The sequence below is a fragment of the Arthrobacter sp. UYEF3 genome (genome assembly GCF_040546245.1).
Lineage (GTDB): Bacteria > Actinomycetota > Actinomycetes > Actinomycetales > Micrococcaceae > Arthrobacter.
The window spans coordinates 1-57,671 of record NZ_JBEPNK010000007.1 but is presented as its reverse complement, the minus strand read 5'-3'; the positions used below and the strand labels follow the sequence as shown (position 1 = coordinate 57,671).

The window sequence follows — 57,671 nt, the reverse complement described above, 5'->3', positions numbered from 1 at the left end:
CCGCGGCGAAAAGCCCACCATCGCGGGCGCTGACACAACCGTCGGGTCCGGGCACGACCCTTCCCCGGCACCTGCAGCCGGCGGGCCGGCGGCAGGCCAGGCCACGCCGTGACCGTCCGGATCGGCACCCGGGCCAGCAAACTTGCCCTCACGCAGACCCAGCAGACCGCGGACCAGCTGGCCGCCGTCGGCGGGTTCCCGGTGGAACTGGTGCACATCCGCACCGACGGCGATGTGCTCACCGGATCGCTCTCCCAAATGGGCGGCACCGGTGTCTTCGTCGCGGCGCTGCGCGACGCGCTGCTCGTGGACGCCTGCGACGTTGCTGTCCACTCACTTAAGGACCTGCCCACCGGGGCCGCCCTCGGCCTGACGTTGGCGGCGACGCCGAAACGCGCGGACGTCCGGGACGTGCTTTGCGCCCGGGACGGGCTCAAGCTCACCGACTTGCCTGCCGGCGCCACAGTCGGCACGGGCTCGCCGCGACGCGCCGCCCAGCTGCGCGCGGCGCGGCCGGACCTGGACATCCGCGATATCCGCGGCAACGTGGACACCCGCCTGGGCCGGGTGCGGGGCCTGCCGGGCAACAGCACCGACGCCGTCGTCGAGGGAAAGTCCTGCGACCTCGACGCCGTCGTGCTTGCCGCCGCCGGGCTGCACCGGATCGGCCGGCTCGACGCCGTCAGCGAGTACCTCGAGACCGATGTGATGCTCCCGGCAGCAGGGCAGGGTTCCCTCGCGATCGAATGCCGCTCCGCCGACGGTCCGCGCAAGTCGGGGTCCACCGAAGGTTCCCAGGGCGTCCTCGCCCAGGCCCTCGCAGCCCTGGACGATCCGGACACCCGGCTGGCCGTCACGGCCGAGCGGGCGCTCCTGGCCCGGCTGGAGGCTGGCTGCGCTGCCCCGGTCGGGGCGTACGCCTTCCGCAAGGGCAGCATGCTCCATCTCGAAGCCGTGGTCTGCGCCGTGGACGGCACCGCGACCGTCCGCGATAAGAAGGCCACCGATGGGCTGACCGAAGTTGGTGCCACGTTGCTGGGAATCGAGCTGGCCGAAGCACTGCTGGCAGCCGGCGCGGCCGACATCGCCGACCTGGCCGCCTCCTGAGCCGGACGGATCCTCACCTGATGGGACGCCGCAGCGAGACTCCCAGGCCGGACGGGACCGCCGGGCCGAGGATGCTGGAAGGCGCCCGGGTCCTGGTCACCCGCAGCCCGGATCGGGCCGGCGCGCTGGTGTCCGCACTGTGCGCGGCCGGTGCCGAGCCGTTGCTGCTCCCGCTGATCGACTTCGAGCGCGCCCCTGACCAGCACTCGCTCGACGTGGCCTTCGACGCGCTCGGGGCCGGTGGATACTCCTGGCTCGTGGTCAGCAGCGTCACCACGGTCCGGGTCCTCGAGGAGAAGGCGGCCGAGCGGGGGGCGGAGCTCAGCGCCTGGCTGCCGGGCAGCCTGCAGGTGGCCGCCATCGGCCCGGCCACCCGCAGCATACTCAAGGCCCTGGACATTCCCGTCGACCTCGCCCCCGCCGGTCAGCAGTCCGGCGCCGGACTGCTCGACATCTGGCCCCCCGGCCGGTGCAGCGTCCTGCTGCCGCAGGCCGACATTGCCGACCCGGGGCTCCGCCGGGGACTTGAATCCCGCGGCGCCCGGGTCCAGGCCGTCACCGCATACCGGACCGTCGACTACCCGGCCGACCCGGGTCGCAGCCTGGCCGGCGCCCCCGCCCCGCAACAACCCGCCGCCGTCCTCACCCCGGCGGCCGCGAAAGCCGCCGTCGATGCAGGCACGGTGCACGCCGTCGTCGCCGCGTCCCCCAGTGCCGCGCGCCGCGTCCACGCGGGACTGTCGCCGCTGGGCGACTGCCGCTTCGTGGCCATCGGACGGTCGACGGCGGCCCAGGCGCTGGCCCTCGGCCTGCCGGTCGCCGCCATCGCCGAGGAACCCACCGCCTCCGGACTCGTCGCCGCAGTGATCGAGGCCCTGGACCCAGGGCACCCCCATTCCACCCCGACCACCAGCGAACTGTGAAGGACCAGACATGAGTTTCCCGACCCACCGCCCCCGCAGGCTCCGCACCACCCCCGCGATGCGCCGGCTCACGGCCGAACACCGGCTCTCCGCGGCCGACCTCATCCTGCCAGCCTTCATCCGCGAGGGCCTGTCCGAGCCGAACCCGATCACCTCGATGCCCGGCGTCCAGCAGCACACCACCGAGACGCTCAAGCGTGCCGCCGCCGAGGCCGTGCAACTGGGCGTCGGCGGCATCATGCTCTTCGGCGTTCCAGCCGAACGGGACGCGCGCGGCACCGCCTCGCTGGACCCCGAGGGCGTGCTGAACCGGGCGATCCGTGACGTGAAGGCCGAGGTCGGCGACGAGCTAGTCATCATGAGCGACGTCTGTTTGGATGAATTCACCGACCACGGCCACTGCGGCGTGCTGGACGCGCACGGCTACGTAGACAACGACGCGACCCTGGAGATTTACGGGCAGATGGCCGTGGCCCAGGCCGAGGCCGGCGCACATGTGCTGGGCCCCTCCGGCATGATGGACGGCCAGGTCGCCGTGATCCGCCAAGCCCTGGAGGACGCCGGGCACGCCAACACCGCCGTCGTGGCCTACGCGGCCAAATACGCCTCCGCCTTCTACGGCCCGTTCCGCGAAGCAGTCGACTCGCAGCTCACCGGGGACCGGCGCACCTACCAGATGGACGCCGCCAACCGGCGCGAAGCGATCCTCGAGGTGGAACTGGACCTCGAGGAAGGCGCCGACATGGTGATGGTGAAACCCGCCATGAGCTACCTCGACATCCTGGCCGACGTCGCGGCGATGAGCCCGGTCCCGGTGGCCGCCTACCAGATCTCCGGCGAGTACTCGATGATCGAGGCTGCCGCCGCGAACGGCTGGATCGACCGCCGGGCCGCCATCACCGAATCCGTGCTGGGCATCAAACGCGCCGGCGCCAACCTGGTCCTGACCTACTGGGCGAGCGAACTCGCCGGCTGGCTGAAGGAGTCGTGACGAAGACCTCGACACTGCCGGACCCCGCCTCCGCGGCCAACCCCACCGCCCCGGTGGGCCGGGAAACCGTTCTGCTCGGCCTGAACACCTTCGGTGACGTCGGCGTGTTCCCGGACGGGCAGCCGGTCCCGCCCGCCCAGGTGCTGCGGCAGCTGCTGGAACAAGCCGAGCTCGCCGACCAGGTGGGGCTGCACGCGTTCGGCGTGGGGGAGCACCACCGCCGCGACTTCGCCGTGTCCGCCCCGGAGGTCTTCCTCGCCGCCGCTGCTGCCCGGACCCGGAACATCCGGCTCGGGTCCGCCGTGACGGTCCTCAGCTCCGATGACCCGATCCGGGTCTTCCAGCGTTTCGCGACCGTTGACGCGATCTCCAACGGCCGGGCCGAGGTCATGCTGGGCCGAGGCTCCTTCGTGGAGTCCTTCCCGCTGTTCGGCCTGGACCTGGCCGACTACGAGGTCCTGTTCGAGGAAAAGCTTGAGCTTTTCGACAAGGTCCGTGCACAGAAGCCGATCAAATGGGAAGGCCGGACGCGCCCTGCCATCAACGGGCTCAGCGTCTACCCGCCGCTGGAGCACCACCTGCTGCCGGCCTGGATCGGCGTCGGCGGGACGCCCGAGTCCGTGCTGCGCTGCGCCGAATACGGCTACCCGGTCATTTTCGCCATCATCGGCGGCGAGCCCCGGTCCTTCGCGCCGCTGGCCGGGCTCTACCGCGAGGCGATGACCAAATACGGGCACCCGATGCAGCAGGTCGCCACGCATTCGCCCGGCCACGTTGCCGCCACCGACGAGGAAGCGCGGGAGGAGTTCTTCCCGCACTGGATCGCCATGCGCAACCGGCTGGGCGCGGAACGCGGCTGGGGCCCGGGCAGCCGGGGCGAGTTTGACGCCATGTGCACCGCCGAGGGTGCCCTCTACGTCGGCTCACCCGAAACCGTCGCGGCGAAGATCGCCCTGTTGAAGAAGAACCTGGGCGTCGACCGCTTCGACCTCAAATACAGCAACGGCACACTCCCGCACGCCGCCATGATGCGCTCCATCGAGCTGTTCGGCACCGAAGTGGCGCCGCGGGTGGCCGCACTGCTGGCCGGGTCTTCCCCGGCGAACTGAACTGAAAGAATAGAAACCATGACTTCCAGCCATCCTCATAGCGAGGAACTCTTCGACCGCGCCCGCCAGTTGATGCCCGGCGGCGTCAACTCGCCCGTCCGCGCCTTCGGTTCCGTCGGCGGGACACCGCGCTTTATGGTCTCCGCCAAGGGACCCTACCTCACGGACGCCGACGGCGCCGAGTACGTTGACCTGGTCTGCTCGTGGGGCCCGGCGCTGCTGGGGCACGCCCACCCGGCGGTCCTCGCGGCGGTGCACGCCGCCGTCGACCGCGGACTCTCCTTCGGCGCCTCCACGCCGGATGAGGCCAACCTCGCCGCGATCGTCAAGGAGCGCGTGCCGGCCGCCGAACGGGTCCGGATGGTGTCCACCGGCACCGAAGCGACCATGACCGCCGTCCGGCTGGCCCGCGGCTTTACCGGACGCAACCTCGTGATCAAGTTCGCCGGCTGCTACCACGGCCACCTCGACGGTCTGCTCGCCGCCGCAGGCTCGGGCCTCGCGACGCTCGCGCTGCCCGGGTCGGCCGGCGTCACTGCCGCCACGGCCGCCGAGACCCTGGTGCTGCCCTACAACGACCTTGCCGCCGTCGAAGCCGCCTTCGCCGCGCACGGACCCGACATTGCCGCCGTCATCACCGAGGCCGCGCCGGCCAACATGGGCGTGGTCACCCCGGGCGAGGGCTTCAACGCCGGCCTGGCCCGGATTACCCGGGAGCACGGCACCCTGCTGATCCTCGACGAGGTCCTCACCGGCTTCCGCACCGGCTACGCGGGCTACTGGGGCCTGACCGGCGGCGCGGCGGACGCGGCCGAGCCGTGGGCCCCGGACCTGCTGACGTTTGGAAAGGTGATCGGCGGGGGCATGCCGACGGCGGCCCTCGGCGGCCGCGCCGACGTGATGGACCACCTTGCCCCGGTGGGACCGGTTTACCAGGCCGGCACCCTCTCCGGGAACCCGGTGGCGATGGCCGCCGGCGTCGCCACCCTGACCCACGCCACCCCGGAGGTCTATTCGTTCGTGGACGCCCGCTCGCTGGAACTTTCCGGTGCCCTGTCCTCGGCGCTGGACGCGGCCGGTGTGGACCACTCGATCCAGCGAGCCGGGAACTTGTTCTCGGTGGCCTTCGGCACCTCGGCCGGGGGCGTCCACAACTACGACGACGCGCAAGGCCAGGAGGTCTTCCGCTACGCACCGTTCTTCCACTCGATGCTGGACTCCGGCGTCTACCTGCCGCCGTCGGTGTTTGAGGCCTGGTTCCTGTCCGCCGCGCACGACGACGCCGCGATGAACCGGATCTTCGATGCCCTGCCGGCGGCGGCCAAGGCCGCCGGCGGCGCACAGCCTTAAGTCACGCCGCCGGCGGGCGCGGCCTTCGCCGCCGTCGCCCTTAAACAGTTTCGGCACCCGCCGTGGCGGGTGCCGAAACTATTTAACCTGCTGCCTACAGCACGTCCGAAAGGAAGCCTTTCAGCCGTTCGGTCCGCGGCTCGGTGAAGAGTTGTTCCGGCGCTCCGGTCTCCACGACGACGCCGGCATCCATGAAGGTCACGGTGTCCGACACGTTCCTGGAGAATCCCATTTCGTGGGTCACCACCACCATGGTCATCCCGCCCTTGGCCAGGTCAGCCATCAGCGCCAGGACCCCCTTGACCAGCTCAGGATCCAGAGCGGACGTCGCCTCGTCGAAGAACATGACCTCCGGCTTCATGGCCAGCGCGCGGGCAATCGCCACCCGCTGCTGCTGGCCCCCGGAGAGGTTGGCGGGCCGGGAGTCGGCCTTGTGCTTGAGGCCCACGAGCTCCAGCTGCGCCAGGGCCTCGTCCCGGGCCTGCTCCTTGGACATCCCGCGAAGCTTCTGCAGCGCCAAGGACACGTTTTCCGCGACCGTCTTGTGCGGGAACAAGTTGAACTGCTGGAAGACCATGCCGATCCTCCGGCGGAGTTCATCCGGGTTGTCCTTGAGCACCGAGCGGCCGTCCAGCAGAATGTCACCCTGCTCCGGTTCGATCAGCCGGTTCATCACCCGCAGGAGCGTGGACTTGCCGGAGCCGGACGGGCCGATCACGGAAGCCGTGCTGCCCTTCTCGACGTGCAGGTCGATGCCGCGCAGCACACGGTTCGAGCCAAAGGACAGGTGGATGTTCCGTGCCGTCAGCGATCCTGAAACGAACTCACTCATGCCTGGGCTCCTTTTCCGACGACGGCGGCTGCCTCGTCCGGTTCTTTCTTTTCCGGCCGGCCGGAGCGCAGCCGGCGGTCGATCCAGTTCACGAAGTGCGTCAACGGGACGGTGAGAGCCAGATAGAAGACGGCAGCTGCCACGTACGGGGAAAGGTTTCCGCTGGTGGAGGCCGCGTCCTTACCAATCTGGAAGATTTCGCGTTCCGTCGCCAGGAGGCCGAGCATGAAGACCAGGGAAGATTCCTTGATCAGGGCAATGAACTGGTTGACCAGCGCCGGCAGGACCCGCCGGACACCCTGGGGCACGACGACCAGGCGCATGGCCGGGCCATAGCCGAACCCGAGGGCGCGCGTGGCCTCCAGCTGTCCCTTGTCAACGCTCTGGATACCGGAGCGGAAGATCTCCCCGATGTAAGCGGCCGACATCAGCGACAGCGCGGCGATGGCCATGGGGTAGGGGCTGGTGGATCCGGTGAGTTGACGGACAACCGGCCCGAAGCCCAATCCGATCACGAGAATGGTGAGGATAGGCGGGAGCCCGCGGAGAACATCGGTGTAGATGCGGGCAATCCAGCGGGCAGCGGCGTTCCGGGAGATCCCCATCAGGGCAAGTACCATGCCCAGTACCGTTCCGATGATGCCCGACGTGACGGCCAAAACGAGCGTGTTCGGCAGGCCGACGGCGAACATCTTGGGAAGGACTTCGCCTATCGCCTTCCAGTCCAGGAAGGTTTCAGAGAGCAGTGTGAGGAAATCCACGGAACGCGCCGGCTTACTTTGCGGTAACCTGGACGGCTTTGCTGCCCGGCTTCCAGCCCTGCGGGGTCTGCTCTGCAGCGGTAGGGCGGTCCGTGTACCACTGGGACGTGAGCTTGGTCCACGTTCCGTCAGCGATTACAGCGTCCAAGCCGGCATTGAGGGCATCAACCAGTGGCTGGTTGTCCTTGTTGACCGCATACGCGGTGAAGTTCTGGGTGTTGACGACCTTTTCGGCGATCTTGGTGTTGTCGCCTTCCTTGACCTGTCCGCTGGCCTGCTGCGACGGTGCAACCCAGGCGTCCACCTGACCGCTCTTCACGTTGGCATAGACCGTGTTGTAGTCCGGGAAACGGACCGGCTCCAGCTTGAGCGTGTTCGTCACGTAATCGTCCTGGACGGTGCCCTGGACCACGCCGATGCGGACGCCCGACTTGAGGTCGGCGAAGCCCTTCACCTTCGCATCGTTCTTGGTCACGACTGCCATGTAGCCGAAGTCGTAGCCGTTGGTGAAGCCAACGGTCTCGCGGCGCTTGTCCGTGGTGGAGATCGAGGAGGATCCGACGTCGAACTGCTTGTTCTTGATCTGGGAGAGCAGCGCAGAGAAGTCCGTCGACGCGAACTCGACCTTGAGGCCCAGCTTGTCGCCGATGGCACGCAGGAGCTCGTTGTCGTAGCCGGTGAACTTGCCTGACGGGTCAATGAAGATGTTCGGCGGAGCGTCGGACAGCGTGCCGACCCGCAGGGTCCCGTCCGTGATCAGGCCCAGCTTGGACTTGTCGATCTTGGCCAGCGGGGTAACAGTGGCGGTGGTGTATTTGTCCAGCGTCTGCTGGTCGCTGCCGGCGAGGGCGTCGGTGGGCGAGCCGCTGGGCTGCGCGGATCCCGAGCCGCAGGCTGCGAGGGAAACGGCCAGGGCTACAGCCACGGGAGCCGTGGTCAGCCACTTCAAGGCTTTGCTTTTCATCACGCATTCACTTTCGTCTGAAATTCAGTGGGTCGCGGGGAGACTCATCGGCCCCGGCTGCTGGTTGAGGCGCCGGCTGGACAGCGCAAGCCGCGAAAGATAATTGTGTCACCCGCGGGAAACGGACCCTCAATCCGAATTATCCAGCGTCGAAAACGTAGACGGTCGAAGTATCCCCACGATCAGGGGAGATCGCCTGCCAGCCGAACGGTGTTGAGAGTGCTCGGCGGAATCATGGGAGTAGCTTGGCCCGGCGGCGGGAGGCGGGCGGGGATGTGATTTATCTCGCTTTTACTGGATTGGAACGCTTAAGAGGGGCTAGAAGTCGCCCCGGCCGGCATCTTCGGGCGGCAGCACCGGCCAGTCGCCCTCAATCACGGCAGCCGGCTTAGTCTTGCGCAGGTAGCTTTGGAAATCCGTAGCCTGGGAAGATGCCCATTCGACTTGAAGCTGGTGAAGGTGGCTGGCCGGCATGCGCAGCTTGGGGAACTTCCCGGCCATCGCGTCGAGCATCCGCAGCGTGGCCAGGGCGTCCGCCGCGGAGGTGTGGGCGTCGTCCAGGGTCACCCCGTACTCCTCGCACAGCGCGGTAAGGGTGCGCTTGCCCTTCCGGTACCGGTCCACCTGCTTGTTCATGATGTACGGGTCCAGGACGGGGAAGCGGCTCAGCTGGGGAACGCCGTAGCGGGCCGACTCTGCGGCGAGCACGGTGAAGTCGTAACTGGCGTTGAAGGCAATCACCGGCACGCCGGTGTCGAACAGCTCCTGCAGGGCTGCCGCCAGTTCCCGGGTCACGTCGGCGGCCGGCCGGCCGTCTCGGCGCGCCTGTTCGGTGGTGACGCCGTGGATGTCGCTGGCCTCGGTGGGGATTTCCACGCCGGGATCGGCAAGCCATTCGTGTTCCTTGATGACCGAGCCGTCGGCGTCCACCACGGTCACGGAGGCCGTCACGATCCTTGCGGCGCGGGAGTTCCGGCCGGTGGTTTCGAGGTCGAAGGCTGCGCGGGGAAGGGTATGCCAGGTGCTCATGCTTCAACGCTACCTGCTGCCGCCGACAGTTTCGTGCCGCCCCGCTGTGCCCGGCGGCAGCCGCCAAAACGGTACCCTTGGTCCATGCGGACGGAGTATGTGGAGGCGGTGTTGGAGCTTGCGGCGATGGTGCCGTCGGGTTCCGCCGTCGCCTACGGCGACGTCGCCGAACTCCTCGGCGCGGGTGGCCCCCGCCAGGTCGGATCGGTGATGAGCCACCACGGCAGCGCCGTACCCTGGTGGCGGATCCTCAAGGCCAACGGGGACGCTCCGCCAGGCCACGAACCTGAGGCCCTGGCGTTGTACCTGGCCGAAGGTACCCCCCTGCTGGGCAGCTACGCCGACTATCAGCGCACCGGGGAGGGGCGTTGGCGGGTGGACCTCATGGCGGCGCGGTGGGTCCCCTCCGAACAGGATTTTGGGCTGATCGATGCCGTCGCCGAAAGGCTCGAGCGGGAGCTGCACAAACTGTCGGTCCCCGATGCTGAAATGTCCGTGTGAGTAGCCCCAGCCAAGACGCAGCGAAGCAGCCACCCGCGCACCGGCCACCCGCGCACCGGTCACGCGCCGACCGGGCCGGCGCCGACCGGTCACACGAGAACCAGCCAGGCCTTCGCCTGCTGCCGCCCCGGACCCAGCACAGTACCGTCCCGGTGTTGTCACCGGACCAGCGGGACGCCGTCGACGTCGCGCACGGCTCGGGACCGGTTCTGGTCCCCGGCGCGCCGGGGACCGGCAAGTCCACGGTCCTGGTCGAGGCCGCCGTCCGCCGGGCGCAACGGGACGGCCTGGATCCCGAGCGGATGTTGATCCTGGCGCCCGGGCGGCTCGCCGCCGATGCTCTGCGCGACCGCTTCACCGCACGCTTGGATCGCAGCCTGAGCACGACGCCGGCCCGCACCTGGGCGTCGTATGCCTTCGATCTGATCCGGCGGGCCAAAGCGGAAGGCATCCTGCCGCTGCCGCGGGCGCCCAAACTCCTGTCCGGTCCCGAACAGGACCTCATCATCAAGGAACTCCTCGAAGGCCACGCCCAGCCGGGCCTGGAACTTCCCTGGCCTGGGGACCTGGACGCCGCCCTGCAGACCCGGGGTTTCCGGCAGGAGGTACGCCAGCTCTTTGACCGGATCATCGAATCCGGGCGCACCGCCGGGGACCTGGCGGACCTCGCGCAGCGCTGCCGTCGGCCGGACTGGACGGCCGCGGCGGCACTGTATGCCGAGTACCGCGACGTCCTTGACCTGCGCATGCCCGAATCCTTCGACCCGGCCGGCATCATCACGGCGGCCCGGCAGATCTTCCAGGACTGCCCGGAGTTCCTGGCCGTGGAGCGGGACCGGCTCCAGCTGATCCTCGTTGACGATGTCCAGGAGGCGAACCCGGCCGTGTTCGAACTGCTCGCGGACATCGCCGCGGGCAAGGACGCCCTCGTCACCGCCTCCCCGGACACCGTGGTGCAGGGGTTCCGCGGTGCCCGGCCGGACCTGGTGGCCGAACTGCCACGGCTGCTCGCCGCGGCCGGCGGCACCGTCCTTGAACGGCCGCTGTGGACCGCCCACCGCCACACACCGACCGTCGCGCAGGCCTGGCAGGCGGTGGCGGAGCGCATCTCGCTGCGTTCCGGCGGAACGTCGGCGCGCAAGCTCGTCCAGCCGGCTCAGCCGGCTCAGCCGGCTCAGCAGGCCGCCGGCGAGGGCGCAGTGGAGGCGCACCTGCTGCCATCCCCGGTCCACGAACTGCGCTATGTGGCGCAGCGCATCCTCGAAGCCCAGCTGAACGACGGCAGGGATCTGGGCGACATTGCAGTGATCGTCCGCAACGGCGGGCAGCTCGCCCAGTTGCAGCGCCACCTCGCCGGCCAGGGCATCCCGGTCCGGATCCCGGTGGCCGAATCCGCGGTCCGGGACGAGGTCGCCGTGCGGCCGCTGCTGGACGCCTACGTGGTGGCGCTGGATCCTGCCGAGCTCACCCCGGAGTCCGCCGTCTCGCTGCTCACCTCGCGGATCGGCGGCGCCACGTCGATCGAACTGCGCCGGCTCCGCCAGTCCCTGCGGCGGGAGGAGCTCCTCGGCGGCGGCGGGCGCACCAGTGACGCGCTGCTCGTGGAGGCCCTGCTGGAGCCGGCCGCGCTGGGGACGCTCGGCATCGAGGGGCACTCCGCACGCCGTGTGGCCCGGATGATCCGGGCCGGCCGGGAAGCCGCCGCGGCGCCCGGCGGCAACGCCGAAACCGTGTTGTGGGCGCTGTGGCACTCCACCGGGCTCGCCGCCCGCTGGACCGAGGCCGCCCTGGCCGGCGGCGCGGCGGGCGCCCGGGCGGACCGGGACTTGGATGCCATGATGGCGTTGTTCCATACGGCCGAGCGGTACGTGGACCAGCTCCCAGGTTCCGGTCCGGAACAATTCCTTGAGTACCTGTTGAGCCAGGAGCTTCCGATGGACACGCTCGCAGCCCGGGCGCAGCTGGAGGACGCGGTGGAACTCATGACGCCGGCCAGCGCCGCCGGGCGCGAGTGGCCGGTCGTGATTGTGCCGGGGCTTCAGGAAGGCGTCTGGCCCAACACCCGGCTCCGCGGCGAACTGCTCGGCAGCACGCTCTTCGCCGACGCCGTCGAACACGGCGTCGAGTACGCCCTGCAGCTGGATCCGCTGAGCAGGCTGCGGGAGATCCGCTATGACGAGCTGCGCAGCTTCTCCACCGCGGTCTCGCGCGCCCGGGAGGTGCTGATCTGCACCGCAGTCTCGTCCGAGGATGAACAACCCTCGTCCTTCCTGGATTACGTCTCGCCGCTGCACCCGGACCGGGACCGGCGCGGCTTCACCGCGGTGGAGCGTCCGCTGACGCTGCGCGCGCTCGTCGCGGAACTGCGCCAGTACGCCCAGCTCGACGGCGGCCCCGCCGAAGCGGCCGAGGCCACCGCCGTGCTCGGAGCCCTCGCTGCCGCCGTGCCTGCTGTGCCCGGCGCCCACCCCGACAGCTGGTGGGGTCTCGTCCCGCTGTCATCGACCGACCCGGTGGTGCCGCCCGGCAGCACCGTCTTCGTCTCGCCCTCCAAGGTAGAGACCGTGCAGAAATCGCCGCTCGACTGGTTTGTCCAGGCCGCCGGCGGCGAGGCCGCCACGGACTTCGCCCGGAGCCTCGGCACCCTGGTCCACGCCATCGCCCAGGACCTCCCGAACGCCTCCGGCGGGGAATACGTGGCCGAACTGGTCAAGCGCTGGCCGTCGCTGGGGATGAAGGACAACTGGGAGGGCAAACTGGATTACCAGCGGGCCGAAACCATGGTCCGCAAACTTGCCCAGTACGTGCTGGTGATGCGGAGCGAGGGGCGGGCGCTGATCGGAGTCGAACAGGACTTCGAGGTGAAGCTGCCCGACGTGGTCCCGCCGGCCGCCCCGGGCGCCGAGGAGAGCTGGCCCGCCCGGGCCGCCGTGCTCCGCGGCCAGGTGGACCGGCTGGAAATCGACGCCGAGGGCCGCCTGGTCGTCGTGGACCTCAAGACCGGCAAGCGCCAGCCCGGCAAAGCCGAGCTCGAACGGCATCCCCAGCTGGGCGCCTACCAGGCCGCGGTCCTGGCCGGCGGATTTGCCGGCCCGGATGACGGGCCGCCCCCGCGGCCCGGCGGTGCCGTGCTGGCCCAGCTGGGCACCAGCACCAAAAGCCCGGGCGTGCAGGGCCAGCTGGCGCTCGATCCGGACGCCAACTGGGCGCTGGAGATGGTCGGTGAGGCTGCCCGGGTCATGTCCGGCAGCACCTTCGAAGCCCGCCACGACCCCGCCAAGGGCGGGCACGGCGGCCACGGCTGCAGGCTTCCGGAAGTCTGCCCGCTGTGCGCACGTGGAAAGCAGGTCACCGAATGAGCAACGTGGCAACGCCGGACGCGACAGGCTGCCCGGAGGCACTTCCGGAGCCCCGGTTCAGCCCGGAGGAGCTGTCGGTGCTGCTGGGGGAGAAGAACAGCCCCACGGCCGAACAATCCCTGATAATCTCCTCGCCGCTGACCCCCCGGCTTGTCATTGCCGGGGCCGGCTCCGGCAAGACCGCTACCATGGCGGACCGGGTGGTGTGGCTCGTCGCGAACGGCTGGGTCCGGCCGGAGGAGGTCCTCGGCGTGACCTTCACCCGCAAGGCCGCCGGCGAACTCGCCACCCGGATCCGGGCCAAGCTCGCGGCCCTGGCACGGATCGCCGCCGCCGACCCGGACCACAAGGTGTTCCCGGCCGGGCTGCTGAGCACCGACGCGCTGGAGCCCAAGGTCTCCACCTACCACTCCTACGCGAGCGGCATCGTCTCGGACTACGGCCTGCGGCTCGGCGTCGAACGGGACGTCGTCCTGCTCGGCGGCGCGCAGTCCTTCCAGCTTGCCAGCGAGGTGGTGGAGGCCTTCGACGGCGACTACCAGCATTTCCGCTCCGCCAAGTCCACCCTCGTCAAGGCCGTCATCCAGCTCGCGGGGGAATGTGCTGAGCACCTGCAGGACCCTGCGCAGGTCCGCGGCTGGCTGCTGGACCGGGTGGCCGAGTTTGAGTCGCTCCCGTACCTCGCCACAGCCAAAAAGAACCCCGCCCAGGCCGCGGGGGACCTCAGCGCTCTGCTGCGCACCCGCGCCAGCGTCGCGGACATGGTGGGCCGCTACGCTCAGGCGAAACGGGCCCGGGGCGCTCTGGACTTCGGCGACCTCGTGGCGCTCGCAGCTCGGGTTGCCAACGAGATCCCGGTGTCGGCGCAAACCGAACGCCAACGCTACAAGGTGGTGCTGCTGGATGAATTCCAGGACACCTCGCACGCACAGCTGGTCCTGTTCTCCCGGCTCTTCGGTGACGGCCACGCCGTCACCGCGGTGGGGGACCCGAACCAGTCCATCTACGGCTTCCGCGGCGCGTCCGCAGGTCAGCTCTTCCACTTTGTCCGCGAATTCCCGGTCCGTATTGACGCCAACGCCGACGCCAACGCCGACGCCGACGCCGGAGGCAGCAACAGCGCCGGCCGTCCGGGTAGGTTCGCCGTCGCACCGACGTCGTACCTGACCACCGCCTGGCGTAACGGCCGGAACATTCTCGAGGCCGCCAACGTCATTTCCGCCCCGCTCAGCAAGGCGGCCGCCCAGGCCGGGGCCGCCGGTGCCCGGGACACCGCCGGCACCGTGGAGGTCCCGCCGCTCCAGCCCAGCCCGGCCGCGGTCCAGGGCCGCGTGCTGATGGGCCGCTTCGGCACGGACGAGGACGAGGCGGCGGCCATCGCCGCGGACGTGCTGAAATTCCGGCGGACCGACTTCGACGCCGGCAAGGCGGAGGAACCCGGGGCGCCCGCCATGGCCGTGCTGTGTCGGCGACGGGCCCAGATGGAGTGTATCCGCCGCGAATTCGAGCTGCGTGGCATCCCCTACGAGATCGTGGGCCTGGGCGGGCTGCTGGACACACCCGAGATCGTCGACCTGGTGGCCACGCTCCGGGTGCTGGCCGATCCGGGCCGATCGGACTCACTGATGCGGCTGCTGGCCGGCGCCCGTTGGCGGATCGGCCCGGCGGACCTGATGGCGTTCCGTGACTGGTCAAGCTTCCTTGCGCGGCGCCGCGGACGCCCCGGCGGTGAGACCGACAGCGACGACGCCGCCGAGGCGGTCATCGAAGGCGACCTCACCGACGCAGCGAGCCTCGTGGAAGCCCTGGACTGGCTGCCTCGCCCGGACTGGACGTCCGCGCACGGCCGGCAGCTGAGCCCGGCAGCGCGGGAACGACTGCAGAAGCTTTCCGTGGAACTCCGGCAACTGCGCAGCTTCATGGGCGATGATCTCAGCACGCTCCTCGGCGAAGTCGAACGCGCCATGCTCCTGGACATCGAAGTCGCGGCCCGGCCGGGCATCAGCATCCACCAGGCACGTCGCAACCTGGATGCCTTCCAGGACGCCGCTGCCGGGTTCTTGCACACGTCGCAGCGGGTCGACGTGCTCGCCTTCCTGGCGTGGCTCGAAGCGGCTGCGGCCGAGGAAAACGGCCTTGATGCCGCCGCACCGGAAGTCAACCACGAGGCCGTGCAACTGCTGACCGTGCACGCCTCGAAGGGGCTGGAATGGGACGTGGTGTTTGTCCCGGGCCTCAACGCCGGGGCCTTCCCCAGCAGCCGGGATTCACGCTGGAGCAGCGGGGCGGCCGCGCTGCCGTGGCCGCTCCGCGGTGACCGCGCCGACCTCCCGCAGTGGGACCTGGACCAGCCGGACCAGAAAGGCTGGCTCGACGCGGAGAAGGACTTCAAGGCCGCCGTCTCGGTCCACGGGGAAGCCGAGGAACGGCGCCTGGCCTACGTAGCCTACACCCGCGCCAAGCACGTACTCTGGGTGTCCAGCGCAGCCTGGGTGGGTTCCCGGGCGGGCCAGGCCGGGATGTCGCCGTTCCTGGCCGAGCTCGAAGCCCTGAGCGCGACCGGAGCGGCCGAGATCCATCCGCTGTCCGTCGCCGAGGAATCGCTGCCGGCGGAAAGCCCGCTCACCTCCGAACTCGAACTCGCACTGTGGCCGTACGATCCGTTGGAAGGACCCGTCCACCCGCGCACCGGGGCCCGGCTTCGACTCGTACCGGGCCGCCGGGCCGCCATGGCAGCCGCCGCAGCCCGTGTCCTGCAGGATCTGGAACTTCCCGGCGCCGGCTCGCTGCCGGCTCCGGCACCTGCGGGTTCGGCCCGCTCCAGGCCGGATTCGGCGGGTTCGGTGCCCGGGGCGCGGCGACTGCGCGGCCCCGCCGCAGGCTGGGCGCAGGAAGCGGCCACCCTGCTGGACCGGCGCTCCCGCCGGGCCACCGGCCAGGACGTGCACCTGCCGGGGCACATCTCCGCCTCCACCCTGGTAGACCTGGACGACGACGCGGCCTCCGTCGTGGCCCGGCTGCGACGCCCCGTTCCGCGGGAGCCCGGCATGTCCGCGCGCAAGGGAACGGCTTTCCACGCGTGGGTCGAAGAGTATTTCGGCACCTCCGGGATGCTGGACCTGGGCGAAGCTGCCGGCTCGGACGACCACATCGACGAGGCGTACGGCCTGAACGACATGGTGGAGACCTTCCGCCAGTCCGAATGGGCCCACCGGGCGCCCGCGTATGTGGAGGTGCCGGTGGAGACGCGGATCGGCGACGTGGTGGTCCGCGGCCGGATTGACGCCGTCTTCCGGGACGCCGACGGCGGTTGGGACCTCGTGGACTGGAAGACCGGACGCCGGCCGCCGGCCGGCCAGCTCAAGACCAAAGCCGTACAACTCGCCGTCTACCGGCTGGCGTGGTCCCGGCTCAAGGGGATCCCGCTCGAGGATGTCCGCGCGGCGTTCTATTATGTGGCCGACGACGCGGTGGTGCGCCCGCACGACCTGGGCTCAGCGGAACGGCTGGAGGACATTGTGGCTGCCGCCCTTGGGAGGAGCGCAGCCTGCTAGCGGCTGCGCTAGGAGCGCGTATCCGGAACCACCGTCAGCGCCGTCGTGGAGGTGTCATCAGTCGCGGACGGACCAGTGAGGGAAGTATCCGCGTCCTCTTCGGCGCCGTTCTCTGTGGTGTCGACGGCGGCTGCGGCATCATCGGCCCGGCCGCCGTCCGATCCGTTGGCGTCGGCCCTGCCGCCGGCGGCCCGGTCAGCTTCCGTGACGGGGCCGCCCCCGTCGCCGCGCACGGCAGTGGCCGAGTCGTCGCGGGGGATCGGCGTGACCTGGACGGCGGGCACCGCACCGCCGGCGGCCCGGTCGGTTCCGGGCTCGGGCGCCGTACCAGGAGCATCCGGCCCAATCGGCTGCACGGTCACAGCAGGCTGCACGGTGACGGCGGGCTGCACGGTGACGGCGGGCTGGGGCAGCGGTTCGACGCTGATCGGCTGGCCGCCGTGCTCCGCGACGTCGTCGGCCAGCACCGCTAGCATGGACTCTGCCTCGTCGATCATGGACTGGTCTCCTGCCGCGAGCCCCTTCACCAGGTATTGCGCCAAGGCGAACTCCGCCGACAACGCGGCGCGTCGGAGCAGGTGGGGGTCGGGCGCGTCCCGGCGGTTCGAGGTGTATTGCGCTAATACCGTGTCGACAAAATTCTGGTCGTTGGAGGCAACCAGCCAGGCCATGTCGTCGGCCGGATCCCCGATGCGGAGGTCCGTCCAGCCGGTCACGGCAGTGACCTTGTCACCGTCCACCAGCAGGTTGTCCTCATGCAGGTCGCCGTGCACCACACTGGGGTTGAAGCGCCACAGCGACACGTCCTCCAGTGCGTGCTCCCAGCGGCGCAGCAGCAGCGGCGGAATCTTGCCCGTGGTCGCGGCCTGGTCCAGCTCGTTGAGCCGGCGCTGGCGGAACTCGTTCGGCGTATAGCTCGGGAGGTCGGCATTGCTGACCAGGGAATGCGGGAGGTCATGGATCGCGGCCAGGGCAGCGCCCAGCTCGCGGGCCAGCCCGGCTGAACCGGCGCTGAGCTCTTCCACAGAGCGGGTGGCGCCGGACAGGTGGGAGTACACGAAGGTGCTGAGCGTGCCCTGCCGGACGCTGCCGGCCACGGTGGGCATCAGGAACGGGAGTTCGGCGCGGATGCCGGGAGTGAACGCGCGCAGCACCAGGAACTCGGTTTCCAGCCGTGCGCTGGCCTCGGCATGCCGCGGTGAGCGCACCCGCCAGTGTTTTCCTTCGGTATCCAGGAGAAGGGCCGAATCGAAGTCTGCCGGGTCGTCGGGCGCGGAGCTCACGGCGGTCGGGGTCAGGCCGGGGACTGCCGCCGTTGCGACGGCTGCAAGTTCGATTGGTTTTCTTCTCACTCTTCCACGGTAGAGCGAGCCGCGCCGATGACGGCGATGCAGGGCGGCGAGTCTGAAAGATCGACGCGAAATACGGCCGCACGGCTGCCGGGTCCGCCACCGTTCCGGGACTGGCGCCCGCGGCCGGACCCGCCGGGGGAAATGTCAATTGTCAGCGGGGGTCGGTACGGTGGGTACATGAGTCTTGCTGAGTCACCGGAGTCCGGAACCGGGCAAACTACTGGACCGAACAATCCTGAATCGGCGCACCCGGACCCGGCCGGGTCCGGGGCGGTTCCCGCGTCGACGGCGCCCGGGATCAGCCCGCCGGCAAACCGGCTGCAGGACACCGTCCTTCCCGTACGCCCGGCGCCGATTGACCGCGGTACCGCGGCCCGGATGAAACCCGGAATGCTGGCGGAGATGCTGCGTTCCGGCGGGGTACAGGCGATGTTGCTGTCGCGGCGCCAGGCCCTGGTCAGCGGCGATGGCCTCGTCTTCGTGGACGCTGCCGGCCTCGCCGCCCGGCTCGGGGGGACCGCCTACGCCCCCGAGCAAGTGATCTATCTTGGCGCGGCACTGCCCGCCGCGGGCGCGCCGGAGGGCACCCAGTACGTCCTGTTCATCCTTCCGGAACAATTCGAGGTCCACGCCGAGCCCTTCGAACAGCACGTCGAGGGCATCCCGGCGGGTGCCCAGTGGGCGGGCTTCCGCGAGGTGGCCGCCCAGCTGGACCCCATCGACACGGCCCTGTTCATCGAGGCCAGCGCCGTCGCCAACTGGCACGCCACCCACACGCACTGCCCGCGTTGCGGCGCCACGACAGTCCCCGAGGCCGGCGGCTGGGTCCGGCGCTGTACGGCGGATAATTCGGAGCATTACCCGCGCACGGACCCGGCCATCATCGTCACAGTGGTCGGAGCGGACGGCAGGCTGCTCCTCGGCGGCGGCGGCCCGCTGGACTCCCGGAACTATTCGACGCTGGCTGGCTTCGTCGAGCCCGGCGAATCCCTCGAACAGGCCGTTATCCGTGAAATTGGCGAAGAGGTAGGCGTCAGGGTCACCGCCTCGCAGTACCTCGGATCCCAGTCCTGGCCGTTCCCGGCGTCGCTCATGCTCGGCTTCACCGCGACGACGTCGGACACGGAGGCAAGGCCTGACGGCGTCGAGGTCACCCGGGCGCGCTGGTTCAGCCGCGCCGAGCTGCAAGAAGCGGTGCTGAGCGGAGAAATCGTCATCTCCAGCAGACTCTCGATCGCACGAGCCCTGATCGAACACTGGTACGGGGGCGTCATCCAAGACCGCCCGGACGCCGCATGAGATCACCGTAACAGCACGCCGTAGCGCCCCCGCGCCGCGCGTCCCAGACTGCGGGGCATCCACCGCAGAACCTCCAACGACTGAGCAGCAGAAGTGAACACAGATATTTTCCAGCCCAGCGACTTCCCGGCCGGACAGTCCGGCCCCGGGGGGACGCCCACCGAGCTCCCGGCCCCGGATAACCGTTCCCTCGAGGAGCGAATCCTGGGCGGCCTCGACGCCGAACAGCGCGAGGTGGCCGGCACCCTGAACGGGGCCATGTGCGTCCTGGCGGGCGCCGGCACCGGCAAGACCCGCGCCATCACGCACCGGATCGCCTACGGCGTGCACTCCGGCGTGTACAACCCGCAACGGCTCCTGGCCGTCACCTTCACCGCCCGCGCCGCGGCGGAAATGCGCAGCCGGCTCCGGGATCTGGGCGTCGGCAGTGTGCAGGCGCGCACCTTTCACGCCGCCGCGCTGCGCCAACTCCAGTACTTCTGGCCTCAGGCCGTCGGCGGCACGTTGCCGAACCTGCTGGACCACAAGGCGCAGATGATCGCCGAGGCCGCCCGTCGGCTGCGGCTCAGCACCGATCGGGCCTCCATCCGGGACCTCGCCTCCGAAATTGAGTGGGCTAAGGTGTCCATGCTCACCCCGGCCAACTACCTGGAAAAAGCCCAGGGCCGCGGTACGCCCGGCGGCTTCGACCTGACCGCCGTAGCCCGGGTCTTCCAGTCGTACGAGGACGTCAAGACGGACCGGAACGTGATCGACTTCGAGGACGTGCTGCTGATCACCGTGGGGATCCTGCAGGAGGATCCCAAGGTGGCCGCGACCGTCCGGGAACAGTACCGGCACTTCGTGGTGGACGAATACCAGGACGTTTCGCCACTGCAGCAGCGGCTCCTCGAACTCTGGCTGGGCGGCCGGGACGATCTCTGCGTCGTCGGCGACGCCAGCCAGACCATCTATTCCTTCACCGGCGCCTCGCCTCAGCACCTGCTCGGTTTCAAGGGGCTGTACCCGGACGCCACAGTGGTCAAACTGGTCCGTGATTACCGGTCCACCCCGCAGGTGGTGAAACTGGCCAACGAGCTGCTGGCCGGCCGGCGCAGCGGCGGTCCGGTGGCGGACGCCGCCTGGGCCGCGCCGCTGCAGCTCGTAGCCCAACGGCCCGCCGGCCCGGTGCCGCAGTTCACCGAATGTTCCGACGACGAGGCCGAGGCCGCCACCGTCGCGCTGAACATCCGGAAGCTGCTGGAAGCGGGGACGCCGGCGAGCCAAATGGCCGTGTTGTTCCGCACCAACGGCCAGTCGGAGGCCTACGAACGGGCCCTCGCCTCGGCCGGTATCGGCTACCAGCTCCGCGGCGGCGAACGGTTTTTCGCCCGCAAGGAAGTCCGGGACGCCATCCTGCAGCTGCGGGCCGCCACCCGCGCGGTCAGTGAAACCGCGACGCCGGAGCCCCTGGGCCAGCTGGTCCGCGACATCGTGTCCTCCCTGGGTTACACGGACGCGGCCCCGCACAGCGGCGGCGCCGTCCGTGAACGCTGGGAATCGCTGGCCGCCCTCGTCGCCCTCGCCGACGACCTCGTGGTCAGCAGGGGAGCCCAGTTCAGCCTGGCGGACTTCGTGAACGAACTGCAGGAACGCTCGCTGGCCCAGCATGCGCCAACCGTCCAAGGTGTGACCCTGGCTTCACTGCACGCGGCCAAGGGCCTGGAATGGGACGCTGTGTTCCTGGTCGGCCTGAGCGAAGGCCTGGTGCCCATCTCCTTCGCTGACACCCCCGAGGCCGTGGACGAGGAACGCCGTCTGCTCTACGTCGGCATCACCCGCGCCAAGGAGCACCTGTACCTGTCCTGGTCCACCGCCAGAACCCCGGGCGGCCGAGCCAACCGGAAGCCCTCGCGTTTCCTCGACGGGTTGCGGCCTGATTCGGTGGCCAGTTCGTCCGTCCGCGGCAAGGGCGCCGCTGCACGCCGGAAGGCGGCCGTGCCGGCGTCGTGCCGGGTCTGCGGCAGCATGCTTTCCAGCGGTGCCGAACGCAAGGTCAGCCGGTGCAGCCAGTGCCCGCCGAGCTACGAGGAACAGACCTTCGAGGCGCTGCGGCACTGGCGGAAGGAAGTTGCGTTGGCGGGTGATGTCCCCGCCTTCGTGGTTTTTACCGACGCGACCCTTACCGCGATCGCCGAGGCGCGGCCTGAGTCCCTGGAACAGCTCGCTACGCTGCCCGGCGTGGGCGCGTCGAAGCTGGAGAAATACGGTGAGGCCGTGCTCGCGGTCCTGGTCGAAAGCTCCACGCCCTGATGGCCGGCGCCGGGAACAGCGGCAGCACCACGGTGACCACCGCGGACGGCTCGCCGGTTGAGGTGCGCCGCTCGGCACGCCGACGCCGGACGGTGGCCGCGTTCTGGGAAAACGGCACCGCCGTGGTTGCCATTCCCGCACACTTCAGCAGCGCCCAGGAACGCGAATGGGTCCACCGGATGCTGGAGAAGCTCCGCCTGCAGGGCGCCCGCGGCTCCAAGGCCGCCGGCAAACGCCGCGGCGGCAGCGACGCCGAGCTGTCCGCCCGCGCGGCGGCACTCTCCGCTGAGTATCTAAGCGGCCGGGCCGTCCCGACGTCGGTCCGCTGGGTGACCAACCAGAATTCACGCTGGGGTTCGGCGACGCCGTCGGAGGGAACCATCCGGCTCTCCCACAAGCTCCGGCCGATGCCGCAGTGGGTCATCGACTACGTGCTGCTGCACGAATTGGCGCACCTCCTGGTGGCCGCCCACAACGCCGCCTTCTGGCGGCTGCTGTCCGCCTATCCGGAAACGGAGCGCGCCAGAGCGTTCCTGGAAGGCGTGTCCTTCGCGACCGCCCGCGGGCTTCCGGCCGGGCAGGACGGCCCCGACGAGACCGACGACCTGACGGCCGACGACGTCGAGGCCGCCGCCCGCTGATCCTGCCCGCCGGTACCGGCCGGTGTCACCGCCCGTCAGGACTTGGGGCTGCCGCCGTCATCCGGAGCACCGGGCTCATCGCCGAAATCCGCCGCGGCCGGGCCGGTGTCATCCCCGGCCTGCTCGAGATCCGGTCCGGCCGTGTCGAACCCGCCGCTCAGCAGCTTCTGTAGCGCGTCGTCAACCTCGGTGCCGCTGGCCTCGGCCAGCTTGCGGCGTTCACTGAAGCCCTTCGGGTCGTCCAGATCCTCAGCCGTGGGAAGCAGATCGGGGTGCTGCCAGATGGCGTCCCGGCCGGCCGGGCCGCGCTCGACCGTAAGCTGTGCCCACAGCGCTGCGGCCTCACGCAGCCGGCGGGGCCGCAACTCAAGGCCCACGAGGGAGGCAAACGCGTGCTCTGCCGGCCCGCCGGTGGCGCGCCGGCGCCGGACGGTCTCACGCAGCGCCGCCGACGAGGGCAGCAGCTTCTCCGTGGCGGCTGCCGTGAGCTCGTCGACCCACCCCTCCACCAGGGCCAACGCGGTTTCCAGCATCTCGAGGGCCCGGTCCTGCGCGGGGGTGCGCTGGGGCATGAAGACGCCCTGCGACAGGGCCTCCTGGATGCCCTCAGGATTGCTGGGATCCAGCCCGCGGGCAAGCTCCTCGATCTTGGAGGTGTCGATGTGGATGCCGCGGGCGTAGGCCTCGATCGCGCCGAGCAGGTGCCCGCGCAGCCACGGCACCTGGACGAAAAGCCGGGCATGCGCGGCTTCCCGGACCGCAAGGAAAAGGCGGATGTCGTTCTCCGGCAGGCCGAGGCCCTCGCCGAACTTCGCCACGTTGGCCGGCAGCAGCGCCATTTCCAGATCGGCCAGGGGAACGCCAATGTCGGTGGAGCTCACCACCTCGCCGGAGAGGGCGCCGATTGCCTGTCCCAGTTGCATGCCGAAGATAGCCCCTCCCATGTTCTGCAGCATCGACGAGGCGCCGCCCATCATGGACTTCATCTCTTCGGGCATCTGTTCGGTCATGGCGGATGACAGCGCATTGGCGATGCTGTTGGCGACGGGTTCGGTCAGCCGCTTCCAGGTGCCGAGGGTTTCCTCAACCCATTCGGCGCGGGACCAGGCCCGGCCGATCAGGCCGGTGGCCGGCAAATCAGTGACCTGGTCCAGCCAGAGTTCGGCGAGCCGGAGGGCCTCGTCCACCTCGCGGGACTGGGCGGCGCTGACGGACGGGTCGGAGCCGCTGGCCGCCACCCGGCGGGCGTTTTCGTGTGCCAGCTGCCAGTTCACCGGCCCGTCCGAAGAGGCGCTCATCATGGCCTGGACCTGGGAAAACATCTGCGCCAGCAGGTTCGGATCGTCCGGCAACCCGGCGGCCTTGGCGAGCTCGGCCGGATCGATATCCCCCATACCCTTGCCGCCCATCAGGTTCTGCAGCATTTCTGCCAGCGGATCCTTGGGTTCGTCGTCCCCGTTGGACGGATTGAGTGGGTTAGAGGTCATGATCCCGCCGATCGTCGGTGTGACTGGTGCTCAACTTCACGCTACCCCTCCGTGTCAGCGGCTGTCGCCCGAAACCGGGCCACGTTCGCTGTCGGCAAAGAGCCCCGTCGGCGCGCGAGCGCGTAGTGTTGGGAGCTGGAATATTTGCAGGCTGCCAGGCCGGTTTCGGCCGCAGCCGCTACGCCCTGGTCCCGGCCTCGAAAGTGGCCCCAGGCGCCGGCACGGAGAGGTCCTTCATTGACGTTTACCCAGGGCGGACAGCCCCCCGGCGAATCCGCGCCCCATGACAGCGGCAACGGCGGCAACCACAGTGCCGGGGGCGCCGACAACAGCACCCCCGGCGACGGCGCCGACAACCGCAGCCGCTGGCCCCGTTTCGCGACCGGCCGCCGCACGAAGGGCGGGGAAAGGGACAACCGCTCCTCCGCGATGCTCGTTTCCGGCCTCCTGGCGCTGGGACTCGGCGTCGCCGCGATGAGCCTGCCGGTTCCCTATGTGATTGAATCTCCCGGCCCCACGTTCAATACGCTCGGCACGGATAACGGCAAGCCGGTCATCACGGTGTCCGGACACGAGGCCTTTCCGGCCAAGGGCGAATTGGACCTCACCACCGTCTACGTCGACGGCGGCCCCAACGGGCCGGTCACCGTGTTCGAAGCCCTTAGTTCCTGGCTGAACCCCTCCAAGGCCGTGTACCCGCAGGAGCTGCTCTTCCCCAGCGGCGTTACGAAGGAACAGTCGCAGCAGGAAAGCGCTGTCGCGATGACAACGTCGCAGGAGAACGCCGTGGCCTCGGCGCTCAAAGAGCTGGCTATCCCGTTTGAACAAAAATTGCAGGTCGCCGGGGTTCCGGACGGCTCGGCCTCGAAGGGCAAAATCCAGGAAGGCGATGTGCTGGTCTCCATTGGCGGCAATCCGGTCACCGCCCTCAGCGTCGTGCAGGGCGAGCTGGCGGCCGGAAACGGCAAGCCCGTCACGGTCGTCGTCGACCGGAACGGCAGCCAGCTGCCCTTGACGGTCACGCCTAGCAAGTCCCCGAACGGGCGCTACTTGCTCGGCGTCGTGCTGCAGTACAAATTCAAGTTTCCCTTCGACGTCAAAATTTCCCTGGACAAGGTCGGGGGCCCGAGTGCGGGCATGATGTTCGCCCTTGGCATCGTGGACACGGTGACGCCCGGCGACCTGACCGGCGGCAAGCACATCGCCGGCACCGGCACCATCACGCCCGACGGCGTCGTGGGTGCCATCGGCGGCATCGGCCAGAAGATGGTCGGAGCGAGGTCCGGCGGCGCCACCATGTTCCTCGCCCCGGCGGCCAACTGTGACGACGTCGTCGGCCATATTCCCGCCGGCCTCCAGGTTGTCAAGGTGGAGAGCCTCGCCGAGGCCCGGCACGCCGTCGAACTCGCCGCCACGGGCGGCGACACATCGGGACTTCCGGCCTGCTCCAACAACTAGACTGACCCCGGAACTAAGCCCTGGTGCCACTCGTGGCACTAATGACAGCCGTTGCCGCCTCTGCCGGGGCGGTGCCGGCTGTAGCTAGACTGCAGCAATGCAGCAGACTTGCGTCCAAACAACTGAAGACTTAGACAACTAAACCAGCACTGACGACCAGCTATGAGGTATCGAGTTTGTCCCGACCCAGCCCCGTCCCACCCGGAAGACCACAGCAGCGCAGAGGTGCACTGACGCCTACCTTAATTGTTGTGGCCGTAATCGTGGTCGGCTTCATCTTCTTCGCCAATGTCTGGACGGACGTCCTCTGGTACCAGCAGCTGGGCTACTTCCAGGTCTTCCTGACGGAGAACCTGGCGCGGATCATCATCTTCCTCATCGGCTTCGTCGTCATGTTCGCCGCCGTGTTTTTCGCGATCCGTAGCGCTTACCGCGCGCGCCCTGTCTACGCGCCGGACTCGGAAGTCCGGGACAACCTTAACCGCTACCAGGCGCAGCTGGAGCCGATCCGCCGCGTGGTCATGATCGGCCTGCCGGTATTGTTCGGCCTCTTCGCGGGCAGTGCGGCCGCCAGCCAGTGGCAGAAGGTGCTGCTGTTCCTGCATCAGCAGCCCTTCGGCCAGAACGATCCGCAATTCAACCTGGACATCAGCTTCTACCTCATGGCCCTGCCGTTCCTGGGCTTCGTCACCGGCTTCCTGATCAGTGTCGTCGTCGTGGCCGGTATTGCCGGCATCCTCACGCACTACCTGTACGGCAGCATCCGGCTGATGGAGCGCGGCGTGTTCACCAGCCGCGCCGCCCAGATCCACCTGGCGGTCACGGGCGCGGCGTTCCTGCTGCTGCTCGGCGCCAACTTCTGGCTGGACCGGTACTCGACGGTGCAAAACAACGGAGGCCGTTGGGCCGGGGCGCTCTACACCGACGTGAACGCGGTCATCCCCACCAAGTCCATCCTCGCCGTCGCCGCGGTCCTCGTGGCTGTGCTCTTCATTGTCGCCGCCGTGGTCGGCAAATGGCGGCTGCCGGTGATCGGCACCGCCATGCTCGTCATCACCTCGATCCTGGCCGGCGGCGTCTACCCCTGGGTGATCCAGCAGTTCCAGGTCCGCCCCTCGGAGCAGACCTTGGAGAATCAGTACATCAAGCGGAACATCGACATGACCCGCGCCGCCTACGGCCTGGATAAGGTCCAGGAGAAGCGCTATGAGGCCACCACCAACGCCACCACCGGCGCGCTGGCCCCGGACGCTCAGACGACGGCCAACATCCGCCTGCTGGACCCGAACCTGATCTCGGACGCGTTTTCGCAGCTGGAGCAGTACCGGCCCTATTATCAGTTCCCGAGCACCCTGAACGTGGACCGCTACGAGGTCAACGGTAAGATCCAGGACACTGTCATCGCCGTCCGTGAGCTGAACCCGGGCGGACTCGCCACCAACCAGCAGTCCTGGCTGAACCGGCACGTGGTCTACACCCACGGGTACGGTGTGGTCGCGGCCAAGGGCAACAAGTTCACCGCGGACGGCAAGCCCGATTTCCTGCAGTCCGGCATCCCGTCCACAGGCGTTCTGGGGACGGATTCCACTTATCAGCCGCGGATCTACTTCGGCGAGAATTCACCGGACTACTCGGTCGTGGGCGCGCCCGACGGCGCTCCGCACCGAGAGCAGGACCGCCCGGCGGCCAAGGAGGGCGACGCGGAAACGCAATACACCTTCACCGGCAACGGCGGCCCGAACGTGGGGAACTTCTTGAACAAGATCCTCTACGCGATCAAGTTCCAGTCCTCGGACCTGCTGCTGTCCGACGGCGTCAATGCCGAGTCGCAGATTCTCTACGACCGGAACCCGAAGGACCGCGTCGAGAAGGTGGCGCCGTACCTGACCGTCGACGGAAACGCCTACCCCGCCGTCGTCGACGGCCGGGTGAAGTGGATCGTGGACGGGTATACAACCAGCCCGTACTTCCCTTACTCGCAGCAGGAGCAACTCTCGGACGCCACCCGGGATTCGCAGACCTCGGCGGGCCGCACCGCCGCACTGCCCACCAGCTCCGTCAACTACATCCGGAACTCGGTCAAGGCCACCGTGGACGCGTATGACGGCTCCGTCACGCTGTACGCCTGGGATGACCAGGACCCGGTCCTGAAGGCCTGGCAGAACATCTTCCCCTCCTCGCTGAAGCCGTTCTCGGAGATGCCCGGCGCCCTGATGAGCCACGTCCGCTACCCGGAGGACCTGTTCAAGGTCCAGCGCGAACTCCTCGGCCGCTATCACGTGACGAACCCGAACAACTTCTTCACCAACAACGATGCCTGGTCCGTGCCGAACGATCCGACGGTCAAGGACCAGGTCAAGCAACCGCCGTACTACATGTCGCTGCAAATGCCTGACCAAGCGAAACCAGCCTTTCAGCTGACCTCCTCGTTCATCCCGCAAGTGGTCAACGGCAACGCCCGCAACGTGCTCTACGGCTTCCTGGCCGCGGACTCGGATGCCGGCAACCAGAAGGGCGTGAAGGCGGAGAGCTACGGCCAGCTCAGGCTGCTGCAGATTCCGCCGGAAGCCAACGTCCCCGGACCCGGCCAGGCGCAGAACAAGTTTAACTCCGATCCCGCCGTGTCGCAGGCCCTGAACCTGCTGCGCCAGGGCGCCTCTGCGGTGCTCAACGGCAACCTGCTGACACTGCCGGTGGGCGGCGGTCTGCTCTACGTCCAGCCGGTCTACCTGAAGTCCACCGGTGAGACGTCCTATCCGACGCTGCAGCGCGTCCTGGTCGCATTCGGCGACAAGATCGGCTTCGCGCCGACCTTGGATGAGGCCTTGAACCAACTGTTCGGTGGTAGCTCCGGCGCCACCGCCGGCGACGCCGCCAACAACGGCCAGACGCCCGCCACCCCGGCTCCGGGGGCCACGCCGCCGGCCACGGGAGGCGCGGACGCCAAAGCGGCGCTGAAGGCGGCCCTGGACGACGCCAACGGAGCCATCAAAGCCGGCCAGGAGGCCTTGGCCAAGGGCGACTTTGCGGCTTACGGCGATCAGCAGAAGAAGCTCGCCGCAGCCCTGCAACGGGCCATCGACGCGGAGGCCAGGGTCGGCACGACGACGCCGGCGCCCAGCGGCAGCGCTTCGCCGTCGGCAACGCCGTCGCCCAGCAAGTAGGCCTGCGCAAGTAGGCCCTGGTTACCGGGCGACGGGCAAGTAGGTGCCGGATTGCTGACGGCCTAAGGCCGGATTCCCAGTTCAGTTGAAGTAGGGAATCCGGCCTTACGTCCCTCGTAACGCAAGCCCGGATGGCCTCCGGGCGTGCTCCGGCAGCTCGTGGGACGCACATCACGCCGCTCCGATTTGGCCTCCCGTTCACCGGCAGGTAAAGTTGTTCTTGCGACGCGGGGTGGAGCAGTTCGGTAGCTCGCTGGGCTCATAACCCAGAGGTCACAGGTTCAAATCCTGTCCCCGCAACCGAGAAGAAGTCCGGGACACTGGAAAGTGTTCCGGACTTCTTGCTTTAACGCCCTCGGGCTGCTGGCGCCGGGCGGTGGTCGGGCCGGCGGCCAAAGTAAGGTAGAGTTGATCATGCAGCGCGGGGTGGAGCAGTTCGGTAGCTCGCTGGGCTCATAACCCAGAGGTCACAGGTTCAAATCCTGTCCCCGCAACCAATGGCACCAAGGCAAGGCCCGGATCAACAGATCCGGGCCTTTGCTGTTTGCTACCCGTCCTTGAGCCGCTGATAAGTCTCCAGTGCCCTCGCCCGGGACTCGGGGAGCCCCACGATCGGCGCCGGGTAGTCCGGTGCGCCGCCGTCGGCCTTCCACGGCTCGTGCAGTGCCCTGTCGTCCAGGCCGGCGAGTTCCGGGACAAACTCGCGCAGGTAGCGGCCGGCGGCGTCAAACTTTTTGCTCTGCGTGACCGGGTTGAAGATTCGGAAGTACGGGGAGGCGTCCGCTCCGGAACCGGCCACCCATTGCCAGTTGGCCGGGTTGCTCGCGGCATCCGCGTCCACCAGGGTGTCCCAGAACCAGGCCTCACCGAGCCGCCAGTCCGCCAGCAGGTTCTTCACCAGGAATGACGCCGCCGCCATCCGGACCCGGTTGTGCATCCAGCCGGTCTGCCATAGCTGGCGCATGCCGGCGTCCACCAGCGGGTAGCCGGTACGGCCCTGCTGCCACGCCTGCAGCTCGGCGTCCGACGGCGTCTGCCAGGCAAAGCGGTCGAATTCGGGGCGGTAGTTGCGGCTGGCGAGCTGTGGATTCTCATATAGAAGCTGCCAGCAGAATTCCCGCCAGCCGAGTTCGGAACGAAAGATCCCGACGTCGGCCGGTGCGCCGTGCGGGAAGCGTTCCCGGAGCGCATGCCAGACCCTGAAGGGGCTGATCTCGCCGAAGCGCAGGTGCGGGGAGAGCCGGCTGGTGCCCTCGACACCGGGGACATCCCGGCCGGTGCCGTACTCGACTGCCGGGCCGTCCAGGAAGTCGTCTAGCCGGCGGTGCGCGCCAGCCTCTCCCGGGGTCCAGTCCGCGGCGAGCCCTGCACTCCAGTCCGGGCGGCGGGGGAGCAGCCCCCAGTCCTCCAGCGCCTCGCTGCCGGGCAGCTCGCCCGCAGCGTTCCGCGCCGGCCCGGGCAGCCGATCCGGTGCCTCCAGCGGCAGCCGTGGCTCGGGCGCGTCGAGGCAGGCCTTCCAGAACGGGGTGAAGACCTTGTACGGGCCCCCGGAGCCGGTCCGCACCGTCCACGGCTCGAACATGAGACTGGCCTGGAAGCTTGCGGCGGTGATCGCCTGCCGCGACGCCCATTCCTTGAGGCCCGCGTCCACGGCGCGTTCCGGGCCGCCGTAGCGCCGATTCCAGAGCACCCGCGCGGCGCCGGTTTCTTCGGCCACCTGTTGGATGACCCGCTCCGCCGGGCCGCTCCGGAGCAGCAGGCGGGACCCAACGGCTTCAAGGTCCGCGGCGAGTGAGGCGAGCGAGTGGTGCAGCCACCACTTCGCTGCTCCGCCGAGGGCCCGCACCCCGGGTGAGACCTCGTCCAGCACGTAGACCACCGTCAGCGGGCGGCCCAGTGCCTCCGCCTCAGCGAGAGCGGGGTTGTCATCGAGGCGGAGGTCATCGCGGAGCCAGACGAGGGTTGCAGACATGGCTCCACGCTACTGGATCACAGCAGAGGGCGGGCCCCGTGGGGCCCGGCCTCTGACTCAACTGACGGCAGTCGCCCGCCGACGTAGCCCGCTGGCGTGCATGCGGACTACAGCTTGTCGAAGTCGGCCTCGTCCACCGTAGCGCCCGCGCCCGCGGTCGAGCCGTTGCCGGCTCCCAGGGCCGGGGCGCTGCCGCCGGACTTCAGCGACGCCAGGCGCGCCTCGATTTCGGTCTGCTCGCCGAGGTCCTCGAGGGAATTGAACTGGGCGTCCAGGCTGGAGGCCGCGAGTTCCTGCTGGCCGCGGACCTTGGCCTCTTCGCGGCGGATCTTCTCCTCGAAGCGGCCCACCTCGGAGGTCGGATCCATGATGTCGATGCTCTTCAGGGCGTCGTGCACCTGGGTCTGCGCGGCGGCCGTCTTGGAGCGGGCCACGAGTTCGTTGCGTTTGCTGGTGAGCTCGTTGAGCTTGACCTTCATCTGGTTCAGGCCCTGCTTGAGCTTGTCCACCACATCGCTCTGCGAAGCAATGTTGGGCTCGGCCGACTTCGCCTCATTTTCCGACGAAATCTGTCGTTGCAGGGCCACCTTGGCGAGGTTGTCGAACTTCTCGGCATCCACGGCGTCGCCCTTGGCGCGGTACTCGTCGGCCTTACGCGAGGCGGCCAGGGCCTTGTTGCCCCAGTCCTGGGCATTCTTGATGTCTTCGTTGTAGTCGTCTTGGAGCATGCGCAGGTTGCCAATGGTCTGGGCGACCGCCGATTCCGCCTCGGCGATGTTGTTCGTGTAGTCACGGACCATCTGGTCCAGCATCTTCTGCGGATCCTCTGCCTGGTCCAGCAAGGAATTGATGTTCGCCTTCGCCAGCTGAGCCATGCGGCCGAAGATGGACTGCTTAACCATGGTGTTGCCTTTCGTCCTATCCAGTGGTGGCCACTGAATTCGGTGAACAGTGAATGTACCGCTTCTATCCGCCGGCCGGAACGAATCCGCCGGCGCCTAGTCTGTAACCGGCCGTTAGAAACTCCCGGAGTCCCCGCCGCCGAAATCGCCGCCGCCGCCCCCGCCGCCGAAATCGCCGCCGCCGCCCCAGCCACCGCCCCCTGAATCGCCGCCGCCCCAGCCGCCACCGCCCCAGCCGCCCCCGCCGCCGTGCAGGATGGAGTTAATCAGGATGCCGCCGAGGATCGCACCGCCGAGCCCGCCTCCACCGCCGCCGCCGAACATTCCGCCGCGGCCGTAGCCTTGGTTGGCGTAGCCGCCGAAATGGTCCACATCGGCCTGGGCCTGCTGCGCCGCCTGGGCCGCGAGGGAGTGCGCCTGCTGGGCGTACTGCAGAGCGGTGACCGGGTCGGTGCGGGAGATGGACAAGGCGTAGTCGAGGTTGCGCTGCGCCTCGGCCAGACGCGTCCGGGCCTCGGTGCCCACGCCGCCGCGGCGCGCCGTGATGTAGTCCGAGGTGGCGCTGATCTGGGCCTGGGCGGACATGATGCTCTGCTGCATCGACGCCTGCGCCCGTCGGGCCTGTTCCTGCTGATCGCGGATGCCGGTGAGGGCAGCGTCCAGGGACTGGTGGGCGTTCTCCACGCGGGCCAGGGTGGCAATGGGGTCGATCTTGCCGCCCTGGATCTCGGCCTTGACCTGGGCCAGCGCAGCTTCCACTCCGGCTACCGGTCCGGCCAGTTCCGGATGGCCCCCCGCCTGGATCATGGCCCGTGCCTGGGCGAGGTCCTGGGAGGTGTCGACGACGGCGGACTCCAGTCCGCTGCGGGCCGCGTCGAGGCTGCCCGCGACTTTGGTAATGGCGCCGAGCAGCACGTTGGTCTGGTGCAGGCTCTCCTCGGCGGCCCGCACGGCGACAGCCGCGAGGCTGCCCTCGCCCGCGCCGAGCTTGTCCCGGGCCGTCGCGGAGGCGTTCTGCACGAATGCCAGCCGCTCCTTGGCCTGGTTGATGTTGTCCGCGACATGGGTCAGCGCGCTGTCCGCGTACTTTGCCCGGAGTCCGGTCAGGGATTGCTCGGCCGCGGCGATCTTCTCCTGGGCTTCCTTGGCGCCGGTGCCGACGGCCGCAAGCGCCTCGGGGGCGTTCTTCTCCAGCTCCCGCAGCGAATCGAAGTCCGCTTTCTGCTCCTGAAGGGAGGACAGTGCCGCCTCGGAACGGCGGATGATTTCCCCAAGCCAGGTCCGCTGCTGCTCCTCCGTGTCGGGGATGTGGTCGTCGAGCTGCTGCTGCAGTTTGAACGACTCGGACATGTGGGCTTTGGCGTCCTGTAGCGCTTTTGTGAAGTTTCCGACTGCGGCGTCGCCGTACTGTGCCTGGGCGAAGCCGAGTTCCTGCTCGCTGGACTTGATGGCGTCGTCCGCTTCGATCAGCAGCGAACCGCTCTTGCGACGCAGGTCCTCCACGCTGAGTCCGGCCAGCGGGTCCAGTTCGGCCCCTTCCGTGCCGTAGCCCGTGGTGTTGGCCGCCGCAGTCTTCTTCCGCCGATTGCGGAGGTAGAGGTACGTTCCGGCGCCGCCGACGGCTACCACGCCGACGCCGACGAGGACGCCGCTCCCGGATCCGGACGGGACCGCGCCGCTGCCGCCGCCGGCGGCGTCGCCGACCGCCGCGGCGGTGTCGATCGCGGCCTGGGCAAAGTCACGCTTTCCGCCTGCCAGATTAGCCACTATGGCGTTCTGGCTGATGGTGCTGGTCTTGGAATAAATGGCGCTGGCGGAGTTGGGCGAAAAGTAGTACTTGCCGTCGTCGGACATGGCGAGGATGAGATCCGCCCTGCCCATGCCTTTCTTGGTGGCTACGGCCTGGGACCATGATTTGGGATCGGCCGGATTCTCGAAAGCCTTCACAGTCACGACGTAGAGATTGTACTTGTGGTCCTTCAGGAGCCGCTGGACGGCGTCCTGGACTTCGGCCTTACGGCCGCCGAGCACATTGGCACCGTCCACGATATTTTGTCCGGAGGGGATGGTCACCGGATCTTCGGCGAGCGCGGGAGCGGCGGGAAGGGCCAGCAGTCCGGCGACGCCGAGAACGGCGAGGAATCGTTTCATCATTGACCGCATGCTCAACCCTTCAGCACTTCTGTGACCGGATCGGGCCGATCCGGTCCACTCAGAACGCAGCAGCGCCCCCGCGCAGGTACAGAACCGCAGGTGGCTGTGGCAATTCCATTTGATTCTATGGTGCGCCCCGGAGACCGTCCACCGCCGGGGAATATGCCACCAGCGAAACGCGCTGAAGCCCGCGGAACGGCCGTACGCGGGCCAGCATGGAGCCCACCTGCGTTCAGGAACCTCCCAGCAAATGTCCGCTCTTGTACCAGCCTGGGCGACCATAGTTAACTGCAGACGAGGATGAAAGGAAGTCCCATGACTGAGAACCCAACGCAGGGCGCATCACCGGATCCATCACCGAGCAACCGGGACCCGCTGGAACCGGGCCACGGCGCTGGCGCGGCTCCGCAGGCCGAGGCGGGGGAGGACTCAGCCGGGGAGAACCCCACCATGCGGCTGGACCGGCCGGCCTACGATGCCCCGCGGCCGGTATATCCGCAGAGCCAGCCGGCTTATGGCCAGCACGCGGCCCCCGCTACCCAGCAGTTCGATGCACCGTCCGCCCAGTCCCACGGTCAGCCGGTCCAGAACCACGCTGCTGCACCCAACACCGGACAGTATGCGCAGAGCCACGGCCCCTACGCCGGGTACGGCAGCCAGCCGCCGGCGCCGCAAAACAACGGGGGCTACAACCAGCCGGGCAACGCGCCGAAGCGCAGGGCGGCCTTCGGCGTCCCCACGCTCGTGGCCAGCATCCTGGCCGCCGGCCTCGTGGGCGGGGGCGTGGTGGCCGGCGGCAACGCCCTGATCGGCAACCGGCCGCTCACTTCCACCAGCAGCACCGGCCATGCTGACACTGTGATCGTGAACAACCAGGACTCCGTCAACGCCATCACGGCCGCCGCAGTGAAGGCCTCGCCCAGCGTCGTGACCATCAAGGCCACGAGCGGCAGCGACGGCGGGACCGGGTCCGGCATCATTCTCGATGGCGACGGACACGTCCTCACCAATACCCACGTCGTCACCCTGGACGGCAAGACATCCAAGGCCGCGTTGGAAGTCCGCACGAGCGACGGCAGGGTCTTTAGTGCGACCGTCGTCGGCACGGACCCGGTCTCCGACCTGGCAGTTATCAAGATTAATAATCCCGCCGGACTGATCGCAGCCACCCTGGGCGACTCGGACAAGCTCAACGTCGGAGATACCGCCATCGCGATCGGCTCCCCGCTGGGCCTGACCGGGACGGTCACGGACGGCATCGTCTCCACGCTCAACCGCACCATCAGCGTGGCATCCTCGGCAGCCCCCAAGGACGGTTCCGACAACTCCCAGGGCGGCGGCCAGGGGTTCCAGTTCGCGCCTCCCGGCGGCGGACAGGCGCCGAGCACCGCCAATCAGGGCAGCATCTCGATCAACGTGATCCAGACGGACGCGGCCATCAACCCGGGCAACTCCGGCGGCGCACTGGTCAACAGCAAAGGTGAGGTCATCGGCGTCAACGTGGCCATCGCCTCCGCCGGCGGCGACTCGAGCGGCAGCAGCAGCAGCGGCAACATCGGCGTCGGCTTCAGCATCCCGATCAACAATGCCAAGCGGGTGGCCCAGGAGATCATCACCAACGGCAAGGCCACCCACGGCCAGTTCGGGGTGAGCGTCAAGTCCAAGGCAGCGGGCACCTCGTTCTCCGGTTTCTCGGTGGGCGCAGACGTGGCGACGGTCGAGTCTGGCTCGGCGGCCGACAAGGCCGGCATCAAGGTGGGCGACGTCATCACGAAGTTCCAGAACCTGACCATCAGCGATCCGAACCAGTTGACGGCCGCCGTGCGCGAACAGGCCGCCGGCGCGACCGTGAAGGTGACGGTTCTCCGGGGCGGCCAGGCGAAAGAACTGGATGTGACACTCGGGGCTGCCGCCGTTCAATAGGGCTCGAGAAGGGGCACGGGATGCGGCAGTAGACCCGGTCCGTGAGGCCGGCCGGCACCTTGGGGGTGCCGGTCGGCCTTCATTTTCCGAGGCCGCGACGGGCCGGCCCTATATGGTTAGCTAGGAGCAACCCGGCATCCCCGGGCGTGCCCTGGCCACGACCCACCCGGCTGGCTATCCACCCGCATGGAAGGCTGCTGTACACACAGTGGAAGAGACCCTGAAGATCATCGTGCTGGTCAAGCACGTACCGGACGCGCAGTTCGACCGCCATCTCAGCGGCGGGGACAAGACGACGGACCGGTCCGAGAGCATCCTCTCGGAGTTGGACGAATACGCCCTCGAAGCTGCGCTGCAGCTGATCGAGGCCCGCGGCGGCGAGGCCGCCGGCAACAAGGTCATCGCCCTGAGCATGGGCCCGGCCGGTGCCGTCAACGCCGTCAAGAAGTCGCTCCAGATCGGCGCCACCGAGGGCGTCCACCTTAGCGACGACGCGCTGGCCGGCTCGGACGCCGCCGCCACCTCGCTCGCGCTGGCCGCCGCGATCCGGCACCTCGGCGCCGACGCCCCCGTTGACCTGATCCTGACCGGTATGGCCTCCACCGACGGCGAAACTTCCCTGGTCCCGGCCCAGTTGGCCGAGCGGCTGGGCCTGCCCCAGGTCACCTTCGCGTCCTCGCTCGAACTCGACGGCGGCAAGCTCACCGCCCGCCGCGACGGCGACTCGCACGCGGACACCGTCGAGGCCCCCCTGCCGGCCCTCGTCTCGGTCACCGACCAGATCAACGAGCCCCGCTACCCGAATTTCAAGGGCATCATGGCGGCGAAGAAGAAGACCATCAGCACCCTGACCCTGGCGGACATCGGCGTAGACCCCGGCATGGTGGGGCTGGCAGGGTCCTGGACCGCCGTGGAGACCGCCGAGGCCCGCCCGGCGCGGACTTCGGGCACCATCATCACCGACGAAGGCGACGCCGGGATCAAGCTGGTCGAGTTCCTGGCCGCCCAGAAGCTGCTCTAAGGGGAGTTCCAGACATGGCAAAAGTACTTGTATTCATCGACACTCCCGGCCGGGCCCTGAAAAAGTCCAGCCTCGAACTGCTCACCATCGCCCGCGCGCTGGGCGAAACCGCCGTCGCCTTCAACGGCGAACTGCACGACGACGTCGCAGCAGCCCTGGGCGAATACGGCGCCCAGGCTCTCTACCGGCCCTCTGTCGACGACCTGGACGACTACCTCGTCGGTCCCAAGGCCTCCTACCTGGCCGCCGCCGTGCAGACCTCCGGGGCCACCATCGTGCTGGCCGAGAACTCCGCTGAAGGCAAGGAAGTCGCAGCCCGGCTGGGCATCAAGCTTGGCGCCGGCGTGATCACCGACGTTGTAGCCGTGGAGCCCGACGGTACTGCCCACAAGTCGGTGCTCGCCGGCTCGTACATGACCACGGCCAGGGCGACCACGCCGGTGGCGGTGCTGACGGTCAAGCCCAACAGCATCACCCCGGCGCCAGCGATCACCGGCACGGCACCGCAGGCTGCCACCATCGAGGTGCCGGACACGGCCACCGCCGCTTCGGCCCGCGTCATCGCGCGCAATGAAAAGAGCGCCAGCGGACGCCCCGATCTCTCCGAAGCCCGGATCGTGGTGGCCGGCGGCCGCGGCGTGGACGGGAACTTCGGGCCCGTCGAGGACCTTGCGGACGCTTTGGGCGCGGCCATCGGTGCCTCCCGTGCCGCCACGGACGCCGGCTGGATCGGCCACGACGCACAGGTGGGCCAGACCGGCAAGACCGTTTCCCCGCAGCTCTACATCTCGGCCGGCATCTCCGGAGCCATCCAGCAGAAGGCCGGCATGCAGACCGCCAAGGTGATCGTGGCGGTGAACAAGGACGCCGAATCGCCGGTCTTCGAGATCGCTGACTTCGGCATTGTGGGCGACCTCTTCCAGGTGTTGCCGCAGGCGACCGAAGAAATCAACAAGCGCAAAGGCTGACCTTGAGCACCAACGCCCCCGCGGCACAGAGCCCGTTCGATCCGGACCACACCCGGATCGCGCGGGTGCTTTGTTTCACCGCGCACCCGGATGACATCGATTTCGGCGCCGCCGGCACGATCGCCGCGTGGACCGCCGCCGGGGTCCAGGTCAGCTACTGCATCATGACCGACGGCGATGCCGGAGGCTTCGACCCGGAGCGGCGCGCCGAAATCGTACGGCTGCGGACGGAGGAGCAGCAGCACGCCGCAGCCCTCGTCGGGGTCACCGACATCCACTACCTGCACCAGCGCGACGGCTACCTCGAAGCCTCGCACGAGGTCATCCGCGATGTGGTGCGGCTAACCCGCCAGATCCGTCCCGACGTCGTGCTCGCCATGCACCCGGAACGGAACTGGGACCGGATCCAGAAAAGCCACCCGGACCACCTTGCGGCGGGGGAGGCGGTGACCAGGGCGGTCTACCCGGCGCTCGAAAACCCGTTCGCGTACCCGGAGTTGGCCGCCGCCGGGCTGGAAGCCTACAAACTGCCCTGGCTCTGGCTCTTTGCCGGCCCGGAGGACCGGGAAAACCACTTCGTCGACATTACCGGCCACGTCGAGGACAAGCTCGCGGCCATCCACATCCACGTCAGCCAACACCCCGACGTCGCGGCCATGGAGCGCACCGTCCGCAGCCTCCTGCTGGACACCGCGCAGCGCGGCGGACTCGCCCCGGGCCGCAGCGCCGAAGCTTTCCACGTGGTGGCCGTCAACGGCCAGGGGACCATCGCCGGTTTCTAGTGTTTGCCCGCTGGGGGCCTCTGCCATATGCTTACCGTGTTTAAATCATATTTATTTATGGAAGGCAGACTTTAATGGCGAAGACTGCGCAGCACCCTGTCCTGGTGATCATGGGCGTTTCGGGCTCGGGCAAATCCACTGTCGCCGGCCTGCTGGCCGGGCGGCTCGGCTGGGACCTCGCGGAAGGCGACGAACTGCACCCCGCGTCCAACGTGGCCAAGATGCACGCCGGGCAGCCGCTGACGGACGAAGACCGTTGGCCCTGGCTGGAGAGTATCGCCGCCTGGATCCGGGCGCATACGGCCGCCGGGACGCCCGGCGTCGTGACTTGCTCCGCCCTGAAAAAGCGGTACCGCGACGTGCTGCGCGGGGACGGCGTGGTGTTTGTCTTCCTCGAGGGCAGCAAGGACAGGATCTCGGACCGGCTCGCCTCCCGGCATGGGCACTTTATGCCGCCGGCCCTGCTGAACTCCCAATTCGACGCCCTCGAAGCCCCCACCGCGGACGAAAACTGCATTACCCTGCGCGTCGGCGCAGCCCCCGCGGAGGAGGCCCAGGAAATCATCGACCGGCTCCAACTCGACGCCGACGCTCACTAAGCGCGCATTGGTCACCACCCCTTTATTCCAGCTAGGAACACGTTTTGAAATCTTTTGCCGCACTGCAGCTTCCGGCTGCCGTCGAGGCCTGGACCGGCCATGACACCCAACTCCTGATCGTCGCCGCCCTCGGCATCGCACTGATCGTGGTGCTGATCGCCAAGTTCAAGCTCCACCCCTTCCTGGCCCTCGGGCTCGGCTCGGCCTTCGTCGGCCTGGCCTCCGGCGTGGAACTGGCCAAGATCGTCAGCAACTTCGAAGACGGCGTCGGCGGCGTCCTGAAGGAGGTCGGCCTGCTGATTGCCCTCGGTGCGATGCTGGGCAAGCTCCTGGCGGACTCCGGCGGCGCCAACCGCGTGGTGGACACGCTGCTCGCCAAGGCGAGCGGCAACCGGGTGGTCTGGTCCATCACGCTGGTCGCGGTGATCATCGGCCTGCCGATGTTCTTCGAAATCGGCCTGGTGCTGCTGCTCCCGGTGATCGTCCTGGTCACCCAGCGCTCCAAAATGCCGCTGATGCGCATCGCCATCCCGGCCCTGGCCGGGCTGTCCGTGCTGCACGGCCTGGTGCCGCCGCACCCGGGCCCCCTGATCGCGATCAGCGCCGTCAAGGCCGAACTCGGCACCACCCTCGCACTCGGAATCCTGGTCGCCATCCCCACCGTCATCATCTGCGGACCGCTGTTTGCCCGGCTGGCAGCCAGATGGGTTCCCGTGGGCGCCCCCGCCGTCGCGGGCGGCATCGACACCGAGCATGGCGCGGACCTGGCAGGCGTCAAGCGCCAGCCCAGCTTCCTGGTGACGCTGCTGACCATCATCTTCCCGGTGGTGCTGATGCTGCTCAAGGCCGTGGTCGACATCATTTGGCCGGATGCCAAGACGGCGCCCTGGACCCGGGTCTTCTTCGACTTCGTCGGCCAGCCGCTCGTGGCGATGACCCTGGCCGTTCTCCTTGCCATCGTCACCTTCGGCTACGCCGTGGGCTTCACCGGGAACAAGATCACCTCAAAAATCGGCGCGAGCCTCGGTCCGATCGCCGCGATCCTGCTGATCGTGGGCGCCGGCGGCGGCTTCAAACAGACCCTGATCGGCGCCGGAGTCGGCGACGCGGTCAAGAAGTGGGCCGAAGGCGCCAACATGTCCGTGCTGGTCCTCGGCTTCCTCGTTGCCGTGGCGCTGCGCCTGGCCACCGGCTCCGCCACCGTGGCCACGGTGACCGCGGCCGGCATCGTCGCGCCGCTGGCCAGCGCGCTCTCACCGACCCACGCGGCCCTGCTGGCCCTGGCGGTCGGCGCCGGATCGCTGTTCCTCTCGCACGTAAACGACGCCGGCTTCTGGCTGGTCAAGGAACTCTTTGGCCTTACCGTCGGCCAGACATTCAAGACCTGGTCGGTGATGGAAACGCTGATCTCCGTGGTTGGGTTCGGCTTCGTGATGCTGCTCTCACTGATCGTATAGCCGGGCCGGCAAGCCGCCGTCACGCCACAAACAAGGCCGCGCGGGTTCCGATGGATTCGGGGCCCGCGCGGCCTTTTGTATATTCAATTTCGTCCGGGACGCTCCCGGCCGGCCGGGCTAGGCGCCCAGCGGGGCGTCGGCCACGGTCGGCGTGGTCGGAGACTTCGATCCGCCCGCCGGTTCCACCGTGATGCCCAGAGAAGAAGCGGCACCGATGCCCGTGACGACCGCCGGCTTGGACAGCGCTTCGGCGTCCATCAGGCCCTTGGAGACAGGAGCCGAGCCGTCCTTGGGGATCAACCACATCTGGTAGACCTTGCCCGTCGGCGGGTCGGGGACGCCGTTCATCTTCACCACCACAGCGTCCCTGGAGGACGAGACGGTCAGCGAAGCGGTGCCGCCGCCGGTCACGTCGATCGTCGCCTTGCGCACGTCGCCGGCCTGAAGCACCTGGTTGAGCGGATCGTTCTGATTGGCCACGTACGCGCCCACACCGACGCCGCCCACGGCGATGGCTGCCGCCGCCGCGACGCCGATGAGCCAGTTACGCATGCCCTGCGGGCGGCGCCGTTCTTCCCGGCGCCGACGGGCGGCGTCGAGGTCGACCGCAACGGGTAACCCCGATTTTTCCTGGGCCGTCCGGTCCGCCGCCGGAGCAGCATTGGCAGACGGTTCTCCGGCGGACAGTCGCCCGTCGGCCGGCCCGGCCTGAGCGGGCAAAGCGGCGATGATCCGGTCGAAGAGTCCGGCCGGCGGCTCCTCCTCAGGGCTGAAGCTAATGGTCAGAGTCTCGCGTGCTTCGCGGACGCGCTCTTCAAACCCGGCTCGCTCGGCTGGTGGCGCATCCGCGATGTAACGGTCGACGGTGGCGTGTTCGGCGTCGTCGAGGGCGTGCAGCGCATAGATTTCGGCGAGGTCGACGACCCGGCCGGAACTGAGGTCGCTCGCGATGTCGGCGGCAAAGCCTCCGGGCGTCCGGCCGCTGCTCTGTGGTGTCTGATCGTTCATCTCAACTCACCCCCAGACAGGTCTTCAGACGGATTAGTCCGTCGCGGATGCGGGACTTGATGGTGGGAACCGCAGCGTGCAGCTTCTCGGCGACTTCCCGGTAGGTGAGCCCGCCGTAATAGGCGAGCCGCACGGATTCCTGCTGCGTGTCGGTTAGCGTGTCCAGGCAACGGACCACGGTTTCGGCCTCAAGTCGGCTGCCAACCTCGTCGGAAACCGAATCATGATCGATCTCCTGGCTGCTGGCGCCGTACCTGGCTTCACGGTCGGAGGACGATTGCGAGGATCGGACCTTGTCCACCGCCCGGCGGTGTGAAATCGTCATCAGCCACGCCAGCGGGCTCCCGGCGTCCGGGTTGAACTTGGCCGCGTTCTGCCAGACCTGGAGGAATACCTCCTGGGTGGTGTCCTCGCTGAGTTCCGCGTCAATCAGGACCCGTCGCGCCATGCCGAATACACGGCGGGAGGTGAGCTGGTAAAACTCGGCGAAGGCTGCTTGGTCCCCGTTGGCGACCTGTGCCAGCAGTGCGCCCAGCCGGCGGTTCACGTCGGTTGAGGCGTTCGGGGGCGCGGCGGCCTCGGGGTTCGGGGCATTCGGAGTGTCCATCACCCTCAAGCATAGGGCGCCAGCCACGGAAGGAGGGCCACATCTGTCTTCAAGTGCACCGTGGTTGCCCGCAGCCCGTGGGGCCGGGCGTCTATCCACCAGCATTGTAGTCACCTGCCGCTCCTCGCTGCCTTCGACGCACGCCGTTGCGGGCCTCTCACAAAGCATTCGGCGCGGCGGGGCCAAAGGATGGGCCGCGTTTGCCGTAGCCGGTGCCTGGGTGCTCTGCTGCTACAGTTTCGCGCCGGCGAAGCCCTGTTGGCGCCAGGCCTCGTAGACGGCGATCGACGCCGCGTTTGCCAGGTTCAGTGAGCGCAGCGCCGGCAGCATCGGCAGCCGGACCCGGGACGTCACGTGGGGGTCGTGTTTCAGTTCCTCGGAGAGCCCCACGGATTCGCGGCCGAACATCAGCACGTCGCCGGGAAGATAGCTGACGTCCGTGTAGGAGGTGTCGCCGTCGGACGTAAAGGCGAAGACCCGCTCCGGCGCCAGCGCCGCCCACGCGGCGTCGATGTCCGGGTGCACGGTGACGACGGCGAGGTCGTGGTAGTCCAACCCGGCGCGGCGGAGCTTGGCGTCGGAAAAATCAAAGCCCAGCGGCTCTACGAGGTGAAGTTCGGCCCCCGTGATGGCGGCCAGGCGGATGGCGTTGCCGGTATTGCCGGGGATTTCGGGGCTGTGGAAGAGGATGCGGAACACGCTGCCATTCTATCGAGCCGCCGGGCCGCCCACGCATGCCCGCCAATGCATGCCCGCCGGCGCAGTCCCGCCGGTGCCGTCCGGCCGGCGAAGTCCAGCCGGGCCGACGGCGCAGTCCCTAATGCATGCCGCGCAGGAGGCGGGCGAGCACCGGAACGTTGACCGTGTTCGGGGCCGGGCCCGAGCTAAGGAACTGTTTGAGGCCGCGTGCCAGCCCGGCGGCGTTGACCAGCTGCACGGTTTCGTGGCTGTCGCTGCGGTCCCTCGATCGTCCGTGCCGGTCGATCACCGGTTCGTGCAGGTTGCCGTCGGTGCTGTGGACCACCGTCCAGCCGGTGACGTTCAGCTCCGGGAAGATGTCCTGCATGCGGCGCACCACGTGGGCCAGCTGCGGCGGTGCGACGGAGCGTCCGCCGTGGTTCAGGGTGCTGCCGTTCCAGGCGTAGGCGCCCGGCGGCAGGAGCATGGATCCGATGATCGCCAGCCGGTAGCCGGAAAGCAGCACGTGGTCGATGTGGCTGTTGTCCGCCGGGGACTGCAGTCCGTTGACCAGGCGGGCAGCCGGAATGGCCGGAAGGATCTGCCGTGTGATCAGCTGCACCGTCCGCATCTCGCGCTGGATGCGGGCCTCCGCCCCGAAAATTCCACGCCGTCGAGGCATGCCGTGGACCTGCTGCCGGGCCACCGGTGCCGGGATCAACGGTACCTCGCCGCTCGCGTCGACCTCCTCGAAGGGCGGCACGTAGACCGGGGCGTCCGCGGCGGTGTTCCGCGGCATGTGGGGACGGCGGACATGGGCGGACGCCCGGCTGCCGGCGGGGGGCGCGTCGAAGTGCGCCCCTTCCGCGGCGGGGCCAGTGCCGCTGGAGAAGGCGGTGCCGCTGCCGTACGAGCGGTCGTAGTCGGCGCGGCGTTTGGCATCGATGAGGGTCTCGTAGGCGAGGGTTACGCGGCGGAAGGTTGCGGCATCACCCCCGTGATCGGGGTGGGCCGTGCGGGCGGCCTTGCGGTAGGCCACTTTGATGTCCCTGTCCGTAGCCGTCACGGGGATCCTCAGGACCTGGTAGTGCGAACTGTTGGCCTGCGTCAAGCAAGATTCCTTTGCGTCTATGGTGCCGGTGCGGCCGGGACCCCCGGCGTCGCCAGTTTAACCGGCCGGTTCAACCCCTTGGGGGAATAACGTGCGCACGACCGCGGATGGTTCCCCGCGGCTGGCATAATTCAGCGGATGAAGATTGCACTGGCCGTCAACCCCCACGCTTCCTTTGGGCGCGGGCGGGATGCCGGCCGGGAAGCGGCCGAGTGCTTCCGCGCGGCCGGGGCGGACGTCCGGCTGCTGTGTGAGGATAGCTACGAGTCGCTGTCCCGGTCCGTGGACAAGGCACTCGCCGACGGAGTGGACGCCCTCGTCGTGGTGGGTGGCGACGGCATGGTGCACCTTGGCGTCAACGCGCTCGCCGGGTCCGGCCGCGGGTTCGGCGAGACGCCCCTGGGCATCATTCCGAGCGGCACGGGTAATGACGTGGCCCGCGCGCTCGGCCTGCCGCGGCACGACATCCCGGCGGCTGCCGCCCGGATTCTCGCGGCCCAACTGTCCGGCGGCCGGGTGATCGACGCCGGCCGGGTGCGCTCGGGTTGCCGGACTCACTGGTTCGCCGGCGTGGTTTCGGCAGGGTTTGACGCTGCCGTCAATGAACGCGCCAACGCGTGGCGCCATCCTCGCGGGATGGCGAGGTACAACCTGGCGATGCTGCGCGAACTGGTCACCTTCAGCGCCATCGAGTACACCGTGACGGCGGACGGCCAACGCTGGCGACAAGGTGCCATGCTGATTTCGGTGGCCAACGGGCAATCCATCGGCGGCGGCATGAAAGTTGCGCCCGAGGCCATGCTCGACGACGGCTACCTGGACCTTTTCATCGTCCGGCCGCTGTCCCGTCTGCGTTTCCTCGCGGTGTTCCCGAAGGTGTTCTCCGGCCGGCACGTGGGCCACCCGGCAGCCGAGATCCGCCGGGTCCGGAAGGTTGAGTTGGAGGCGGACGGCGTCGTCGCCTATGCGGACGGCGAGCGGATCGGGCCGCTGCCGGTGGCCATCGACGTGGTCCCCGGAGCGATCCGGGTCCTGGCGTAGGCGGGTTCTGACGGCGGCAGCGGATGCTACCGGGCCCTCACGGGGGAGAGCCGGTTCAAGGCCAGCGCCCCGACCAGCAGGCCGACGTCGCGCAGTGCCACGTCGAAGTAGCTGCCCAGGACCAGCAGGTTGACGATGATGCCGAGCAGCCACACGGCGACGAGCAGGGACCCGAAGCGCGGCCGGAACGCCACCGCGAGGCCGGCAACGATTTCCACGATTCCGACGATGTACATGAAGCTCTGGGCCGACACCGGGATCACCGAGGTGGCCGCCGGCGCGAGGTACATCGTCCAGTGGGTCAGCAGGTTGGTGAACTTGTCCAGGCCGAAAATGATCGGCGCCACCGTGAAGACCGTGCGCAGCAGCAGGAACGCCTGCCGGGGACCGGCTGCGACCGTGAGGGCGGGGGCTGCCAGTGCTGTTGAAGATTTCATCTTCTTCTCCTTCTAAAATTGTATAACTTGATTTTAGAATGGGAGCGGAGGTTAAGCAATGGATCTTGTTTTTAGAGTTAAGCTGATTCCATGACCCGCTTTCCATGGAGCCGCAGGGTGGCCGCCGTCGCTTCCCTGGGCGACGAGAACCGCCGGCGGCTGTTCGGTTTTGTCTCCGGCGCGAAGCAAGCGGTGGGCCGCGACGATGCCGCGGCGGCGCTCGGGCTGGCGCGGAGCACGGCGTCGTTCCACCTGGATCGCCTGGTCCATGACGGCCTGCTGGCGGTGGAGTTCCGTAAGCTCGGCGGCAGGGAGGGTCCTGGTTCAGGCCGGCCGGCGAAAGTCTACCGCGCCGCTGTCCAGGAGGTCTCGGCGTCGATTCCCGAGCGCAACTATGACTTGGCCGCCGAACTGCTGGTGATGGCCGTTGAACAATCCGCGGCCGACGGCGGCTCCGCCCGGGACGCCCTGCTGCGCGTCGCGCAGACCCGCGGCCACGCGGCGGCCGAGACAGCACCCGCGAAGGACTTCGCAGGCCTGCTTTCCGCCGAAGGCTACCGGCCGGCGGAGGACGGCGCCGGGGGCCTGGTGCTGCTCAACTGCCCCTTCCACCGGGTGGCCCGGGGCCACGCGGACGTGGTCTGTGCCATGAACGGCGCGTTCCTGGCCGGGGCCGCGGCGGGCTGCGGCGTGGACCCGGGCCGGGTCGAAGCCCTGGACATCGAGGAACTCAGGGCCGAGGATGCCGCCACCGCCGCCCAGTGCTGCGCCCGGATCAGGCCGCTCTGAGTCAGGCCTGCCCCTGGGCGTCAGCCGGGGTGGTCATCGGCGCCGGCGCCTGCGCCATTCCGCGCCTTCCCTCCGGGGGCCGGTCCGCACGGCCGCGGTAGAATTGTCCGGTGTCCGTCTACCTTGACCACGCCGCCACCACGCCGCTCGCCGCCGAGGCGCTGGCCGCGCTGACGCGCGAGCTGGCCCGCACCGGCAACCCGTCATCGCTACACGGTTCCGGCCGCCGCGCCCGACGCGCCGTCGAGGACGCCCGCGAGACGCTGGCCGCCGCCGCCGGGGCCCACCCCTCCGAAGTCATTTTCACCTCCGGCGGCACCGAGGCCGACAACCTCGCCGTCAAGGGCCTCTACTGGGCCCGCCGCGCTGCGGATCCGCGGCGGATCCGCGTCCTGTGTTCCACCGTTGAACACCACGCGGTGCTGGACACCGTCGAATGGCTCGGACGGCACGAGGGCGCCGACGTCCGCTGGCTGCCCGTCGACGCCGAAGGTGTCTTGGACCTGGCCGCGCTGGAGGCCGAACTGGCCGACGACCCGGCCTCCATTGCCCTGGTCACCGTTATGTGGGCCAACAACGAGGTGGGCAGCATTCAGCCGGTCGCGGAGATTGTGCGGCTGGCGCACGCCGCCGGCGTGCCGGTGCACTCCGATGCCGTGCAGGCGTTCGCCTCCGTCCCGGTGGATTTCCGCGGGTCCGGTCTGGCTGCCATGTCCATCTCCGGGCACAAGATCGGCGGCCCGGTCGGCGTCGGCGCCCTGCTCCTGGGCCGCGCCGTAACGCTGACCCCGGTCCAGCATGGCGGGGGACAGGAGCGCGATGTACGCTCCGGTACCCTGGACACCGCGTCGATCGCGGCCTTCGCCGCTGCGGCGGAGTCCGCCGCCGGCAACCTGGCCGGGGAGTCCGCGCGGATCTCCGCACTACGGGACCGGCTGATCGACGGCGTCCGCGCCGCCGTTCCGGAGGCCGTGCTCCGGGGATCTCCCCGGGCGGCCCGGCTGCCGGGTAACGCGCACTTCACCTTCGCGGGCTGCGAGGGCGACTCCCTGCTGTTCCTCCTGGACCTCGCCGGAGTGGAATCCTCCACCGGATCCGCCTGTACCGCCGGCGTGCCGCGGCCCTCCCACGTGCTCCTCGCCATGGGTCTGGACGAGGACACCGCCCGCGGTGCCCAGCGCTTTACCCTGGGCCACGCGTCCAGCGACTCCGACGTCGATGCTTTGCTGGCCGCCCTGCCAGCGGCCTTCGCCCGCGCCCGGCAGGCCGGCATGGCCGGGCACGTCTCAAGTATCCAGACCGCGGGAACCGTCGCCCGCCAAGCGGCCGGTAACTAAGCCTCCGACCATCAGGCCGCCGGTATCTAAGCCTCCGGCAGAAGTTGCTCCAACGCGACATCCGGATCCGCAAGTGAGTCCGGGCTGACCGCGGCGCGGGCGGCGATTAGAGCCTTGATGGCCTTCTGCGGCTTGTCCGCCCGGGGCCAGTTGACGCTCATGCCGGCGACCACACAGCCCTCACGTTGCCAGAAGGCGAGGAATTGTTTGGCCTCAAGGGAGCCGCGGAGCACGGGCGACCCGTCGACGAGCGTCGGGAACCCGGAGTACTCCATGCTGACGTCGTACTGGTCGGTGTAGAAGTAAGGAACGGTATCCAGCAAGGCTTCCTCGCCCAGCATCGACCGGGCCGCAACCTTCCCGCCGTTGAGCGCGTTTGACCAGTGCTCACTGCGGTGGTGGGCGCCGGTGAAAGGATGCAGGGCGTTGGCGACGTCGCCGGCGGCAAAGATGCCGGGAGCCGAGGTCCGCAGGGAGGCGTCCGTGAGGATTCCGTTCCTCAGCTCAAGGCCGATTGCCGCGGCGAGAGTGGTTTCGGGCACGACGCCCACGGCGATGACCACCAGATCAGCGGCCAGGACCTCGCCGGTGTCGGTACGGACCCCGCTCACCCGGCCGGCGTCGCCGGTAATCTCAGCCGCCGACGCCGGGAGCCGGAACCCTACGCCGCGGGACTCATGCAGGGAGCGGAAGAACGTGCCCAGTTCGGGGCCAATCGCCGCCGCTAGGGGCACCTGCTCCAGGCCCAGCAGGGTGACGGTGTTGCCGTAGGCGGACGCGGCGGCTGCTAGTTCCATCCCGATCCAGCCGGAGCCCACCATCACCACGTTCCGCCCGCCGCTGGCCAAGGACTCCCGAAGCAGCCGGCTGTCGTCGAGGGTCCGGAACGTCATGACGCCGTCCAGGTCGCTGCCGGGCAGCGGAATCGACCGCGGGCGGGCGCCGGTGGCCAGCAGTAGTGCGGTGTACCCCAGGCGGGCGCCGTCCGCGAGGTCCACGGTCCGGGCCGTCGCGTCCACGCCGGCGGCCGGGACTCCCAGGCGAAGGTCAACGTCGTGTTCCGCGTACCAGCCGGCCGGGACCACCGGCAGCGCCTCTTCCCCGTCCTTGCCCAGCAGGTACTCCTTGGACAGAGGCGGCCGCAGATACGGTGCATGCGCCTCGTCCGCGATCAGGGTGACCGGTCCGTCGAAGCCCTCCGCCCGCAACGTCTTGGCGGCGGTGGCACCGGCCAGCCCGCCGCCCACGATCACGATATTTTCACGATTCACTGCTGCGCGTCCCGCCTGTGAGTGCCGGATTCTAAAACCGTTCATCCTGACGTTAGAATCCGCGGGCTGCTGACGTCAAGGGCTTTTGGGGGAGGAATCGGCGTGGCGATAGAATGAGGCGGCAGGCGTTGTGTTATCCCAGCTTCTGTGGGTCCACAGTTTGGGTCCGCAGCCTGGGTCCACTGCCAGCGCACCTCCCACTTCCTAGAGAAAGCCAGCATGCGAGTTCTTGCAGCCATGAGCGGCGGCGTTGATTCCGCCGTCGCCGCAGCCCGCGCCGTCGAGGCGGGGCACGACGTCGTCGGGGTCCACCTCGCGCTTTCGCGCATGCCCGGAACGCTGCGCACCGGCAGCCGCGGCTGTTGCACCATCGAGGACTCACGCGACGCCTGGCGGGCCTGCGATGTGCTCGGCATCCCGTATTACGTGTGGGATTTCTCCGAGCGGTTTAAGGAAGACGTCGTCCAGGACTTCATCGATGAATACGCCGCCGGCCGCACGCCCAATCCGTGCATGCGCTGCAACGAGCGGATCAAATTCGCCGCCCTGCTGGAGAAGGCGATTGCGCTGGGCTTCGACGCGGTCTGCACCGGCCACTACGCCAAGGTCATCACCGACGCCGAGGGCAACCCCGAGTTGCACCGCGCCGCGGATTGGGCCAAGGACCAGAGCTACGTGCTGGGCGTCCTCACCCACGAACAGCTCCGGCATTCCATGTTCCCGCTCGCGGAGACCCCGTCCAAGGCCGAGGTCCGGGCCGAGGCCGAGCGGCGCGGGCTGTCCGTGGCCAACAAGCCGGACAGCCACGACATTTGCTTCATCCCGGATGGCGACACCGCCGGCTGGCTTGCCGAGAAGATCGAGATGACCACCGGTGACATCGTGGACGAATCCGGCACCAAGGTGGGCGAGCACCCGGGCGCCAATGCGTTCACGGTGGGACAGCGCCGCGGCTTGAAGCTGGGCACGCCGGCCGCCGACGGCAAGCCGCGCTTTGTGCTGGAGATCCGGCCCAAGGAAAACAAGGTGGTGGTGGGCCCGGAGGCCCTCCTGGCCATCGACGAAATCCGGGGCATCAAGGTGTCCTGGGCCGGCCTGCCGATCGCCGAGGTCGCCACTGGCGAGGAATTCGACTGCTACGCCCAGGTCCGCGCCCATGGGGACCCGGTGCCGGCCACCGCCCACATGGAGGGCGGGAACCTCGTCGTCACCCTGACCGAGCCGTTGCGCGGCGTTGCTCCCGGCCAGACCGTGGTGCTGTATCAGGGCAGCCGGGTCCTCGGCCAGGCGACAATCGACGCCGCGCGGTCGCTGCAGCGCGCCGCCCTCTAGCCGCTCTGCTGACCGCGATTCAGTGACCGCGCCCCAGTGACCGCGCTCTGCTGACCGCGCCGGTCCATCTGCCATCGGGCGGGCCGGCCAGCCCCGGGTAGGCAGACTGGGATCGTATCCGCTGGCATGCCCGGCCGCCGAAAATGTGCCCCGCAACCTCCCCTGTCCGGGGCACATGTCCATTCTTCTTGGCCAGGAGTGGGCCGGTTGGGGTTATGTCCACTGTTGGTCCCGGGTGGAGGGCATGTCCGGTCCCGAGTCAGGATGCTGGGCAAGAGAACGCGGGCGTGTTCATCCGTTGGCGCGGCCGTCCGGGGCGCATGTCCATTCTTTGCGGCCAGGAGTGGGCCGGTTGGGGTTATGTCCACTGTTGGTCCCGGGTGGAGGGCATGTCCGGTCCCGAGTCAGGATGCTGGGCAAGAGAACGCGGGCGTGTTCATCCGTTGGCGCCGCCGTCCAGGGCACACGTTTGCGGCCAGGCGTGGGCCTGTTGGGGTTATGTCCAGTCCCGGGCCCCAGCGGTGAGCATGTCCCCGGGGGCGCCCAAGTCCGAAGGCTCGGGGTGCCCGTACCGAACTCGAACCCGTGCCGGCCGGGTGCCGGAGATCAGGGTGAAATCCTGAAGAATACGATGAGTTCAGCCCGATAGTGTAAATTTTGTGTCTCAACTCACAAGTGAAGACGTTGTGCGGAGTGATCTTCTGGTTGAATCTATGAATCACGACGGCGTGCTGCCTACCGAGTCAAAACTGGTTCGGCTGCGCACCGGTACTCATCGAACAGAAAGTTCACAGATGGCAATGAACAAAAAGGCCCTGCAGAGCGCCATCGCGCTCGCCGGGGTTTCCGCCTTTGCATTGACGGCCTGCACCGGCCCTTCCGGCGGCGGGACGGCCTCCGGCAGCGCCGCGGGCGGCGGCACCATCACCTACGGCACCACGGACAAGGTAGTCACCCTCGACCCGGCCGGCTCTTACGACGCAGGCTCCTTCATGGTGATGAACCAGATCTACCCGTTCCTGTTGAACTCGAAGCCCGGAACGGCGGATTCCAGCCCCGACATTGCTGAGTCAGCTTCCTTCACCACCCCGACGGATTACACCGTCAAGCTCAAGTCCGGCCTCAAGTTTGCCAACGGCCACGCCCTGACGTCCTCTGACGTGAAGTTCTCGATCGACCGCGTCGTCAAGATCAACGACGACAATGGACCGGCCTCCCTGCTCGGCAACCTCGCCTCGGTGGAAGTCAAAGACGACACCACCGTGGTCTTCAAGCTCAAGGAAGGCAACGACCAGGTCTTCCCGGGCGTCCTCGCAGCGAACGCCGGCCCGATTGTCGACGAAGAGGTTTTCCCCGCCGACAAGCTGCTGAGCGACGACGAGATCGTCAAGGGCAAGCCCTTCGCCGGCCAGTACACGATCGAGAGCTACAAGAAGAACGAACTGGTCAGCCTCAAGGCGAACCCCGAATACAAGGGCCTGCTCGGTAAGCCGGCGAACGACAGCGCCACGATCAAGTATTACGCGGACTCCAACAACCTTAAGCTTGATGTCCAGCAGGGCAACATCGACGTCGCCGGCCGCAGCCTCACCGCGACCGACGCCGCCGACCTGGAGAAGGACTCCAAGGTCAAGGTCCACAAGGGCCCCGGCGGCGAGCTGCGCTACATTGTCTTCAACTTCGACACCATGCCGTTCGGCGCTAAGGCTGCCGACGCGGACCCGGCCAAGGCCCTCGCCGTCCGCCAGGCGATGGCAGACATAGTTGACCGCGATGCGATCGCAAGCCAGGTCTACAAGGGCACCTACCTGCCCGCGTACTCCGTGGTCCCCGACGGCTTTGTCGGCGCCATCAAGCCGCTCAAGGACATGTACGGCGACGGCAGCGGCAAGCCCAGCCTGGACAAGGCCAAGAAGGCGTTCGGCGACGCCGGCGTCACCGCCCCGGTCACGCTGAAGCTGCAGTACAACCCGGACCACTACGGAAAGTCCTCCGGCGACGAATACGCCATGATCAAGGAACAGCTGGAGAAGTCGGGCCTGTTCAAGGTCGACCTGCAGTCCACCGAGTGGGTCACCTACTCCAAGGACCGCACCAAGGACGTGTACCCGGTCTACCAGCTCGGCTGGTTCCCGGACTACTCCGACGCCGACAACTACCTGACCCCGTTCTTCGTCCCGGGTAACTTCCTCAAGAACCACTACGAAAACGCTGCCGTCACGGAGCTGATCAAGAAGCAGCTCACCACCGTCGACAAAACCGAGCGCGAAAAGGTGCTCGGCGAAGCCCAGACGGCCGTCGCAAAGGACCTTCCCACGCTGCCGCTGTTGCAGGGCGCCCAGTTGGTGGTCGCCGGCAAGGACGTCCAGGGTGTCGACAAGACCCTCGACGCTTCCTTCAAAACCCGTCTCGGCGTAATTTCCAAGTAGGTCCGATCCCCATCCGGTCCTGACCAGCCAAGAAGGCGGGGCGCCCGCGCGGCGTCCCGCCTTTCTTGCCGGTAGCCGGACCACCGATTCCGGAAGCCCACGAAGCAGACGGAAACACAAAATTAGGTACCCATGACAACATTGATAGAGGCGCCGCCCACCGACGCCGACGGCCTGCTGCCGACAAAGAAGAAGTCGTCCGGCGGGGGACTGGGCCAATACATTTTGATCAGGTTCCTGCTGATCTTCCCGACCATTTTCATCCTGGTCACACTCGTATTCTTCCTGATGCGGATCACGGGCGACCCGATCACGGCAGCCCTCGGCGGCCGGCTTCCCCCGGAGCAACTGGCGGAACGCATCCACTCGGCCGGCTATGACCGGCCCATTTTCGTGCAGTACTTCGAGTACCTCGGACAGCTCATCAGGGGCAACTTCGGCACAACGCTCTCGGACAACCGCCAGGTCTCCGAGATGCTGACCACCTACGGATCGGCCACCCTTGAGCTGTCCATCAACGCCCTTCTCGTGGCCCTGGTGGTGGGCATCCCGCTGGGCATGGTTGCCGCTCAGCGCCGCGACAAGGCGCCCGACGCCGTCCTTCGGATCTTCGCCATCCTCTGCTACGCCACGCCGGTGTTCTTCGCCGGACTGCTGCTCAAGCTGACCTTCTCGGTCTGGCTCGGCTGGCTGCCGGTTGCGGGGCGGGCAAAAACCTCCACGGAGTTGGCCCTCACCGCGCTGCAGGCTCCCACCGGAATCTATTGGCTCGATGCGCTGCGCAGCGGCAACCCCGCAGCGCTCGGCGACGTCGCGGCCCACGCCGTGCTGCCGGCACTTGCCCTTGGCCTGTTGACCGCCGGCATCTTCCTGCGGCTGGTCCGCACCAACGTGATCGGGACCCTCGGCAAAGACTACGTTGAGGCCGGGCGCTCGCGCGGCGTCAGCGAATTTCGCCTGGTCACCAGGCACGCCTACAAGCCCGCGCTCATTCCCATCATCACCGTCATGGGACTGCAGATCGCTGTCATGCTCGGCGGCGCTGTGCTGACGGAAACCACCTTTGAATGGAAAGGCCTCGGCTTCCAGCTCGCGACCTACCTGACCGCCCGCGACTTCGTGGCCGTGCAGGGCATCGTCGTGCTGCTCGCCGTGATCGTGGCCGTGACCAACTTCATCGTGGACATCGTCGCCGCGCTGATCGACCCCCGCGTGAGGTACTGACATGAGCATCGAACCAACCATGGCCGCGGAAAACCGACGCGAACCCTGGTTCCGGCGGCTGCCGGTCCTCTCCCACTTCAACAAAAGCGTCGGGCTGCAGCGGGGCATGCTCGTCGCCGGGCTGATCCTGACCGGGCTGTTCCTGCTCACCGCGATCTTCGCGCCGCTGATCGCGCCGTTCGGCTTCGCCCAGATTTCCGACGCCGAGGGCAACTTCCCGGCGCAGCAGGCCCCCGGCGGCCGTCATCTTCTCGGCACCACAGTGGGCGGCTACGACGTGTTCTCCCGGGTGGTCTGGGGTGCGCAGACCGCCGTGCTGGTGATCGTGGTGGCCGTGATCATGTCGATCTTCATCGGCGTGATCCTGGGCCTGGTCAGCGGCTACATCGGCGGCTGGCTGGACCGGATCCTCGTGGTGATCGCCGACGCCGTGTACGCCTTCCCGTCCCTGCTGGTGGCGATCGTCATGGCGATCGTGATCAGCGGCGGGCGCTCCAGCCTTTGGGGCGGCATCCTGGCAGCGGCCATTTCCATCACCGTGGTCTTCATCCCGCAGTATTTCCGCGTCATCCGCGCCGAAACCATCCGGCTGAAGGCCGAACCGTTCGTGGAGTCGGCCAAGGTGGTGGGCGCGTCCAACATCCGGATCATGAGCCGCCACATCTTCAAGAACGCCACCCGCACACTGCCGCTGATCTTCACGCTTAACGCCTCCGAAGCCATCCTCACCCTCGCAGGCCTGGGCTTCCTCGGCTTCGGCATCGAACCGACGTCGGCCGCTGAATGGGGCTTCGACTTGAACAAGGCGCTGGCGGACACCACCTCCGGAATCTGGTGGACCGGCGTCTTCCCCGGCCTGGCAATTGTCCTCACCGTGGTGGGACTGACGCTGGTCGGCGAAAGCATCAACGATCTCAACGACCCGCGCCTGCGCGGCCGCAAAAAGGCTATCTCCGGCAAAGGCGGACCCCATCCCGCCGGCACGCAGGCGGCCCCGTCAGCAGAAGTGAGCAGTTCATGACCACCAATATCGGCTCCGTTTCAGACCAGCACGGCCGCGGCGCCGGGCCAGTGCTGGACATCGACCACCTCAGCGTCACCTTCGCCACGGATGCCGGGGACGTCTACGCCGTGAAGGATGTCAGCCTGGACGTCAACCCCGGGGAGGTCGTCGCCATCGTGGGTGAATCCGGCTCCGGCAAGACGGTCACCGCCAAGACCATCCTCGGGCTGCTGCCGGAGACGGCTATCAGCTCCGGCGCGGTGCTGATCAACGGCAACAACGTGATCAGCGTAAGTGCCTCGAAACTGCGGGAAATCCGGGGCCGCGACGTGGCCATGGTCTTCCAGGAGCCCTCGACCGCGCTGAACCCGGTCTTCACCGTGGGCTGGCAGATCGCCGAGGGCATCCGTGCCCACGCCGGCCGCGGGGGCGCCGGCCGGGTCAGCGCCAAGGAAGCCAAGGCCCGCGCCATCGACGCCTTGCGGAAGGTGGGCATCCCGGACCCGGAAACCCGAGTCAACTATTACCCGCACCAGTTCTCCGGCGGCCAAAAGCAGCGCGTCGTCATCGCCGCCGCGCTGGCGCTGAACCCGGGACTCATCGTCGCCGACGAGCCGACCACCGCGCTGGACGTCACCGTGCAGGCCGAGATCCTGGAACTCCTCCGCGAGCTCCGGGACCAGTACGGCACCTCGATCGTGCTGATCACGCACAACATGGGCGTCGTCGCCGACCTCGCCGACCGCGTCGTCGTGATGTACCAGGGCGACGTCGTCGAAGAGGCCAGTGCGCGGGTGCTCTTCGCAGAACCGAAGCAGGATTACACTAAGAAGCTCCTGGCGGCCGTGCCTCATTTGGGCCGCAACTCCGCCTCGGCCGGAATGACGCAACGCGCCCACCAGGACGGCAAAGTCCTGGTGGAGGCAAGGAACCTGACCATCGAGTACCCGGGGAGGCTGGGCAGCCCGGCGTTCAAGGCCGTGGACGGGGTGAATTTCACGCTGTCCGAAGGAGAGGTCTTCGGCCTGGTCGGCGAGTCGGGCTCCGGCAAGACGACCATCGGGCGCGCCATCGCGGGCCTGAACAAGACCACGGGTGGCAGCCTGAAGGTGCTGGGCTACGAGATGCTCAACCTCAAGGAGCGCACCTTCAAGCCGCTGCGCAAGCAGATCGGTTTCGTCTTCCAGGACCCGGCGGCCTCGTTCAATCCCCAGCTCACCATCGGTGAGTGCGTCGCCGAGCCGCTGATCATCCATAGCAAGCCGACACCGGCGCAGGCACGCCAGCGGACCCGCGAGCTCCTTGAGTCGGTGCAGCTCCCGGCGTCGTATGCCGACCGGTACCCGCACGAGCTCTCCGGCGGCCAGCGCCAGCGCGCATCCCTCGCGCGGGCGCTGATCCTGAACCCGAAGCTCCTGATTGCCGATGAGCCGACGTCGGCGCTGGACGTTTCGGTGCAGGCGAAGGTGTTGGAGCTGTTCAAGGAGATCCAGGCCGAATTCGGTTTCGCCTGCCTCTTCATCAGCCACGACCTCGCCGTGGTGGACATACTCTCGCACTGGGTCGGGGTCCTCTACAAGGGCAAGATGGTGGAGCAGGGACTCGGCAACCAGGTCATGGGCAGCCCGCAGCACGACTACACAAAGAAGCTCATCGCGTCACTGCCGGTTCCGGATCCGGACGAGCAGGCCAGGCGCCGGGAGGAATTCCGGGCGGTGCTCGGGGCCTGAATGCCGGCCCGCGCACCACACGCCGCACAAAAGGGGCATGCCCGTCGTTCGCTACGAACGGCGGGCATGCCCCTTTTCCGGAGCCGCCGGCCGCCGCTTAACACCCGGGGGATTTCGGCACCAGCCCCTAGACTGAGTCCATGACCGAGCAGAACCAGAATTTCCCTGACACCGATGCCTACGACCCCGCCGCCAGCTCGCTGGCCGGCCAAGTGGATCCCGCGGTGATGGCGGAACTGCTCTCGATCCGTTCGAGCATCGACAACATCGACGCCACCCTGGTGTTCCTCCTCGCCGAACGGTTCAAGGCCACCCAAAAGGTCGGCTTCCTCAAGGCCGCTCACCAGCTTCCCGCCGGCGACCCGGGCCGGGAGACGGCGCAGATCGCGCGGCTGCGCCGGCTCGCCGCCGAAGCCCACCTGGACCCGGCGTTCGCTGAAAAATTCCTGAACTTCATCATCGGCGAGGTGATCCGCCACCACGAGGCCATCGCAGAGGACCACCAGGCCGCCGCCGACCAGGCCGCCGCGGACCAGGCTTCGAAGGACGCGGACCCCGCCGTTTCCGCCGGGATCTAGCCGTGCCGGTGCCTGATTCCCCCGGCCAGGTCACGGCAACCGCCCTCGGTGCATGGCCCGGGGAGGACCCGGTCGAGGCCGCCCGCATCATCCGCGGGGAGCTGGGCAGCCCGCACCTACCGTTCCTCGCGGAGCTCCCGGACCGCGGCGTCGGTTCGGACGCGCTGGGCCGCACCGCCTCGCTGCTGGAGGGCCTCGCCGTCGACGTCCAGCCGCACGGCTGGCGGCTCGTTGACCGCCCCGGCAAGGACCTGATGCGCGCCCGTTCGGCGCTGTCCACCGACGTCAACGTCCTCGCCGACGTTATCGGCGCCGAGGACAGCCCGGCTACGGAGCTCAAGATCCAGCTGCTCGGCCCGCTCAGCCTCGCTGCCGGCCTGCACCTGCACAACGGGGAGCGGGCCCTCATTGACCACGGCGCGAGGCGGGATCTCGCTGCCTCCCTCGCTGCCGGCGTGGACGCCCACCTACGCCGCGTCGTCACCGCAGCACCCGGGGCCAGCCTCGTCGTGCAACTCGACGAACCGGACATCGCCGCCGTCATGGCCGGCACCATCCCCACCTCCAGCGGCTACCGCACGCTGCGCGCGGTCGCTGGCTCCGAGGTCACCGAATCCTGGCGGGTCGTGATCGACGCCCTGCGCGCCGCCGGCGCTGCCGAAATCGTGGTCTCCGTGCCCGAAGTCGAGGCGCCCTTTGACCGGATCCTCGCCGCGGGTGCCGACGGGATCGCGGTGCCGCTGCGCGCCCTGACCTCCCGCCAATGGGAGCAGCTTGCCGGTGCCGTGGAGGCCGGAAAGCGGCTCTGGGCCGGTGTGCTGGCCGTGGACGATCCTGCCGCCGCGCTGCCGCGCGTGCCGCAGGCGGTCGAATCACTCTGGCGGCCGTGGCACCAGCTCGGGCTTCCGGCCGGATCGCTGGGCTCGGTGCGGGTCACCCCGGCCGGCGGCCTTGCGGGCCACACGCCGTCGTCCGCGACGGCGGTGCTGACCCGGCTGACCCAGCTGGCTGACGGGCTGAACCAGCTCGCGCTCGGATAGGGCCTAAGCGCAATGCCGTTTACTTTGTGTTTTTTGGTGTTTTCTTGAGTGGCCAGTTGGACATTTTGCGTTTGACGGCGCGGGGGACGGTGCGTTGCCGGCGTG

General features: G+C 68.4%; 45 protein-coding genes and 2 tRNA genes (1 of these 47 running past the window's edge). 32 read left to right on the top strand and 15 right to left on the bottom strand.

Features of this window, described 5'->3' with window-relative positions; genetic code table 11:
• The 6 genes in view from ABIB14_RS07065 to hemL are tightly spaced (at most 20 nt apart) and all read left to right on the top strand, a layout consistent with a single transcriptional unit that may run on beyond the window.
• A protein-coding gene (locus tag ABIB14_RS07065) for a ferrochelatase (RefSeq protein ID WP_354235173.1) crosses the window boundary here: on the top strand, positions 1 to 112 show its final stretch. It extends 1,163 nt beyond the left edge of the window; only the last 112 of its 1,275 coding nucleotides appear in the window; the start codon falls outside the window, past its left edge; the stop codon is at positions 110 to 112.
• Complete coding sequence (hemC, locus tag ABIB14_RS07060; protein ID WP_354235172.1) at positions 109 to 1,107, top strand: hydroxymethylbilane synthase; 999 nt, start codon at positions 109 to 111, stop codon at positions 1,105 to 1,107. The genes ABIB14_RS07065 and hemC overlap by 4 nt, the downstream gene beginning before the upstream one ends.
• Before the next feature lie 20 nt (positions 1,108 to 1,127).
• A complete protein-coding gene (locus ABIB14_RS07055) occupies positions 1,128 to 2,030 on the top strand; it encodes a uroporphyrinogen-III synthase (RefSeq protein ID WP_354235171.1) in 903 nt (300 codons plus the stop codon).
• A gap of 10 nt (positions 2,031 to 2,040) precedes the next feature.
• On the top strand, positions 2,041 to 3,021 hold the full coding sequence (gene hemB / locus ABIB14_RS07050) for a porphobilinogen synthase (RefSeq protein WP_354235170.1): 981 nt from the start codon (positions 2,041 to 2,043) through the stop codon (positions 3,019 to 3,021).
• On the top strand, positions 3,018 to 4,130 hold the full coding sequence (locus tag ABIB14_RS07045) for an LLM class flavin-dependent oxidoreductase (protein WP_354235169.1): 1,113 nt from the start codon (positions 3,018 to 3,020) through the stop codon (positions 4,128 to 4,130). The genes hemB and ABIB14_RS07045 overlap by 4 nt, the downstream gene beginning before the upstream one ends.
• Before the next feature lie 18 nt (positions 4,131 to 4,148).
• Positions 4,149 to 5,480 carry a glutamate-1-semialdehyde 2,1-aminomutase gene (gene hemL / locus ABIB14_RS07040; protein ID WP_354235168.1) on the top strand — a complete coding sequence of 444 codons (1,332 nt, stop codon included), beginning with the start codon at positions 4,149 to 4,151 and terminating at the stop codon, positions 5,478 to 5,480.
• A 94-nt stretch (positions 5,481 to 5,574) separates the two neighbouring features.
• On the opposite strand, the gene ABIB14_RS07035 is transcribed toward hemL, so the two are convergent.
• The 4 genes from ABIB14_RS07035 to ABIB14_RS07020 all read right to left on the bottom strand — a co-directional run bounded on the left by ABIB14_RS07035 (position 5,575) and on the right by ABIB14_RS07020 (position 9,066).
• On the bottom strand, positions 5,575 to 6,312 hold the full coding sequence (locus ABIB14_RS07035) for an amino acid ABC transporter ATP-binding protein (RefSeq protein ID WP_354235167.1): 738 nt from the start codon (positions 6,310 to 6,312) through the stop codon (positions 5,575 to 5,577).
• Positions 6,309 to 7,073 (bottom strand): amino acid ABC transporter permease, encoded by a 765-nt coding sequence (locus ABIB14_RS07030; RefSeq protein WP_354235166.1) that lies wholly within the window; start codon positions 7,071 to 7,073, stop codon positions 6,309 to 6,311. The genes ABIB14_RS07035 and ABIB14_RS07030 overlap by 4 nt, the downstream gene beginning before the upstream one ends.
• A gap of 13 nt (positions 7,074 to 7,086) precedes the next feature.
• Positions 7,087 to 8,037 carry an ABC transporter substrate-binding protein gene (locus ABIB14_RS07025; protein ID WP_354235282.1) on the bottom strand — a complete coding sequence of 317 codons (951 nt, stop codon included), beginning with the start codon at positions 8,035 to 8,037 and terminating at the stop codon, positions 7,087 to 7,089.
• Positions 8,038 to 8,355: 318 nt separating this feature from the next.
• Positions 8,356 to 9,066, bottom strand: a complete 711-nt coding sequence (locus ABIB14_RS07020) for a 3'-5' exonuclease (RefSeq protein ID WP_354235165.1) — start codon at positions 9,064 to 9,066, stop codon at positions 8,356 to 8,358.
• 84 nt (positions 9,067 to 9,150) lie between these two features.
• On the opposite strand from ABIB14_RS07020, the gene ABIB14_RS07015 reads away from it, so the two are divergent.
• The 3 genes from ABIB14_RS07015 (at position 9,151) to ABIB14_RS07005 (ending at position 16,480) form a co-directional block, all read left to right on the top strand.
• Entirely contained in the window at positions 9,151 to 9,567 is a 417-nt protein-coding gene (locus ABIB14_RS07015; RefSeq protein ID WP_354235164.1) for an MGMT family protein, read from the top strand.
• Positions 9,568 to 9,683: 116 nt separating this feature from the next.
• The gene (locus ABIB14_RS07010) at positions 9,684 to 12,926 is read left to right on the top strand and encodes an ATP-dependent helicase (protein ID WP_354235281.1); all 3,243 of its coding nucleotides are present in this window, start codon (positions 9,684 to 9,686) and stop codon (positions 12,924 to 12,926) included.
• Positions 12,923 to 16,480 (top strand): ATP-dependent helicase, encoded by a 3,558-nt coding sequence (locus ABIB14_RS07005; protein WP_354235163.1) that lies wholly within the window; start codon positions 12,923 to 12,925, stop codon positions 16,478 to 16,480. The genes ABIB14_RS07010 and ABIB14_RS07005 overlap by 4 nt, the downstream gene beginning before the upstream one ends.
• A gap of 8 nt (positions 16,481 to 16,488) precedes the next feature.
• On the opposite strand, the gene ABIB14_RS07000 is transcribed toward ABIB14_RS07005, so the two are convergent.
• Entirely contained in the window at positions 16,489 to 17,832 is a 1,344-nt protein-coding gene (locus ABIB14_RS07000; RefSeq protein ID WP_354235162.1) for a macrolide 2'-phosphotransferase, read from the bottom strand.
• Positions 17,833 to 18,009: 177 nt separating this feature from the next.
• Between ABIB14_RS07000 and nudC the strand changes: the two genes are divergently transcribed.
• The 3 genes from nudC (at position 18,010) to ABIB14_RS06985 (ending at position 22,064) form a co-directional block, all read left to right on the top strand.
• Positions 18,010 to 19,131 carry an NAD(+) diphosphatase gene (nudC, locus tag ABIB14_RS06995; RefSeq protein WP_354235161.1) on the top strand — a complete coding sequence of 374 codons (1,122 nt, stop codon included), beginning with the start codon at positions 18,010 to 18,012 and terminating at the stop codon, positions 19,129 to 19,131.
• Between the two features lie 201 nt (positions 19,132 to 19,332).
• Complete coding sequence (locus ABIB14_RS06990) at positions 19,333 to 21,423, top strand: ATP-dependent DNA helicase UvrD2 (RefSeq protein WP_354235280.1); 2,091 nt, start codon at positions 19,333 to 19,335, stop codon at positions 21,421 to 21,423.
• Positions 21,423 to 22,064: a M48 metallopeptidase family protein gene (locus ABIB14_RS06985; RefSeq protein ID WP_354235160.1), complete on the top strand. Its 642-nt coding sequence runs from the start codon at positions 21,423 to 21,425 to the stop codon at positions 22,062 to 22,064. Before ABIB14_RS06990 ends, ABIB14_RS06985 begins: the two co-directional genes overlap by 1 nt.
• 35 nt (positions 22,065 to 22,099) lie before the next feature.
• Here ABIB14_RS06985 and ABIB14_RS06980 read toward each other — a convergent pair whose 3' ends face one another.
• Positions 22,100 to 23,551: a zinc-dependent metalloprotease gene (locus tag ABIB14_RS06980; RefSeq protein ID WP_354235159.1), complete on the bottom strand. Its 1,452-nt coding sequence runs from the start codon at positions 23,549 to 23,551 to the stop codon at positions 22,100 to 22,102.
• A gap of 237 nt (positions 23,552 to 23,788) precedes the next feature.
• On the opposite strand from ABIB14_RS06980, the gene ABIB14_RS06975 reads away from it, so the two are divergent.
• From ABIB14_RS06975 to ABIB14_RS06960, 4 genes are all read left to right on the top strand, one after another.
• Positions 23,789 to 25,009, top strand: a complete 1,221-nt coding sequence (locus tag ABIB14_RS06975; RefSeq protein WP_354235158.1) for a YlbL family protein — start codon at positions 23,789 to 23,791, stop codon at positions 25,007 to 25,009.
• A 176-nt stretch (positions 25,010 to 25,185) separates the two neighbouring features.
• Positions 25,186 to 28,173, top strand: a complete 2,988-nt coding sequence (locus tag ABIB14_RS06970; RefSeq protein ID WP_354235157.1) for a UPF0182 family membrane protein — start codon at positions 25,186 to 25,188, stop codon at positions 28,171 to 28,173.
• A gap of 226 nt (positions 28,174 to 28,399) precedes the next feature.
• Positions 28,400 to 28,473, top strand: a tRNA-Met gene (locus tag ABIB14_RS06965).
• A 120-nt stretch (positions 28,474 to 28,593) separates the two neighbouring features.
• Positions 28,594 to 28,670 (top strand) — tRNA-Met (locus tag ABIB14_RS06960).
• A gap of 50 nt (positions 28,671 to 28,720) precedes the next feature.
• Here the strand turns inward: ABIB14_RS06960 and ABIB14_RS06955 are convergent.
• The 3 genes from ABIB14_RS06955 to ABIB14_RS06945 form a co-directional block, all read right to left on the bottom strand.
• Positions 28,721 to 30,145: a cryptochrome/photolyase family protein gene (locus ABIB14_RS06955; protein ID WP_354235156.1), complete on the bottom strand. Its 1,425-nt coding sequence runs from the start codon at positions 30,143 to 30,145 to the stop codon at positions 28,721 to 28,723.
• 107 nt (positions 30,146 to 30,252) lie between these two features.
• A complete protein-coding gene (locus ABIB14_RS06950) occupies positions 30,253 to 31,047 on the bottom strand; it encodes a PspA/IM30 family protein (RefSeq protein WP_354235155.1) in 795 nt (264 codons plus the stop codon).
• 114 nt (positions 31,048 to 31,161) lie between these two features.
• A complete protein-coding gene (locus ABIB14_RS06945) occupies positions 31,162 to 33,210 on the bottom strand; it encodes a TPM domain-containing protein (protein WP_354235154.1) in 2,049 nt (682 codons plus the stop codon).
• Positions 33,211 to 33,516: 306 nt separating this feature from the next.
• Between ABIB14_RS06945 and ABIB14_RS06940 the strand changes: the two genes are divergently transcribed.
• From ABIB14_RS06940 to ABIB14_RS06915, 6 genes are all read left to right on the top strand, one after another.
• Positions 33,517 to 35,124 (top strand): trypsin-like peptidase domain-containing protein, encoded by a 1,608-nt coding sequence (locus ABIB14_RS06940; protein WP_354235153.1) that lies wholly within the window; start codon positions 33,517 to 33,519, stop codon positions 35,122 to 35,124.
• Between the two features lie 220 nt (positions 35,125 to 35,344).
• Positions 35,345 to 36,145: an electron transfer flavoprotein subunit beta/FixA family protein gene (locus tag ABIB14_RS06935; protein ID WP_354235279.1), complete on the top strand. Its 801-nt coding sequence runs from the start codon at positions 35,345 to 35,347 to the stop codon at positions 36,143 to 36,145.
• A gap of 14 nt (positions 36,146 to 36,159) precedes the next feature.
• Positions 36,160 to 37,113, top strand: a complete 954-nt coding sequence (locus ABIB14_RS06930) for an electron transfer flavoprotein subunit alpha/FixB family protein (RefSeq protein ID WP_354235152.1) — start codon at positions 36,160 to 36,162, stop codon at positions 37,111 to 37,113.
• 2 nt (positions 37,114 to 37,115) lie between these two features.
• Complete coding sequence (locus ABIB14_RS06925) at positions 37,116 to 37,895, top strand: PIG-L deacetylase family protein (protein WP_354235151.1); 780 nt, start codon at positions 37,116 to 37,118, stop codon at positions 37,893 to 37,895.
• A gap of 74 nt (positions 37,896 to 37,969) precedes the next feature.
• Positions 37,970 to 38,494, top strand: a complete 525-nt coding sequence (locus tag ABIB14_RS06920) for a gluconokinase (protein ID WP_354235150.1) — start codon at positions 37,970 to 37,972, stop codon at positions 38,492 to 38,494.
• A 44-nt stretch (positions 38,495 to 38,538) separates the two neighbouring features.
• The gene (locus ABIB14_RS06915; protein ID WP_354235149.1) at positions 38,539 to 39,951 is read left to right on the top strand and encodes a GntT/GntP/DsdX family permease; all 1,413 of its coding nucleotides are present in this window, start codon (positions 38,539 to 38,541) and stop codon (positions 39,949 to 39,951) included.
• A gap of 117 nt (positions 39,952 to 40,068) precedes the next feature.
• Here ABIB14_RS06915 and ABIB14_RS06910 read toward each other — a convergent pair whose 3' ends face one another.
• The 4 genes from ABIB14_RS06910 to ABIB14_RS06895 form a co-directional block, all read right to left on the bottom strand.
• A complete protein-coding gene (locus ABIB14_RS06910; protein WP_354235148.1) occupies positions 40,069 to 40,959 on the bottom strand; it encodes an anti-sigma factor in 891 nt (296 codons plus the stop codon).
• 1 nt (position 40,960) lies between these two features.
• A complete protein-coding gene (sigK, locus tag ABIB14_RS06905; RefSeq protein ID WP_354235147.1) occupies positions 40,961 to 41,566 on the bottom strand; it encodes an ECF RNA polymerase sigma factor SigK in 606 nt (201 codons plus the stop codon).
• 231 nt (positions 41,567 to 41,797) lie between these two features.
• Positions 41,798 to 42,265, bottom strand: coding sequence for a tRNA (cytidine(34)-2'-O)-methyltransferase (locus ABIB14_RS06900; protein ID WP_354235146.1), 468 nt, complete (start codon positions 42,263 to 42,265; stop codon positions 41,798 to 41,800).
• A 118-nt stretch (positions 42,266 to 42,383) separates the two neighbouring features.
• Positions 42,384 to 43,355: a J domain-containing protein gene (locus ABIB14_RS06895; RefSeq protein ID WP_354235145.1), complete on the bottom strand. Its 972-nt coding sequence runs from the start codon at positions 43,353 to 43,355 to the stop codon at positions 42,384 to 42,386.
• Positions 43,356 to 43,493: 138 nt separating this feature from the next.
• Between ABIB14_RS06895 and ABIB14_RS06890 the strand changes: the two genes are divergently transcribed.
• Positions 43,494 to 44,396, top strand: a complete 903-nt coding sequence (locus ABIB14_RS06890) for a diacylglycerol/lipid kinase family protein (protein ID WP_354235144.1) — start codon at positions 43,494 to 43,496, stop codon at positions 44,394 to 44,396.
• A gap of 26 nt (positions 44,397 to 44,422) precedes the next feature.
• On the opposite strand, the gene ABIB14_RS06885 is transcribed toward ABIB14_RS06890, so the two are convergent.
• Positions 44,423 to 44,833, bottom strand: coding sequence for a hypothetical protein (locus tag ABIB14_RS06885; RefSeq protein WP_354235143.1), 411 nt, complete (start codon positions 44,831 to 44,833; stop codon positions 44,423 to 44,425).
• A 90-nt stretch (positions 44,834 to 44,923) separates the two neighbouring features.
• On the opposite strand from ABIB14_RS06885, the gene ABIB14_RS06880 reads away from it, so the two are divergent.
• Positions 44,924 to 45,622 (top strand): helix-turn-helix domain-containing protein, encoded by a 699-nt coding sequence (locus ABIB14_RS06880; RefSeq protein ID WP_354235142.1) that lies wholly within the window; start codon positions 44,924 to 44,926, stop codon positions 45,620 to 45,622.
• Positions 45,623 to 45,732: 110 nt separating this feature from the next.
• The gene (locus ABIB14_RS06875; protein WP_354235141.1) at positions 45,733 to 46,959 is read left to right on the top strand and encodes a cysteine desulfurase family protein; all 1,227 of its coding nucleotides are present in this window, start codon (positions 45,733 to 45,735) and stop codon (positions 46,957 to 46,959) included.
• A gap of 26 nt (positions 46,960 to 46,985) precedes the next feature.
• Here ABIB14_RS06875 and ABIB14_RS06870 read toward each other — a convergent pair whose 3' ends face one another.
• Positions 46,986 to 48,230 carry an NAD(P)/FAD-dependent oxidoreductase gene (locus tag ABIB14_RS06870; protein ID WP_354235140.1) on the bottom strand — a complete coding sequence of 415 codons (1,245 nt, stop codon included), beginning with the start codon at positions 48,228 to 48,230 and terminating at the stop codon, positions 46,986 to 46,988.
• A 219-nt stretch (positions 48,231 to 48,449) separates the two neighbouring features.
• On the opposite strand from ABIB14_RS06870, the gene mnmA reads away from it, so the two are divergent.
• From mnmA to ABIB14_RS06835, 7 genes are all read left to right on the top strand, one after another.
• Positions 48,450 to 49,562 carry a tRNA 2-thiouridine(34) synthase MnmA gene (gene mnmA, locus ABIB14_RS06865; RefSeq protein WP_354235139.1) on the top strand — a complete coding sequence of 371 codons (1,113 nt, stop codon included), beginning with the start codon at positions 48,450 to 48,452 and terminating at the stop codon, positions 49,560 to 49,562.
• Between the two features lie 794 nt (positions 49,563 to 50,356).
• Complete coding sequence (locus tag ABIB14_RS06860; RefSeq protein ID WP_354235138.1) at positions 50,357 to 51,991, top strand: ABC transporter substrate-binding protein; 1,635 nt, start codon at positions 50,357 to 50,359, stop codon at positions 51,989 to 51,991.
• 132 nt (positions 51,992 to 52,123) lie between these two features.
• Positions 52,124 to 53,215, top strand: a complete 1,092-nt coding sequence (locus ABIB14_RS06855) for an ABC transporter permease (RefSeq protein ID WP_354235137.1) — start codon at positions 52,124 to 52,126, stop codon at positions 53,213 to 53,215.
• Position 53,216: 1 nt separating this feature from the next.
• Positions 53,217 to 54,236 carry an ABC transporter permease gene (locus tag ABIB14_RS06850; protein ID WP_354235136.1) on the top strand — a complete coding sequence of 340 codons (1,020 nt, stop codon included), beginning with the start codon at positions 53,217 to 53,219 and terminating at the stop codon, positions 54,234 to 54,236.
• Positions 54,233 to 55,948: an ABC transporter ATP-binding protein gene (locus ABIB14_RS06845; RefSeq protein ID WP_354235135.1), complete on the top strand. Its 1,716-nt coding sequence runs from the start codon at positions 54,233 to 54,235 to the stop codon at positions 55,946 to 55,948. The genes ABIB14_RS06850 and ABIB14_RS06845 overlap by 4 nt, the downstream gene beginning before the upstream one ends.
• Positions 55,949 to 56,088: 140 nt before the next feature.
• Complete coding sequence (locus tag ABIB14_RS06840; RefSeq protein ID WP_354235134.1) at positions 56,089 to 56,526, top strand: chorismate mutase; 438 nt, start codon at positions 56,089 to 56,091, stop codon at positions 56,524 to 56,526.
• 8 nt (positions 56,527 to 56,534) lie between these two features.
• Positions 56,535 to 57,566, top strand: a complete 1,032-nt coding sequence (locus ABIB14_RS06835; protein WP_354235133.1) for a uroporphyrinogen decarboxylase/cobalamine-independent methonine synthase family protein — start codon at positions 56,535 to 56,537, stop codon at positions 57,564 to 57,566.
• Positions 57,567 to 57,671: the final 105 nt, after the last annotated feature.

What these genes read in the sequence shown, in the direction of transcription:
- ABIB14_RS07055 (WP_354235171.1), top strand. Translation starts at nt 1,128, where the DNA reads ATGGGACGCCGCAGCGAGACTCCCAGGCCGGACGGGACCGCCGGGCCG.
- hemB (WP_354235170.1), top strand. Translation starts at nt 2,041, where the DNA reads ATGAGTTTCCCGACCCACCGCCCCCGCAGGCTCCGCACCACCCCCGCG.
- hemL (WP_354235168.1), top strand. Translation starts at nt 4,149, where the DNA reads ATGACTTCCAGCCATCCTCATAGCGAGGAACTCTTCGACCGCGCCCGC.
- ABIB14_RS07035 (WP_354235167.1), bottom strand. Translation starts at nt 6,312, where the DNA reads ATGAGTGAGTTCGTTTCAGGATCGCTGACGGCACGGAACATCCACCTG.
- ABIB14_RS07025 (WP_354235282.1), bottom strand. Translation starts at nt 8,037, where the DNA reads ATGAAAAGCAAAGCCTTGAAGTGGCTGACCACGGCTCCCGTGGCTGTA.
- ABIB14_RS07020 (WP_354235165.1), bottom strand. Translation starts at nt 9,066, where the DNA reads ATGAGCACCTGGCATACCCTTCCCCGCGCAGCCTTCGACCTCGAAACC.
- ABIB14_RS07015 (WP_354235164.1), top strand. Translation starts at nt 9,151, where the DNA reads ATGCGGACGGAGTATGTGGAGGCGGTGTTGGAGCTTGCGGCGATGGTG.
- ABIB14_RS07005 (WP_354235163.1), top strand. Translation starts at nt 12,923, where the DNA reads ATGAGCAACGTGGCAACGCCGGACGCGACAGGCTGCCCGGAGGCACTT.
- nudC (WP_354235161.1), top strand. Translation starts at nt 18,010, where the DNA reads ATGAGTCTTGCTGAGTCACCGGAGTCCGGAACCGGGCAAACTACTGGA.
- ABIB14_RS06985 (WP_354235160.1), top strand. Translation starts at nt 21,423, where the DNA reads ATGGCCGGCGCCGGGAACAGCGGCAGCACCACGGTGACCACCGCGGAC.
- ABIB14_RS06980 (WP_354235159.1), bottom strand. Translation starts at nt 23,551, where the DNA reads ATGACCTCTAACCCACTCAATCCGTCCAACGGGGACGACGAACCCAAG.
- ABIB14_RS06955 (WP_354235156.1), bottom strand. Translation starts at nt 30,145, where the DNA reads ATGTCTGCAACCCTCGTCTGGCTCCGCGATGACCTCCGCCTCGATGAC.
- ABIB14_RS06950 (WP_354235155.1), bottom strand. Translation starts at nt 31,047, where the DNA reads ATGGTTAAGCAGTCCATCTTCGGCCGCATGGCTCAGCTGGCGAAGGCG.
- ABIB14_RS06945 (WP_354235154.1), bottom strand. Translation starts at nt 33,210, where the DNA reads ATGCGGTCAATGATGAAACGATTCCTCGCCGTTCTCGGCGTCGCCGGA.
- ABIB14_RS06940 (WP_354235153.1), top strand. Translation starts at nt 33,517, where the DNA reads ATGACTGAGAACCCAACGCAGGGCGCATCACCGGATCCATCACCGAGC.
- ABIB14_RS06930 (WP_354235152.1), top strand. Translation starts at nt 36,160, where the DNA reads ATGGCAAAAGTACTTGTATTCATCGACACTCCCGGCCGGGCCCTGAAA.
- ABIB14_RS06920 (WP_354235150.1), top strand. Translation starts at nt 37,970, where the DNA reads ATGGCGAAGACTGCGCAGCACCCTGTCCTGGTGATCATGGGCGTTTCG.
- ABIB14_RS06910 (WP_354235148.1), bottom strand. Translation starts at nt 40,959, where the DNA reads ATGAACGATCAGACACCACAGAGCAGCGGCCGGACGCCCGGAGGCTTT.
- sigK (WP_354235147.1), bottom strand. Translation starts at nt 41,566, where the DNA reads ATGGACACTCCGAATGCCCCGAACCCCGAGGCCGCCGCGCCCCCGAAC.
- ABIB14_RS06890 (WP_354235144.1), top strand. Translation starts at nt 43,494, where the DNA reads ATGAAGATTGCACTGGCCGTCAACCCCCACGCTTCCTTTGGGCGCGGG.
- ABIB14_RS06885 (WP_354235143.1), bottom strand. Translation starts at nt 44,833, where the DNA reads ATGAAATCTTCAACAGCACTGGCAGCCCCCGCCCTCACGGTCGCAGCC.
- ABIB14_RS06880 (WP_354235142.1), top strand. Translation starts at nt 44,924, where the DNA reads ATGACCCGCTTTCCATGGAGCCGCAGGGTGGCCGCCGTCGCTTCCCTG.
- mnmA (WP_354235139.1), top strand. Translation starts at nt 48,450, where the DNA reads ATGCGAGTTCTTGCAGCCATGAGCGGCGGCGTTGATTCCGCCGTCGCC.
- ABIB14_RS06860 (WP_354235138.1), top strand. Translation starts at nt 50,357, where the DNA reads ATGGCAATGAACAAAAAGGCCCTGCAGAGCGCCATCGCGCTCGCCGGG.
- ABIB14_RS06855 (WP_354235137.1), top strand. Translation starts at nt 52,124, where the DNA reads ATGACAACATTGATAGAGGCGCCGCCCACCGACGCCGACGGCCTGCTG.
- ABIB14_RS06850 (WP_354235136.1), top strand. Translation starts at nt 53,217, where the DNA reads ATGAGCATCGAACCAACCATGGCCGCGGAAAACCGACGCGAACCCTGG.
- ABIB14_RS06845 (WP_354235135.1), top strand. Translation starts at nt 54,233, where the DNA reads ATGACCACCAATATCGGCTCCGTTTCAGACCAGCACGGCCGCGGCGCC.
- ABIB14_RS06840 (WP_354235134.1), top strand. Translation starts at nt 56,089, where the DNA reads ATGACCGAGCAGAACCAGAATTTCCCTGACACCGATGCCTACGACCCC.